Below are 57,274 nucleotides of genomic sequence, written 5' to 3'. Positions count from 1 at the left end.
TGCCACGGATGAGGTCCACCACGCGGCGGGCCTTCATGGGCGTGACGCGGATGTACCGCGCCTGGGCCCTGGCTTCCATGGTTGTCCCTTCGATGTCTGTCATGAGTCTCTTCCGCCGATCAGCGACGACGCGACTTGCGGTCGTCCTTCTCGTGGCCGCGGAAGGTGCGGGTCGGCGCGAACTCGCCGAGCTTGTGGCCGACCATCGACTCGGTGACGAACACCGGGACGTGCTTGCGGCCGTCGTGCACCGCGATCGTGTGGCCGAGCATGGCCGGGACGATCATCGAGCGGCGGGACCAGGTCTTGATGACGTTCTTGGTGCCGGCTTCGTTCTGCGTGTCCACCTTCTTGCTCAGGTGGTCGTCGACGAAGGGCCCCTTCTTGAGACTACGCGGCATCTAAACCCGCTCCTAGCGCTTCTTGTTCGTCTTGCGGCGGCGGACGATGTACTTGTTGCTGGCCTTCTTCGGCGAGCGCGTACGGCCCTCCTTCTGACCCCACGGCGAGACCGGGTGGCGACCACCGGAGGTCTTGCCCTCACCACCACCGTGCGGGTGGTCGACGGGGTTCATGACCACACCACGAACGGTCGGGCGGACGCCCTTCCAGCGCATGCGGCCGGCCTTGCCCCAGTTGATGTTCGACTGCTCGGCGTTGCCGACCTCGCCGACGGTGGCGCGGCAGCGGACGTCGACCAGGCGGATCTCACCGGACGGCATGCGGAGGTGGGCCATGGAGCCCTCCTTCGCCAGCAGCTGCACGGAGGCACCCGCGGAACGGGCGAACTTCGCGCCGCCACCGGGCCGCAGCTCGATCGCGTGGAGCGTGGTACCGACCGGGATGTTGCGCAGCGACAGGTTGTTGCCCGGCTTGATGTCGGCACCGGGGCCGTTCTCGATCCGGTCGCCCTGCTTCAGGCCACGCGGGGCGAGGATGTAACGCTTCTCGCCGTCCACGTAGTGCAGCAGCGCGATGCGCGCGGTGCGGTTGGGGTCGTACTCGATGTGCGCGACCTTCGCCGGGACGCCGTCCTTGTCGTGACGGCGGAAGTCGATCACGCGGTACGCGCGCTTGTGACCGCCACCCTGGTGGCGGACCGTGACGCGACCGGCGTTGTTACGACCGCCCTTGCTGTGCAGCGGGCGGACCAGCGACTTCTCCGGCGTGGACCGCGTGATCTCGACGAAGTCGGCGACGCTGGAGCCACGACGGCCCGGGGTCGTCGGCTTGTACTTGCGGATACCCATTTCTCAGTCCTCGGAATATTCCGGACTTCTGGACGATTCCGGCCTCCGTCAGGAGGTCGGGCCGCCGAAGATGTCGATACGGTCGCCCTCGGCAAGGGTCACGATGGCGCGCTTGGTGTCCTTGCGCTTGCCGTAACCGGTGCGGGTGCGCTTGCGCTTGCCCTGCCGGTTGATCGTGTTGACCCCGGTGACCTTGACCGAGAAGACCGCCTCGACGGCCTGCTTGATCTGGGTCTTGTTCGCGCGCGGGTCGACGATGAACGTGTACTTGTTCTCGTCCAGCAGCGCGTAGCTCTTCTCCGAGACCACCGGCTTGACGAGAACGTCGCGGGGGTCGGTGAAGGTCTTGCTGGTGACAGCGGTCGCCTCACTCATCAGGCGGCGCTCCCTTCGGTCTTCTCAGCGGCCTTGGGACCAGCCACGAAGGACTCGAAGGCGGCCTTGGTGAAGACCACGTCATCGGAGACGAGCACGTCGTACGTGTTCAGCTGGCCCGGCTCCAGGAGGTGCACCTGGGGCAGGTTGCGGGCGGACAGCCACGCGGCCTCGTCGCTCCGCTCGGCGACCAGCAGCACGTGCTTGCGCTCGCTGATCTTGCCCAGCAGGGCCTTCGCGGCCTTGGTGGAGATGTCGCCCTCGACCACGCCGGTCACGACGTGAACGCGGCTGTGGCGCGCCCGGTCGGAGAGGGCTCCGCGCAGCGCGGCGGCCTTCATCTTCTTCGGGGTGCGCTGGCTGTAGTCGCGCGGCACGGGGCCGTGCACGACGCCACCGCCGGCGAACTGCGGCGCCCGGGTCGAACCCTGACGGGCCCGGCCGGTGCCCTTCTGGCGGTACGGCTTCTTGCCACCGCCGCGGACTTCACCGCGGGTCTTGGTCTTGTGCGTGCCCTGGCGGGCAGCGGCCAGCTGTGCGACGACGACCTGGTGGATCAGCGGAATGCTGACCTGCGCGTCGAAGATCTCCGAGGGGAGTTCGACGGTCCCGGCCTTGTCGCCCGCCGGCGAAAGGATGTCAATGGTGCTCATCGGTTACCTCAGGCCCCCTTGGCCGCGGTACGGACCAGGACGAGGCCGCCGTTCGGACCAGGAACCGCTCCCTTGATCAGGAGCAGACCCTTCTCCGCGTCAACGGCATGGACGGTCAGGTTCTGGGTGGTGACCCGCTCGTTGCCCATGCGGCCCGCCATGCGCAGGCCCTTGAACACGCGGCCCGGGGTGGCGCAGCCACCGATCGAGCCCGGCGAGCGGTGCTTGCGCTGGGTGCCGTGGCCGGCGCCGAGGCCGGCGAAGCCGTGGCGCTTCATGACACCGGCGGTGCCCTTGCCCTTGCTGGTGCCGGTCACGTCGACCTTCACACCGGACTCGAACACCTCGGCGGTGACCTCCTGGCCGAGCGTGTACTCACCGGCGTCGGCGGTACGCAGCTCCACCAGGTGGCGGCGCGGGGTGACGTCCGCCTTGGCGAAGTGGCCCTTGAGGGGCTTGTTCACCTTGCGGGGGTCGATCTCGCCGAAGGCGATCTGGACGGCGTCGTAGCCGTCGGCGTCATCGGTACGGACCTGGGTCACGACACAGGGACCGGCCTTGACGACGGTGACCGGGACGACACGGTTGTTCTCGTCCCAGACCTGCGTCATGCCGAGCTTCTCGCCCAGGACGCCCTTGATCTGCTTAGCCATCTCGCGCGTCACCTCAGAGCTTGATCTCGATGTCGACGCCCGCCGGCAGGTCGAGACGCATGAGCGAGTCGACGGTCTTCGGCGTGGGGTCGAGGATGTCGATGAGGCGCTTGTGCGTACGCATCTCGAAGTGCTCGCGCGAGTCCTTGTACTTGTGCGGCGACTTGATGACGCAGTACACGTTCTTCTCTGTGGGCAGCGGCACCGGGCCCGCGACCGACGCACCAGTGCGGGTCACCGTCTCGACGATCTTCTTCGCCGAGGAGTCGATGACCTCGTGGTCGTAGGCCTTGAGCCGGATGCGGATCTTCTGTCCCGCCATGGCTACTTCGTAGTCCTGTCTCTCGTAACGCTCTGGGACCCGGTGGCGTTCGCGGCCCTTCCCCCACTCCCGACCCACGCGGTCGGGCGTGTCGCGCCCCTTCTCGTAAATCTCCGCAGAAGAGATCCCTGGTGAAGGGGGTTGGTCGGGGGAGAGAGTCACCCACCGGGCGCCTGGCTGGGGCCCCGCTGACACTTCCCGGAAGATTCCCGTACTTCCGTCCCTGATCAGGGACGACGAGTACTGCGGGACTCGCTTCCAGTCCTCCCGGCGGGAGGCGCGCAGCATCGGCACTCAACCGAGCAACCCGGACAGTCTGCCATACGAGGCCCAGCCTCCGCGAATCGGCCCTGGAGCGTACCCCGCCCCCGCGTCACCGAACCACGACAACCCGATCCGGCCCCATCGGGTTTCCGTTCATCCGGGGCCTGGACCCCCGGCTCGCTAGCATGAATTCCAAGGCTTCCCATCGACCGACGCGGCCGCCGACCGAGAGAGGATCGAGCGCCATGACGATCGCCCCGGATCACGCCGACCGTGACGCACTCCGCTATCAGTCCATGCGGGACATCGTCGAGCAGATACAGGAGAGCGTTCCTGGAAAGCTGGAGATCACGAAGGAAGGGATCGTTCACGACATGATGGCGCCGGGGGGGCCGCACGAGCTGACGGCGGCGCGTATCAGCCGTCGGCTGGAGAAGGTCATGCCGGACGATCTGCTGGCCCATACCGGCACACCGGATGTGGAGGATGCGCACACCGGCGTGCTGCGCCATCCGGATGTGATCGTGATCGCCGAAGCGGACATGGACGTCGAGGGAGCCCTCGATCCGCGTACGCTCCTCGCCGCCATCGAGGTGGTGTCCCGGTCCAACCCGGACAATGACTGGGTGGGCAAGACACGTGATTACGCGCAGCTGGGTGTCCCCGTGTATGTGATCTTCGACCCCCGTACGGGTGAGGGTGCCGTGCTGTCCGACATCCACCCCACTCCGCATGGCCCCCGGTACGCGACCCGGAAGGACTTCGTCTACGGGGAGGACATCACGATCGGCGAGTGGACCATCTCCACGGAGAACCTGCCGCGCTACGCGTAACACGATCACTTCGTCCCCCGCGTGGTGTGCTTCCGCGAGCACCGTGGTGCGGCGGCCGACGCCCGCGGTACTTTTTCCGGCGCGCCGGAAAAATGGGAGAAAGAGGGGGGATCGGGATGGCCGGAGTGCCACTGCGGGTGGACATCTTACGGGCGGGTGAGGAGCACGTGGAGGAGATCGCCCGGCTCGCCGCGTCACGGAGCCTGGACGGGCCGGGCGGCGGCGTTCAGGGCTCGACCGAGGGCGGTTTCCTGGTCTCGGCGTACACCGACGCGGACTACCGCTCCCGGCTGACGACCGCCGAGCACTTCTATGTGGCGGTCAAGGGCGGACAGGTCCTGGCGTTCCTGCTCGCGTACAGCTCCGACCGGGTCGAGCCGGACGAGTGGCTGAACCGCCGGATCAAGACGGCGCTGGGCGACTTCCTCGTGATCAAGCAGATCTGTGTGGCCCGCGAGGCGGCGCGGTCCGGGATCGCCTCGATGCTCTATTACCACGTGCTCGACCAGTGGAACGAGAGCCCCGTGATCGCCGCTGTGGTCAACGAGCCGCCCAACGACGCGTCCGCGCGCTTCCACCACAAGCTCGGCTTCCAGGAGCTGACCCGGATGGCCCCGCCGGACGGGCTGCCCCGGGTGGTGTGGGTCTGGCGCAAGCCTCGCGAGGCGATGCTGCACGCGCAGTACGGGATCGCGGTGGACCTCTACAAGCACGAAGACAGCTTGAACTGGCAGAAGTTGAACAACTTCTTCTACATCACCGCGGGCCTCGCGGCCGCCACCGCCTTCTGCCTGGGCAAGGAGGGCGCCGGCGGCACCCTGGGCACGGCGCTGGCGATCATCATCTCGGTCATCGGCTTCGGGGTGTCGCTGGGCTTCTCGCAGATGCTGCGCTTCGGACGTCAGTACCTGCTGGCGCGCAAGGAGGCGGTGATCGAGCTCGAGGAGTACATGGCCTGGCACGGCGGCGAGCGGATAGTCAACCGGCGCACCAGTGACCCCGGCTCCGCGTATCTGAAGGTGTCGCCCACCGGAGCGATCATGATGCTGCTGCCGGTGCTCGTGGCGGTCTGCTGGCTGGCGGTGCTCGTGGCGCTGGTCACCCACTGAGTCCGGCACACCTGTCAGGTCCGCCGCCCCCTGCGACGTGACCCACCATGGGCCCCCGGCCGCGCCCCCACCGCGTTCCGGCGTGCGTGGATCACACGAAGGATCGGCTTCGCATCACCGCGAGAGCGGCGTGGCGGGCGGCGACTGGACCGGCTGAAGGGCTGCGTCGCCAACGCCTGGCCCTACACCAGGGCCGGGAGGTACCTCGGCGGCCCCTCGGTCGCCTGAGCCGGCGCCGGGCGGCGCGCTCGAGTTGTGACCGACGCCTCCCGGCTATCGGACAACCTTTGAAGATCATCAGCCGTCCCCTATCACGTGGAAGCAGCCGGAGACTACGCGCTGCACAAGTGACAGGGTCACCAAATTGAACAGTCGATGGACTCTGCCCGCGCGCACGACACGCAGGCAGGCACTGGCCGCGGTGGCGGCCCTCGGGGCCGCCGCTGCCGCCGCCGGGTGCAGCAGCCGTCCCGGGGCTTCCGCCGCCCCCGCCACACCGGCCCGGACGACCAGCAGCCCGGGGGCCGCCGAGCCGTTCACCTCGGCGGCCGCGGACAAGCGGGCCACGCTGCTCCAGGTCATGGCCCACCCCGATGACGACCTGTACTTCATGAACCCCGACAACGAGCACGTCCTGCGCTCCGGGGTTCCCGTGGTGAGCGTGTACGTCACGGCGGGCGAGGCGTTAGGCCTCAACCGGGTGGCCGGGCGGCCGCTGCCGCCGCCGGACAAGGCCGCGTACTCCGCCGCCCGCCACCAGGGGCTGCGCCAGGCGTACGCGCAGATGCTGGGGCTCCACCAGTTCACGCCGTGGCACCGGTCGGTGCTCAGCCTGCCGGGGGGCGTCAAGGCGGAGACGAACGTGCTCGCCAACGGCGCCCGCCGGGTGCGGCTGATCTTCCTCAACATCGCCATGCTGTCCGAGGGCCACCAGCGCATGCCCGACCTGTGGGACACCCCGGGCGCCGTCATGCGGACGCTGCTGGCCGAGGGCTCCCCGGTGACGCACCCCAGTTCGTACGTCCACCAGACCCTCGTCGACGTGCTCGCCGAGATCATGGACCGCTACCGGCCCACGCTGATCCACACCCTCGACCCCGACCCCGACTTCCAGATCCACGACGCGCTGCACCCCAAGGACAACGACCAGCCCGGCTGCTCGGACCACCGGGACCACACCCCGGTCGCGCTGTTCACCTGGAAGGCGATCGCGCAGTGGGCCGCCGAGTCCACCCGCCGGGACAAGGAGGCGCCGCGCTTCACCACCACGTCCTTCCGCGGCTACTACAACCAGCGCTGGCCGCACAATCTGCCGCCCGCCGTGCTGGCCCAGAAGGCGCGCGTCATCAAGGCGTACGGCGGCTCCCCCGAGTGGGAGTGCGGTGACGCCGCGGGCTGCGGCGACTACAGCCAGGGCGGCGCGCGGCCACTGCGGAACCGCAAGGGCTGGATCCGCTCCACCCACTACCGCTACCCCAGCGCCCTGCCCACCCCCACCATCGACCGCGAGGGCCGCCTCGTCGCGTACGGCGTCCTCGGCACCCAGGCCGTCCGGTGGCGCGAAACCGCCCGCGGCAGCGGGCGGTTCGGGGCGCCGCTCGGGCTCGGCGGCGGGCCGCTGGCCCCCGCGCTGACCGCCGTGACGGACAGCGCGGGACGCCACGTGCTGCTCGCGCTGCGGTTCGCGGCGCTGGACGGCCAGGGCGGGGCCAACCTGCGCGAGATCGTGGCGCTCGAACAGAGCCGCCCGAACGGGCCGTTCCGCGCCTGGACCGGACTCGGCACCCCCGAGGCCGACCCGCAGCACGGCCGCCGCGTCGGCTGCCCCGCCGCGGTCGCCACCCCGGACGGGAAGATCCACCTCTTCGTACGGACCGCCGAGAAGGGCCTCGCCACCCGGGTACGGGACGCGGACGGCCGCTGGGCCCCCTGGGAACGGCTCGGCGGCGCGGAGATCCAGGACGGGCTGACCGCCCTGGTCGACCGCGAGGGCCGCGCCCATGTCGTCGCCCCGGGCCGCGACACCGTGCACCACTGGTCGCAGGAACAGCCCGGTGGCCCCGTCACCCTGCGGCCCTCCGCCGGGCTGCCCCGACCCGGCGGCAACCAGATCGGCGCCGCGATCGCCCCCGACGGCTCGCTCTCGCTGATCTACCGCACCCCCGCGGCCACCGTGCCCGCCGTCCACGGCACGGAGAACCGCACGCTGCGGCACTTCGAGGGGTACGGGGCCATCGCCGCGCACACCGTGCCCGAGCCCGCCAAGGACGGCGACGACCACAAGGCCGCCACCCTGCTCCTGCTCGGCCGCGGCCTCGACGGCGACGTCCAGGTCCAGTGGGGCACCGGCCCCGGCGACCGCCCGCTGCGCTCCCCCGGCCACCTCACCCCGGTGGGCACCCCCGCCCTGCTGACCGACCCCGGCCAGGGAGCCTGCGTGGTGGGCATCGCACCGGACGCCACCCCGTGGGTCTGGCGCCCGCGCCCGACGTCCACGGCGTGACGCCACCGCTGGGACGCCCCCGGTACGTTCACCGGGGCGCCCCAGCGGTTGGCCGCCGCCCGTAGGGGGTGTCAGCGGCGAGCCGCCGCCGTACGCCGCGGGCGCTCCGCCTCGGCGTCGTCCTCGGCGTCGGCGGGCTCTTCGGGCTCCTCGTACTCCTCCTCGTACTCCTCCTCGGGCTCTTCCTCGTACTCTTCCTCGTCGGGCTCGACGTCGGCGTCCTCGGGCTCGCCGGGCTCCTCGTACTCCTCCTCGGGCTCCACCTCGCCCTCGTCCTCGTACGCCGCTTCCTCGTCGTCCTGCCCGGCCCGCGGCTCATCGGCCTCTCCCCCGGCCTCCTCGCCGTGCTCGTCCTCTTCCTCCGCCACGGCCGTCTCGTGGTCGACCACGACCTCGCCGTCCCGGATCTCGCCGCGCCAGCCGTCCGTGGCCTCGCCGCGCATCATGATGAACTTGCGGTAGAGCTTGAGGTCGAGCCGTGCCCGGCGGCCCTGGGCGCGCCAGATGTTGCCGGTCTTCTCGAACAGCCCCTTGGGGAAGTACTCCAGCACCAGCAGCACGCGGGTGAGGTTGTCGCCGAGCGGGTGAAAGGTGACGACGCCCTTGACGGTGCCCTTGGCGCCCTCGGTCGTCCAGCTGATCCGCTCGTCGGGCACCTGCTCGGTGACGTTGGCCTTCCAGCCGCGCGTGGACTTGGCGACCTTCACCTTCCAGTTGCTGCTGGTGTCGTCGGCCTTCTCCACGCTGACGACACCCTTGGCGAAGGTGCTGAACTCCTGGAACTGGGTCCACTGGTCGTACGCCTCGCGGACCGGCACCCCGACGTCGATGTCCTCGACCACCGTGACGCTCTTGGACTTGCCACCACCGCTCTTGCCACGCCCCTTGCCGAACATGCCCTTGACCCTGTCCTTCAGCGAGTCCTTCAACGAGTCCTTCAGCTGGGAGGCCCCGGCCTTCAGCACGGCCCGGCCCGGCGGCTTGCCCTCGCCGAGCGCCTTGGTGCCCTTGGTGAGACCGCTGCCGAGCCCGGAGAGCGCGTGGGTCGCCCGGGCCTGTACGTAGCTCTGCAGCTCGTCCTTGAGGCGGTCCGCGGCCGGGCTGCGGACGATGTCGTCCTTCAGCTTGCCCAACGTGTCAGCCATTGCGGCCCCCGGCGGTCTTCCTCGCCGTCTTCTTCGTGGCCTTCTTCGCGGTCTTCCCCGCCGCGCCGGACGACGAGGCGGCGGTCTTGCGCGCCCGGCCGGCCGGGGCCTTGGCCTGCGGCGCCTTGCGGCGTGGCGCCGGCGGTTTCCGCTCGCTCTCCTCGTCGGCCGGTTCGTCGTGCTCCGGCTCCTCGTCCGCGTCGCGCGCATCGCCTGCATCGTCTGCCCCACCGCGCAGGCTCAGCGTGCGGTCGTGCAGCGAATCGGCGAGGCCGTTCATGCGGGTGGACAGGGCCGAGGTCGCGGCCGTCCTGGCGGCACCGGCCAGGTCCTTGCGCGCCTGCGCGTTCAGGCCGCTCAGCAGCGGGGAGTCGGCGACCGCCCGGGCCAGCTGCTGCGGATCCAGGCTGATCTTCTTCCCGGCGAGCAACATGCCCAGCCCGAGGGCGAGTTTCGCCTTCTTGGTACGCCCCAGGAGGTAGCCTCCCGCGACCGCCACCGCGATCTTGCCGTTGGTCATCATCCGTTCTCCCGAAGTCGAACTCAGCTTCGATACGGGGGGCCGGGTACCCACATACGGAAAAGCCCCACCCGCCGTATGAAGGCGAGTGGGGCTTCGTGCTCCGGGGAGCGTGCTCCGAAGAGCGTCAGATCACTTGTTGATCTTCGTGACCTGACCGGCGCCGACGGTCCGGCCACCCTCACGGATGGCGAACTTCAGGCCCTCCTCCATGGCGACCGGCTGGATCAGCTGGACGGACATCTCGGTGTTGTCGCCCGGCATGACCATCTCGGTGCCCTCGGGGAGGGTCACAACGCCCGTCACGTCCGTGGTACGGAAGTAGAACTGCGGACGGTAGTTGTTGAAGAACGGCGTGTGGCGGCCACCCTCGTCCTTGGACAGGATGTACGCCTGGGCCTCGAACTCGGTGTGCGGGGTGACCGAACCCGGCTTGATGATGACCTGGCCGCGCTCGACGTCCTCGCGCTTGATGCCGCGAAGCAGCAGACCGACGTTCTCACCGGCCTGGCCCTCGTCGAGCAGCTTGCGGAACATCTCGATACCGGTGACGGTGGTCGAGGTCTTCTCGTTCTTGATGCCGATGATGTCGACGTTCTCGTTGACCTTCAGCACACCGCGCTCGATACGGCCGGTGACGACCGTACCGCGACCGGTGATGGTGAAGACGTCCTCGATCGGCATGAGGAACGGCTTGTCGACGTCGCGCTCCGGCTGCGGGATCGAGTCGTCGACGGCCTTCATCAGGTCGAGGACGGACTTGCCCCACTCGGCGTCGCCCTCGAGCGCCTTCAGCGCCGAGACCTTGACGACCGGGACGTCGTCGCCCGGGAACTCGTACTCGGAGAGCAGCTCACGGACCTCGAGCTCGACGAGCTCCAGGATCTCCTCGTCGTCCACCATGTCGGCCTTGTTCAGGGCGACGACGATGTACGGAACGCCGACCTGGCGGGCCAGGAGCACGTGCTCCTTGGTCTGCGGCATCGGGCCGTCGGTGGCGGCGACCACGAGGATGGCGCCGTCCATCTGCGCGGCACCGGTGATCATGTTCTTGATGTAGTCCGCGTGACCGGGGCAGTCAACGTGCGCGTAGTGACGCGACTCGGTCTGGTACTCGACGTGCGCGATGGAGATCGTAATACCGCGCTGGCGCTCTTCCGGCGCCTTGTCGATCATGTCGAAGGCCGAGGCCTCGTTCAGGTCCGGGAACGCGTCGTGCAGCACCTTGGTGATCGCCGCGGTAAGGGTCGTCTTACCGTGGTCGATGTGACCGATGGTGCCGATGTTGACGTGCGGCTTAGTCCGCTCGAACTTCGCCTTCGCCACTGGGGTCCTCCTGTGGAGTGGTTCTGTAACGCATCCGCGCTTTGCGAATGGGTTCAGTTGGTCTTACCGAACCGGCCAGGACCCCGAGGGGGATGCCCTTCGCCGTATTCGTATGGGGGCCGGCGGCCGGGGCCCGCCATCGATCGCCACGGTGGACGGTCTCCGGCGGAACACCCGTTGCCTTTTGCTCCAGCCTAAAGGGTGAGGAATGCGGATGAACCCGCCTTACTCGCCCTTGGCCTTCGCGATGATCTCCTCGGCGACGTTCCGCGGAACCTCGGCGTAGGAGTCGAACTGCATGGAGTAGCTGGCGCGGCCAGAGGTCTTGCTGCGCAGGTCGCCCACGTAGCCGAACATCTCCGACAGCGGGACCAGACCGGTTACCAGCTTGGCGCCGCTACGGTCCTCCATGGACTGGATCTGACCACGGCGGGAGTTGATGTCGCCGATCACGTCGCCCATGTAGTCCTCGGGCGTCGTGACCTCGACCTTCATCATCGGCTCGAGCAGGGCCGGGCTGGCCTTGCGGGCGGCCTCCTTGAAGGCCATCGAACCGGCGATCTTGAAGGCCATCTCGGAGGAGTCGACCTCGTGGTAGCCACCGTCGAGAAGCACGACCTTGACGCCGGTCAGCGGGTAGCCGGCGAGCACGCCGAACTCCATGGCCTCCTGGCAGCCCGCGTCCACGGACGGGATGTACTCCCGCGGGATGCGGCCACCGGTGACCTTGTTCTCGAACTCGTAGCCGTCGCCCTCGAGCGGCTCCAGCGCGATCTGCACCTTGGCGAACTGGCCGGAACCACCAGTCTGCTTCTTGTGCGTGTAGTCGTACCGCTCGACCGCCTTGCGCAGCGTCTCACGGTAGGCCACCTGCGGCTTGCCGACGTTGGCCTCGACCTTGAACTCGCGCTTCATGCGGTCGACCAGCACGTCGAGGTGGAGCTCACCCATACCGGCGATGATGGTCTGGCCGGTCTCCTCGTCGGTCTTGACGCGGAAGGACGGGTCCTCCTCGGCAAGCCGCTGGATCGCGACGGCGAGCTTTTCCTGGTCGCCCTTGGACTTCGGCTCGATGGCCACCTCGATGACCGGGGCCGGGAAGTCCATGGACTCGAGGATCACCGGGTTCGACGCGTCGCAGAGGGTCTCACCGGTGGTGGTCTGCTTCAGACCCATGACGGCGACGATGTCACCGGCACCCACCGACTCGATCTCCTCACGCTTGTTCGCGTGCATCCGGTAGATCTTGCCGATGCGCTCCTTCTTGCCCTTCACCGAGTTCAGCACCTGCGTGCCGGCCGTCATACGGCCCGAGTAGACCCGGATGAAGGTGAGCTTGCCGAGGTGCGGGTCGCTCGCGATCTTGAACGCCAGCGCCGACAGCGGCTCTTCCTCGGACGGACGCCGCTTGATGACCTCGTCGGGGTCCTTGACCGAGTGGCCCTCGACCGCCTCGACGTCGATCGGCGACGGCAGGTACCGGACGACCGCGTCGAGCAGGGGCTGCACGCCCTTGTTCTTGAACGCGGTGCCGCAGAACACGGGGGTGACGGTCGTGCCGCCGCCCACGCCGGAGGCGATGGTGATGCGGCGGATCGCCGCGTACAGCTGCTCCACGGAGGGCTCCTCGCCCTCCAGGTACAGCTCCATCATCTCTTCGTCGTTCTCGGCGACGGTCTCCAGCAGCTTGCCGCGCCACTCGTCGGCGGCCTCGGCGTGGGTGTCCGGGATGTCGACGGTGTCGTACATCTCGCCCTTGGTCGCCTCGGCGGACCAGACCAGCGCCTTCATGGTGACGAGGTCGATGACACCCTTGAAGTCGGCCTCGGTGCCGATCGGCAGCTGCATGACCAGCGGCACCGCGCCCAGGCGGTCCGTGATCATGTCGACGCAGCGGTGGAACTCGGCGCCGGTGCGGTCGAGCTTGTTGACGAAGCAGATCCGCGGAACGCCGTAGCGGTCCGCCTGACGCCACACGGTCTCGGACTGCGGCTCCACGCCGGCCACACCGTCGAACACCGTCACGGCACCGTCGAGGACGCGCAGCGAGCGCTCCACCTCGACCGTGAAGTCGACGTGACCCGGGGTGTCGATGATGTTGATCGTGTGATCGGTGTCCTCAAGCGGCCAGTGACAGGTCGTCGCGGCCGACGTGATCGTGATGCCGCGCTCCTGCTCCTGCTCCATCCAGTCCATGGTGGCAGCGCCATCGTGGACCTCACCGATCTTGTAGCTCACACCGGTGTAGAACAGGATCCGCTCAGTGGTCGTCGTCTTGCCCGCGTCGATGTGGGCCATGATCCCGATGTTGCGGACCTTGGCCAGGTCAAGTGAAGTGGTAGCCATAAGGCTTCAGTCTTCTCTCGGTCTCGATGGGGGTAGCGACTACCAGCGGTAGTGCGCGAAGGCCTTGTTGGACTCGGCCATCTTGTGGGTGTCCTCGCGACGCTTGACGGAGGCGCCGAGGCCGTTGCTGGCGTCCAGCAGCTCGTTCATCAGGCGCTCGGTCATGGTCTTCTCGCGGCGGGCGCGGGAGTAGCCCACGAGCCAGCGCAGCGCGAGGGTGGAGGAGCGGCCGGGACGGACCTCGACCGGCACCTGGTAGGTGGCGCCACCGACACGGCGGGAGCGGACCTCGAGGGTCGGCTTCACGTTCTCCAGCGCGCGCTTGAGCGTGATGACCGGGTCGTTGCCGGACTTCTCGCGCAGGCCCTCCATGGCGCCGTACACGATGCGCTCGGCGGTGGAGCGCTTACCGTTCAGCAGCACCTTGTTGATGAGGGACGTCACCAGAGGAGAGTTGTAAACCGGGTCGATGATGACCGGGCGCTTCGGGGCGGGACCCTTACGAGGCATTCTTACTTCTCCTTCTTGGCGCCGTAGCGGCTGCGAGCCTGCTTGCGGTTCTTGACGCCCTGCGTGTCGAGGGAGCCGCGGATGATCTTGTAGCGAACACCCGGCAGGTCCTTCACTCGACCGCCACGCACGAGCACGATGGAGTGCTCCTGCAGGTTGTGACCCTCACCCGGGACGTAGGCGGTGACCTCGATCCCACTGCTCAGCCGGACACGCGCGACCTTGCGGAGCGCCGAGTTCGGCTTCTTCGGCGTCGTGGTGAACACGCGGGTGCACGTGCCACGGCGCTGCGGCGACCCCGCCAGTGCGGGAGTCTTGTTCTTCTCGACCTTGTCCTGGCGGCCCTTGCGGACCAGCTGCTGGATCGTAGGCACCGTTTCTCCGGTTTCTGTGTGCCGTCTCGGTAAAGCTAACCTGGGATTTCTCCGACCCACGCGGTCGGGTGTGTCGCGCACCGCAGCCCCCTGCGAAAGTCAGGAGAGTGCGAATTGTTGGTGTCGACACCTTGGTCCCCCGCGCGGTCTCAAGCACACACGGGAGCCCAGGGACACCCCAGGCACAAGGTCAGAGCGTACCTACCGCATCGGCTCCGGTCAAAACAAATGCACACGCGCTGGACACACCAACCCGGAGCATAGCCGCAGGGCGGCCACCCCCGCCATGGGGTGACCGCCCTGCGAACAGATTCGCGCCTGCCGGCCGGAGCCTACTGGTTGTACGGACCGTAGTCGTAGTCCTCCAGCGGGACCGCCTGGCCGGAGCCGGTACCGAAGGGCGAGTAGTCGATGTCGTCGTAGCCGACGGCCGAGTACATCGCGGCCTTCGCCTCCTCGGTCGGCTCGACCCGGATGTTGCGGTAGCGGGACAGGCCCGTACCGGCCGGGATGAGCTTACCGATGATGACGTTCTCCTTGAGGCCGATCAGGGAGTCCGACTTGGCGTTGATCGCCGCGTCGGTGAGCACCCGGGTCGTCTCCTGGAAGGACGCCGCCGACAGCCAGGACTCGGTCGCCAGCGAGGCCTTGGTGATACCCATCAGCTGCGGACGGCCGGAGGCCGGGTGGCCGCCTTCCTGGACCACACGACGGTTCTCACCCTCGAAGCGCGTACGCTCCACCAGCTCGCCCGGCAGCAGCTCCGCGTCGCCGGACTCGATGATCGTGACCCGGCGCAGCATCTGCCGGATGATGATCTCGATGTGCTTGTCGTGGATCGACACACCCTGCGAGTTGTAGACCTTCTGGACCTCGCCGACCAGGTGCACCTGGACGGCGCGCTGGCCGAGGATGCGCAGCACGTCGTGCGGGTTGGTGGCACCCACGGTCAGCGCCTGGCCGACCTCGACGTGGTCGCCCTCGCCCACCAGCAGACGGGCCCGCTTGGAGACGCCGTAGGCGGTCTCCTCGGAGCCGTCGTCCGGGGTGACGACGATCTTCTTGGTCTTCTCGGTCTCCTCGATCCGGACGCGGCCGGCCGCCTCCGAGATCGGCGCGACGCCCTTGGGCGTACGGGCCTCGAACAGCTCGACGACACGCGGCAGACCCTGGGTGATGTCGTCACCGGCCACACCACCGGTGTGGAAGGTACGCATCGTCAGCTGGGTGCCGGGCTCACCGATGGACTGGGCGGCGATGATGCCGACGGCCTCGCCGATGTCCACCAGCTTGCCGGTCGCCAGCGAGCGGCCGTAGCACATGGCGCAGGTGCCGACGGCGGACTCGCAGGTGAGCACCGAACGGGTCTTGACCGTCTCCACACCGTGCCGGACCAGCTCGTCGATGAGCACGTCGCCCAGGTCGGTGCCGGCCGGGGCCAGGACCTTCCCCTCCACGACGATGTCCTCGGCGAGGCAGCGCGCGTACACGCTGGTCTCGACGTCCTCGGTCTTGCGCAGCACGCCGTCCGCGCCCTTGGTCGCGATCGCCAGCTTGAGGCCGCGCTCGGTGCCGCAGTCCTCCTCGCGGATGATCACGTCCTGCGAGACGTCCACCAGACGACGGGTCAGGTAACCGGAGTCGGCGGTACGCAGGGCGGTGTCCGCGAGACCCTTACGGGCACCGTGGGTGGAGATGAAGTACTCCAGCACGGAGAGACCCTCACGGAACGACGCCTTGATGGGCCGCGGGATGGTCTCGTTCTTCGCGTTGGACACCAGACCACGCATACCGGCGATCTGACGCATCTGCATCATGTTTCCGCGCGCGCCCGAGTCGACCATCATGAAGATCGGGTTGGTCTTCGGGAAGTTCGCGTTCATCGCCTCGGCGACCTCGTTGGTCGCCTTGGTCCAGATCGCGATCAGTTCCTGGGTGCGCTCGTCCTTGGTGATCAGGCCGCGCTCGTACTGCTTCTGGACCTTCTCGTCCTGCGCCTCGTAGCCCGTGATGATGGCCTTCTTGGCCTCGGGCACGACGATGTCGGAGATGGCGACGGTGACACCGGAGCGGGTGGCCCAGTGGAAACCGGCCGCCTTCAGGTTGTCCAGGGTCGCCGCGACGATCACCTTGGGGTAGCGCTCGGCGAGGTCGTTGACGATCTCGGAGAGCTGCTTCTTGCCCACCGAGTAGTCGACGAACGGGTAGTCCTCGGGCAGCAGCTCGTTGAAGAGCGCGCGGCCCAGCGTGGTGCGCAGCCGGAAGCTGTCGCCCTGCTGCCAGGCGGGCTCGCCCTCTTCCGGAGCCGGCGGGGTCCAGCCGCGGGGCGGGACGGTGCCTACGGGGAAGCGGATGTCGATCTTCGCCTGGAGCGACAGCTCCCGGGCGTCGAACGCCATGATCGCCTCGGCGCTGGAGCCGAAGGACCGGCCCTCGCCGATGACCTTGCGCTCCTCCTCGTCGGTGGTGAGGAAGAACAGACCCAGCACCATGTCCTGGGTCGGCATGGTCACCGGCCGGCCGTCGGCCGGCTTGAGGATGTTGTTCGAGGACAGCATCAGGATGCGGGCCTCGGCCTGGGCCTCCGCGGACAGCGGCAGGTGCACGGCCATCTGGTCACCGTCGAAGTCCGCGTTGAACGCGGTGCAGACGAGCGGGTGAATCTGAATGGCCTTGCCCTCGACCAGCTGCGGCTCGAAGGCCTGGATGCCCAGGCGGTGCAGGGTCGGCGCACGGTTCAGCAGCACCGGGTGCTCGGCGATGACCTCTTCGAGCACGTCGTACACGACGGTGCGGCCGCGCTCGACCATGCGCTTGGCCGACTTGATGTTCTGCGCGTGGTTGAGGTCCACCAGGCGCTTCATCACGAACGGCTTGAACAGCTCCAGCGCCATGGCCTTGGGCAGACCGCACTGGTGCAGCTTGAGCTGCGGGCCGACGACGATGACGGAACGGGCCGAGTAGTCGACGCGCTTACCGAGCAGGTTCTGACGGAACCGGCCCTGCTTACCCTTCAGCATGTCGCTGAGGGACTTCAGCGGACGGTTACCGGGACCGGTCACCGGGCGGCCGCGGCGGCCGTTGTCGAACAGCGCGTCGACGGCCTCCTGCAGCATCCGCTTCTCGTTGTTCACGATGATCTCGGGGGCACCGAGGTCGAGAAGACGCTTGAGGCGGTTGTTCCGGTTGATGACCCGGCGGTACAGGTCGTTCAGGTCGGAGGTCGCGAAGCGGCCACCGTCCAGCTGCACCATCGGACGCAGGTCCGGCGGGATCACCGGGATGCAGTCCAGCACCATGCCGTTGGGGCTGTTGCGGGTCTGCAGGAAGGCGGAGACGACCTTGAGGCGCTTGAGCGCACGGGTCTTCTTCTGGCCCTTGCCGGTCCGGATGATCTCGCGGAGCTTCTCGGCCTCCTCGTCGAGGTCGAAGGACTCCAGGCGCTTCTGCAGGGCGGCGGCACCCATGCCGCCCATGAAGTACGTGCCGAAGCGGTCACGCAGCTCGCGGTAGAGCAGCTCGTCGCCCTCCAGGTCCTGGACCTTGAGGCTCTTGAAGCGGTTCCACACCTCGTCGAGACGGTCGATCTCGCGCTGGGCGCGGTCGCGCAGCTGCTTCATCTCGCGCTCGGCGCCCTCGCGCACCTTGCGGCGCACATCGGCCTTGGCGCCCTCGGACTCCAGGTCGGCGAGGTCGGCCTCGAGCTTCTTGGCGCGGGCCTCCAGGTCGGCGTCGCGGCGCTGCTCGATCTGCTGGCGCTCGACGGAGACGTGGGCCTCCAGCGAGGGCAGGTCGCGCGTGCGGCGCTCCTCGTCCACCCACGTGATCATGTAGGCGGCGAAGTAGATGACCTTTTCGAGGTCCTTCGGGGCGAGGTCGAGCAGGTAGCCCAGACGGCTGGGCACGCCCTTGAAGTACCAGATGTGGGTGACGGGAGCGGCCAGCTCGATGTGGCCCATCCGCTCACGGCGCACCTTGGCGCGGGTGACCTCGACGCCACAGCGCTCACAGATGATGCCCTTGAAGCGGACGCGCTTGTACTTGCCGCAGTAGCACTCCCAGTCCCGGGTCGGACCGAAGATCTTCTCGCAGAAGAGTCCGTCCTTTTCGGGCTTCAGGGTGCGGTAGTTGATGGTCTCCGGCTTCTTGACCTCGCCGTGGGACCACTGACGGATGTCGTCAGCAGTGGCGAGGCCGATCCGCAGCTCGTCGAAGAAGTTGACGTCGAGCACTTGTCGTCAATCCCTCTTTCAGGGTCGTGTCTTCGGGTCTGACTGGGGGTCCGGGGAGAGGCCGGGGCGGTGCGTACGAGCCGCCCCGGCCAGACCCGTCAGACCTCTTCGACGCTGCTCGGCTCGCGCCGCGACAGGTCGATGCCGAGCTCCTCCGCAGCGCGGAAGACGTCCTCGTCGGTGTCGCGCATCTCGATGGACATGCCGTCGCTGGACAGCACCTCCACGTTGAGGCACAGGGACTGCATCTCCTTGATGAGCACCTTGAAGGACTCGGGGATGCCGGGCTCGGGGATGTTCTCGCCCTTGACGATGGCCTCGTAGACCTTCACACGGCCGGTGACGTCGTCGGACTTGATGGTCAGCAGCTCCTGGAGGGCGTACGCGGCGCCGTAAGCCTCCAGCGCCCACACCTCCATCTCTCCGAAGCGCTGGCCACCGAACTGAGCCTTACCGCCCAGCGGCTGCTGGGTGATCATCGAGTACGGGCCGGTGGACCGGGCGTGCAGCTTGTCGTCCACCAGGTGGTGCAGCTTGAGGATGTACATGAAGCCGACCGAGATCGGGTCCGGGAACGGCTCGCCGGAGCGGCCGTCGAAGAGCCGGGCCTTGCCGGAGGACTGGACCAGGCGGTCCCCGTCGCGGTTCGGGATCGTCGCCTCGAAGAGACCGGCGATCTCGTCCTCACGGGCACCGTCGAAGACCGGGGTCGCGACGTTGGTGCCGGGCTGGACCTCGTCCGCGCCGATCGCCTGCAGCCGCTGCATCCACTCCTCGGAGCCCTCGACCTTCCAGCCGCGGGAGGCCAGCCAGCCGAGGTGGATCTCCAGCACCTGTCCCGGGTTCATTCGGGACGGCACACCGAGGGGGTTGAGGATGATGTCGACCGGGGTGCCGTCCTCCAGGAACGGCATGTCCTCGACCGGCAGGATCTTCGAGATGACGCCCTTGTTGCCGTGGCGGCCGGCGAGCTTGTCACCGTCGGTGATCTTGCGCTTCTGCGCGACGTAGACGCGGACCAGCTGGTTCACGCCGGGCGGCAGCTCGTCGCCCTCCTCGCGGTCGAAGACGCGGACGCCGATGACCTTGCCGATCTCGCCGTGCGGCACCTTCAGCGAGGTGTCACGGACCTCACGGGCCTTCTCACCGAAGATCGCGCGCAGCAGGCGCTCCTCCGGGGTCAGCTCGGTCTCACCCTTCGGGGTGACCTTGCCGACCAGGATGTCGCCGGCGACGACCTCGGCACCGATGCGGATGATGCCGCGCTCGTCGAGGTCGGCCAGGACCTCCTCGGAGACGTTCGGGATGTCCCGGGTGATCTCCTCGGGGCCGAGCTTGGTGTCCCGGGCGTCGACCTCGTGCTCCTCGATGTGGATCGAGGAGAGGACGTCGTCCTGCACCAGCCGCTGGCTGAGGATGATCGCGTCCTCGTAGTTGTGGCCCTCCCACGGCATGAACGCGACGAGCAGGTTCTTGCCGAGCGCCATCTCGCCGTCCTCGGTGGACGGGCCGTCGGCCAGCACCTGACCGGTGATGACGCGGGCGCCCTCGTCCACGACGACCTTCTGGTTGAAGGACGTGCCCTGGTTGGAGCGGGAGAACTTGGCCACCCGGTAGGTGGTGTAGGTGCCGTCGTCGTTGGCCACCGTCACGTAGTCGGCGGAGACCTCCTGGACGACACCGTCCTTCTCGGCCTTGATGACGTCACCGGCGTCGACCGCGCAGCGGTACTCCATACCGGTGCCGACCAGCGGGGACTCCGCCTTGATCAGCGGCACGGCCTGACGCATCATGTTCGAGCCCATGAGCGCGCGGTTGGCGTCGTCGTGCTCGAGGAAGGGGATCATGGCGGTCGCGACCGACACCATCTGGCGCGGCGAGACGTCCATGTAGTCGACCTCGGAGCCGGGCACGTAGTCGACCTCGCCGCCACGGCGGCGGACCAGGACGCGGTTCTCGGCGTAGGTGTTGTCCTCGGCCAGCGGCGCGTTCGCCTGGGCGATGACGAAGCGGTCTTCCTCATCGGCGGTGAGGAAGTCCACCTTGTCGGTGACGACACCCTCGTGGACCTTGCGGTACGGGGTCTCGACGAAGCCGAACGCGTTGACCCGGCCGTACGAGGCGAGCGAGCCGATCAGACCGATGTTCGGCCCTTCCGGCGTCTCGATCGGGCACATGCGGCCGTAGTGCGAGGGGTGCACGTCACGGACCTCGAAGCCGGCCCGCTCACGGCTCAGACCACCCGGGCCCAGCGCCGACAGACGGCGCTTGTGGGTCAGACCCGACAGCGGGTTGGTCTGGTCCATGAACTGCGACAGCTGGCTGGTGCCGAAGAACTCCTTGATGGAGGCGACGACCGGCCGGATGTTGATCAGGGTCTGCGGCGTGATCGCCTCGACGTCCTGGGTGGTCATCCGCTCGCGGACGACGCGCTCCATACGGGCCAGACCGGTGCGGACCTGGTTCTGGATCAGCTCGCCGACGTTCCGCAGGCGGCGGTTGCCGAAGTGGTCGATGTCGTCGGTCTCGACGACGATCATGTCGCCGGCCTCGCCGACCGTCTCGGTCTCCCCGGCGTGCAGCTTGACCAGGTACTTGATGGTCGCGATGACATCGTCGGTGGTCAGCACGCCGGCGTCGAGGGGGGCGTCCGCGCCGAGCTTCTTGTTGACCTTGTACCGACCGACCTTGGCGAGGTCGTAGCGCTTGGGGTTGAAGTACAGGTTCTCCAGCAGCGTCTGGGCGGCCTCACGCGTCGGCGGCTCGCCCGGGCGCAGCTTGCGGTAGATGTCGAGCAGCGCGTCGTCCTGGCCCTGGGTGTGGTCCTTCTCCAGGGTGGCGCGCATGGACTCGTACTCGCCGAACTCCTCGAGGATCTGCTCGGTGGTCCAGCCGAGCGCCTTGAGCAGGACGGTGACGGACTGCTTGCGCTTGCGGTCGATGCGGACACCGACCATGTCGCGCTTGTCGATCTCCATCTCCAGCCAGGCACCCCGGGACGGGATGATCTTGGCCGAGAAGATGTCCTTGTCGGACGTCTTGTCGATGGAGGAGTCGAAGTACACACCCGGCGAGCGGACCAGCTGCGAGACGACGACACGCTCGGTGCCGTTGATGCAGAAGGTGCCCTTCGGGGTCATGAGCGGGAAGTCGCCCATGAAGACCGTCTGGGACTTGATCTCCCCGGTCTCGTTGTTGGTGAACTCGGCGGTGACGAAGAGCGGCGCGGCGTACGTGAAGTCGCGCTCCTTGCACTCGTCGATCGAGTTCTTCGGCGGCTCGAAGCGGTGATCACGGAAGGTCAGGGACATCGACCCGGAAAAGTCCTCGATCGGGGAGATCTCCTCGAAGATCTCTTCCAGACCGGACTTGGTGGGGACGTCCTGACCGCTGTCCAGCGCAGCCTCGACGCGAGCCTTCCAGGCGGCATTGCCGAGCAGCCAATCGAAGCTCTCGGTCTGCAGTGCAAGGAGGTTCGGAACCTCGAGCGGTTCCTGGATCTTCGCAAAGGAGATGCGCAGCGGGGCGGTGCTGGCGCCGTTGTTCGTATTGGCAGTCGAGGCGTTGCGCGAGGCGGCCAAGAGGGGGTCCTTCCGAGGGCTCGGACTCACTACGCGCGTACCGGTCCCACCGCGAACCCATGGACGAAATCCCTGGTCAGGGCGTTTTCATCGGCAGTGCTCAAAGGTGGGTATGCCCCTGGTGACGGGCAGGGAGCAGCTAACAGGCAGCGCAAAGGGTCAGTGTAGCCACTTGGCACACTGATGTCCAGCGCCGAGTTTCTGAGACCGGCAGTGCCAATCTCTCCCTCCGGTGAGGGGCGCGCCCCTCGTTGTCCTTCACACGCCTGTCCGGCAGTCATCGCGCTTCGCCAACGCATATCGATACTGCCCGCTTCGCCGGCGATCCATGCCTCGGACTTACGGATCGGTGTGACGTCGCGTCCCGAGAATTGCGCGCTGCGTGCCGTTCGTCAAGGCCCCCCACTCCGGCGAGATCGTCACAGGGCGTGGCGACGGGCAACGAAGATCACCATACCTGCCGGAACCGGAAAGTCAGCGTAGCCGTCCCAAGAACACCGAAGGGCGACCACCCCAACGGGTGATCGCCCTCACGGCACAGCGGGTCATCCGACCCGTGAGATCACTTGACCTCGACCGAGGCGCCGGCGCCCTTGAGGGACTCGGCGGCCTTCTCCGCGGCCTCCTTGTTGACCTTCTCCAGGACCGGCTTCGGGGTGCCGTCGACGAGGTCCTTGGCCTCCTTCAGACCCAGGGAGGTCAGCTCACGCACGACCTTGATGACCTGGATCTTCTTGTCGCCGGCGCCGGTGAGGATGACGTCGAACTCGTCCTTCTCCTCCTCGGCCTCGGCGGCGGCCGGGGCACCCGGGGCACCGGCGGCGACGACGGCGGCCGGGGCGGCGGCGGTGACGTCGAACTTCTCCTCGAAGGCCTTCACGAACTCGGAGAGCTCGATGAGGGTCATCTCCTCGAACTGCGCGAGCAGGTCGTCCTGGCTGAGCTTCGCCATGATGGCGGTCCTTCCACTAGTTCGGCAGGTGCCGGATGAAAATGGGGGCGGGCTTCTTCCGGGCCCGCTGCGACCGGGGCCGAGTTACTCGGCGGCCTCGGCCTCGGCGGGAGCCGGCTCGCCGGCACCGCCCTGCTCGACCTTGCTCCGAAGCGCCTCCGCGGTGCGGATGAACTTCGACAGCGGGGCCTGGAAGAGCGCGGCAGCCTGGGACTGCTTGCCCTTCATGGCGCCCGCCAGCTTGGAGAGCAGCACCTCGCGGGACTCGAGGTCCGCGAGCTTCTTGATCTCGTCGGCGGACAGCGCCTTGCCATCAAGGACACCGCCCTTGATGACGAGAGCGGGGTTGTCCTTGGCGAAGTCACGGAGACCCTTCGCCGCCTCGACCGGGTCACCGGTCACGAAGGCGACGGCCGACGAACCTGTGAACAGGTCGTCGATCTGGTTGATCCCGGCCTCGTTGGCCGCGATCTTGGTCAGCGTGTTCTTCACCACACGGTACTGGGCGTTCTCACCGAGCGAACGGCGCAGCTCCTTGAGCTGTGCGACGGTGAGACCGGTGTACGCGGTCACAACGGCGCCGTTCGAGGTGCGGAACTTCTCCCGCATCTCGTCGACGGCGTCGACCTTGTCGGGACTCGCCATGAGCCTCGGCCTCCTTCCGGGTGATGAGGACCGCATCGGCCTGAAGGAAGGAGACTGAACAACACGAAAACGCCCCGGCGCAGGCGCTCGGGGCGTGACTCGACCGCACGGACCCTCGGCCCGTTCGGGAGTGCTACCACAGTCACCTGCGCGGGTCGTCCGCAGCTAGCGGATCCTTCAGCCGCCGTGATCCCCTTGCGGAGACACAGCGACAACCAGCGGTCTTTGGCTTCTGCAGCAGATTACGCGAACGGGCCGCGCCCGGGCAAATCAGCTACGGCTGGGACCCCTGCTGCAGCTTCTGGAAGTCCATCGTCTGCGAGGCCGGCGGCTCCTCGACGGTGACCTTGGTGCCGTAGTCCGAGTAGTAGACCGTCGAATCGGTGACGCCTGTCTTGCTCTTGGCCTGCTCGCGCTTCTTGACCAGCAGGTTCTTGTCGTCGATCCACAGGTCGACGGTCTCGCTGTCCGCCCCGGACTGCTTGAGCTGCTTCTCCAGGGCGTCCAGCTCGGACTGGCTCAGCCCCTTGGACTGCGCCCGGGCCATCTCCGAGACCTTGACCACGCCCGTGTAGTGGGTGGTCCCCACGCCCCGGACGTCCTCCGAGCCGACCTTCTTGACCTGGCCCGTGGCGAGGAGGAGCTGCACCGAACGCGACGGGTTGTTGTTCTGCATCTGGTCCTTGAGGTACGCGCCGGAGGGGCCGCCCTGCTTGGCGAGCAGATCGTAGTCGTACTTGATCCACTCCTTGCCCTGGGCCGGGATCCCCATCGCGGCCGCGTTCATGAACATCGCGTCGGGCGTGTAGCGCACGTTGACGGGCTTGTCGCCGCCCGGGGAGGAGGCGGCACCGGCACCGCCCTTCGACGTCATCTGCATGTCGGCGCGCATGCCGTCGGACCAGTCCATCGCGCCGGTCATGTCGCTGTTCGCGAGCGGGCTCTTGATGGTGCCGTCGATCTTCGCGGAGTGCTGCTGGTCCGTGCGCTGCGAGGCGAGCTTCAGGGCCGCCAGCGGGCTGCCCACCGACTGGCCGCCGCTGTCACCCTTGCCGCCCGCCTTGCCGCCGTCGGACGTGTCGCTCCCGCACGCGGTGAGCCCGGCCATCAGAACAACGCCACAGGCCGCGATCACGCATCGCACGCCCACATGAGTACCGCGCACGGTTCCCCCTTATTTTTCTTTTACGACTGTCGGTAGAACCCTATCCAGGGCCTCCGACAGCAACGCGCCGGGCCCCCGCCTCTCTTCACGAGACGCGGGGGCCCGGCGGTTCCGGTCAGGGAAGGGCTCAGACGGCCTCGTCCTCGACCAGCAGGTTGCGGGTGCGGTTGGCGTCCAGCGGGATGCCGGGGCCCATCGTCGTGCTCAGGCTCGCCTTCTTGATGTAGCGGCCCTTCGCGGCGGACGGCTTGAGACGGTTGATCTCCTCGAGCGCCGCCGCGTAGTTCTCCACCAGCTGCGTCTCACCGAACGACACCTTGCCGATGATGAAGTGCAGGTTGGAGTGCTTGTCGACGCGGAACTCGATCTTGCCGCCCTTGATGTCCGTGACGGCCTTGGCCACATCCGGGGTGACGGTGCCGGTCTTCGGGTTCGGCATCAGACCACGCGGACCGAGCACCCGGCCCAGGCGGCCGACCTTGCCCATGAGGTCCGGGGTGGCGACGACGGCGTCGAAGTCCAGGCGGCCCTTGGACACCTCGTCGATGAGCTCGTCGGAGCCGACGATGTCGGCGCCGGCGGCCTCCGCGGCCGCAGCACGGTCACCGGTCGCGAAGACCAGGACCCGGGCGGTCTTACCGGTGCCGTGCGGCAGGTTCACGGTGCCGCGGACCATCTGGTCGGCCTTGCGCGGGTCGACGCCCAGGCGCATGGCGACCTCGACGGTCGCGTCGAACTTGCTCGGGGAGGTGTCCTTCGCCAGGCGGACGGCCTCGAGCGGGGCGTACACGCGCTCCCGGTCGATCTTGGCGTCCGCAGCGCGGAGGGACTTGCTGCGCTTGCTCAACTCTGCTCCAGATGTCTGAGTTCGGAGTCGTGGTCCGGACCGCGCATTGGCCCTGCCACGGTGGTGCTACGGGGTGGCTGTCAGCCCTCGACCGTGATGCCCATGGAACGGGCGGTGCCGGCGATGATCTTCTCGGCGGCGTCCAGGTCGTTGGCGTTCAGGTCGGGCATCTTGGTGGTGGCGATGTCGCGGACCTGGTCGCGGGTGATCTTGGCGACCTTGGTCTTGTGCGGCTCGCCGGAGCCCTTCTCCACGCCCGCGGCCTTGAGGATCAGCTTCGCGGCCGGCGGAGTCTTGGTGATGAAGGTGAAGGAACGGTCCTCGTAGACCGTGATCTCCACCGGCACGACCATGCCGCGCTGCGACTCGGTCGCGGCGTTGTAGGCCTTGCAGAACTCCATGATGTTGACGCCGTGCTGACCCAGCGCGGGGCCGACCGGCGGGGCCGGGTTCGCGGCGCCGGCCTGGATCTGGAGCTTGATCAGCCCCGTGACCTTCTTCTTCTTGGGAGGCATGCTCTCTCCGGGTCCTAGTGAGAGGTGGTCCGCCCCCACTCCGGGTCATCCGGATGGAGGCATACCGCACAACGATAACGGGTATGGATGCGCGGCCTGAAACCGAGCAGGTCAGACCGGCCCCGAGGGGGCCTGTCTGACCTGTCGGAAGGGTGTGGAAGAAGGGGTCAGTTCTTCTGGATCTGGTCGAAGCTCAGCTCGACCGGGGTCTCCCGGCCGAAGATCTCGACCAGGCCCTTGACCTTCTTCGAGTCGGCGTTGATCTCGTTGATCGTGGCCTGCAGCGTGGCGAACGGGCCGTCGGTGACCGTGACCGAGTCGCCCACCTCGAAGTCCAGCACCTGGACCTCGACCTTGCGGCTGGGCGCCGGGGCGCCGCCCTCCTCGGCGGCGGCCTTGGCGGCCTTCTCCTCGGCCTCCGGGGCGAGCATCTTGACGATCTCGTCCAGGGTCAGCGGGTACGGGTCGTAGGCGTTGCCCACGAAGCCGGTGACGCCCGGGGTGTTCCGCACGACGCCCCAGGACTCGTTCGTCAGGTCCATGCGCACCAGCACATAGCCGGGGAGCTTGTTCTGACGGACGTTCTTGCGCTCGCCGTTCTTGATCTGGACGATCTCTTCTTCGGGGACCTCGGCCTGGTAGATGAAGTCCTCGACGTTCAGCGAGACGGCACGCTGCTCCAGGTTGGCCTTCACGCGCTTCTCGTAGCCCGCGTAGGTGTGGATCACGTACCACTCGCCGGGCAGCCCGCGCAGCTCTTCACGGAGGGCCTCGACCGGGTCGACCTCGACCTCGGCCTCCTCGACCTCCTCGGCCTCCTCGGCCTCGACGTCCTCAGCGGTCTCGGCGACCGCCTCGGCCTCGTCCTCGACGTGGATCGCGGCCGTCTCGGCGGGCTCGCCCGCGGCGGCGTCGGCGGCTTCAGCCTGGTCGGAGTCCGCCGCCTCGACGATGTCGAGCTCGTCCTCACGGGACTCGACGGGCTCGGCGGCGTCGTTCAGGTTCGGGTCAGACACGGTGGCTGCTTCTTCCTGGCTTCAAGGGGTGGAACGTGCGAAAGGACGCTGCCGGGAAACGGGCCGCCCTCCGCGGGATCTCAGCCAAAGACGTACTTGATGGCGTTGTTGAACCCATAGTCAATCACGGTCACGATGCCGATCATGATCAGCACGAAGACGATCACCACGCTGGTGTACGTCGACAGCTGATTGCGCGTGGGCCACACGACCTTGCGCAGCTCGGCGACGATCTGGCGGTAGAACAGCGCGAGCCGGCCGAAGGGCCCCTTCTTCGCACGCTTGCCACCACGGCGGCCCTTCTTGGTCGCCACCTCGTCCTCGTCGGGACGACCGCTCTCAGGCGTCGCGGTGGAGCCAAGGGCTTCCGTCACTCGTCCTCACCTGAATCCGGGTCGTGGCCGTGCCGCGTCCGGCCCGGCCGCACAGCGGTGCTTGTCCTTGCGTACGCATGCACGCACCCTGACCATCAAGTGCGTGTAGCAGGGCCGGAGGGACTTGAACCCCCAACCGCTGGTTTTGGAGACCAGTGCTCTACCAATTGAGCTACGACCCTTTGCGGCAACCCCCAACCTACCGCATCCATCCCGCTGCACGGAGTGTGCGGGGCGGATACGTCTGTTGAGCGGCCAACGACGGTTGAGTGTACGTGCTTGACGGCCGGGCGTCGAACGAGAAGCGCCCGTGCCCTCCACGGAGTCTCCGCGGAGTCCCGGCAGGAGTCTGGTGTGAGTCTCGTTAAACCTGTGTACCGCCCTTTTCCCCGGTCTGCGACGATGCATCCATGACCGCTGCTACTCCCCCTGCACAGTCCCCGACCGACCGGCGGGTGTCGGCCCGGATCGGTTCCATCTCCGAGTCCGCGACCCTCGCCGTCGACGCCAAGGCCAAGGCCCTCAAGGCCGCCGGCCGACCGGTGATCGGCTTCGGCGCCGGTGAGCCGGACTTCCCGACGCCCGACTACGTCGTCGAGGCGGCGGTGGCGGCTTGCCGTGATCCCAGGTTCCACCGCTACACCCCGGCCGGCGGGCTCCCCGAGCTGAAGGCCGCCATCGCCGCCAAGACCCTGCGCGACAGCGGTTACGAGGTCGAGGCGGCCCAGATCCTGGTGACCAACGGCGGCAAGCAGGCGATCTACGAGGCGTTCGCCGCGATCGTCGACCCGGGCGACGAGGTCATCGTCCCCGCGCCGTACTGGACCACCTACCCGGAGTCGATCCGGCTGGCCGGCGGTGTCCCGGTGGACGTGGTCGCGGACGAGACGACCGGCTACCGGGTCTCCGTCGAGCAGCTGGAGGCCGCCCGCACCGAGCGCACCAAGGTGCTGGTCTTCGTCTCGCCGTCCAACCCGACCGGCGCGGTCTACAGCCGCGAGCAGATCGAGGAGATCGGCCGCTGGGCCGCCGAGCACGGGCTGTGGGTGCTCACCGACGAGATCTACGAGCACCTGGTCTACGGCGACGCGACGTTCCACTCGCTGCCGGTGGTGGTGCCCGAGCTGCGCGACAAGTGCGTCGTGGTCAACGGTGTCGCCAAGACGTACGCGATGACCGGCTGGCGGGTCGGCTGGATCATCGGCCCCAAGGACGTGGTGAAGGCCGCGACCAACCTGCAGTCGCACGCCACCTCCAATGTGAGCAATGTCGCGCAGGCCGCCGCCCTGGCCGCCGTCTCCGGCGACCTCGACGCCGTCGCGACGATGCGCGAGGCGTTCGACCGCCGGCGCCGCACCATCGTGCGCATGCTCAACGAGATCGACGGCATCGAGTGCCCGGAGCCGGAGGGCGCGTTCTACGCCTACCCGTCGGCGAAGGGGCTGCTGGGCAAGGAGATCCGCGGCAAGCGGCCGCGGACCACCGTCGAACTGGCCGCGCTGATCCTTGAGGAGGCCGAGGTCGCCGTGGTGCCGGGTGAGGCGTTCGGCACACCGGGCTATCTGCGGCTGTCCTACGCGCTGGGCGACGAGGACCTGGTCGAGGGCGTCTCGCGGATCCAGAAGCTGCTGGCGGAGGCCCGCGCCTGAGCGGTTTTCCCCTTGAGAGCGGGCGTCCGGCCACGGCCGGGCGCCCGCTGTCGTCCTTGACCCGTATTCCTGTGCGGGCAAGCCCACGTTCGGTGAAAGCGGTACCGGCGGGTCCGGACGTGCGGCAAAATCTGCAGATGGCACGCGATGTACATCTGCTCCCCAAGGCGCATCTGCATCTCCACTTCACCGGCTCCATGCGCCCCGGCACGCTCCTCGAACTCGCCGACAAGTACGGCGTCCATCTGCCCGAGGCGCTGAGCGGCGGTGAGCCACCGAGACTGCGGGCCACCGACGAGCGCGGCTGGTTCCGCTTCCAGCGGCTGTACGACATCGCGCGGTCCTGTCTGCGGGAGCCCGACGACATCCGGCGGCTGGTGCGCGAGACCGCCGAGGAGGACGTCGCGGACGGCTCCGGGTGGCTGGAGATCCAGGTCGACCCCACCTCGTACGCCCCGCGCCTGGGCGGGCTGATCCCGGCGCTGGAGATCATCCTGGACGCCGTCGACGCGGCCTCCCGGGACACCGGGCTCGGCATACGGGTCCTGGTCGCCGCGAACCGGATGAAGCACCCCCTGGAGGCGCGCACCCTGGCCCGGCTCGCGGTGCGCTTCGCGGACCGCGGGGTGGTCGGCTTCGGGCTCTCCAACGACGAGCGGCGCGGTTTCGCCCGCGACTTCGACCGCGCCTTCGCCATCGCTCGGGACGGCGGACTGCTCGCCGCCCCGCACGGCGGCGAGTTGTCCGGGCCCGGCAGCGTCCGCGACTGCCTGGACGACCTCGTGGCCGCCCGGGTGGGGCACGGGGTGCGCGCGGCCGAGGACCCGCGGCTGCTCGCCCGGCTGGCCGACCGCGGGGTGACCTGCGAGGTGTGCCCGTCCTCCAACGTCGCGCTCGGGGTCTACGAGAAGCCCGAGGACGTACCGCTGCGCACCCTGTACGAGGCCGGGGTGCCGATGGCGCTGGGCGCCGACGACCCGCTGCTGTTCGGGTCCCGGCTGGCCGCCCAGTACCAGCTGGCGCGCGAGCACCACGGCTTCACCGACGAGGAACTGGCCGAGCTGGCACGGCAGTCGGTACGGGGGTCGGCGGCGCCGGAGGACGTACGGCGGCGGCTGCTGGCGGGGATCGACGACTGGCTGGCGTAGCCAGTTCCGAAATTTCGGAGGTGGGCTACAGGCTCACGCCCACCGTCACCGGCTCGTTGACCAGCGTGACGCCGAACGCCTCCTCGACCCCGGCCACCACCTCGCGGGCCAGCGCCAGCAGGTCCTCGGTGGTGGCCTCGCCGCGGTTGGTGAGCGCGAGGGTGTGCTTGGTGGAGATGCGGGCCGGGCCGCTGCCGTAGCCCTTGGTGAAGCCCGCCTTGTCGATCAGCCAGGCGGCGGAGGTCTTGATCCGCCCCTCCCCCGCCGGGAAGGCGGGCGGGGCGGTGTCCGCGCCGAGGCGGTCGGCGACGCGGGCCAGGAAGGCTTCGTACGCGCTCTCGGTCAGCACCGGGTTGGTGAAGAAGGACCCGGCGGACCAGGTGTCGTGGTCGTCGGGGTCGAGCACCATGCCCTTGCCCGCGCGCAGGGACAGCACGGTCCGGCGGGCGGTGTCGGCGGGCACCCGGTCGCCCACCTCGACGCCGAGCACCCGGGCGGTCTCGGCGTACTTGATGGGCGCGGACAGCCCGTCCGCGTCCTCCAGTTCGAAGCGGACCCGCAGGACGACGTGGCGGTCCGGCTCCGCCTTGAAGCGGCTGTGGCGGTAGGAGAAGGCGCAGTCGGCGGCGGGGATCGTCACCACGGCGTCGGCGCGGCGGTCGTAGGCGACGACCTCGCTGAGGGTGGCGGAGACCTCCTGGCCGTACGCCCCGACGTTCTGTATCGGGGTCGCGCCGGCGGAGCCGGGGATTCCGGCCAGGCACTCGACACCGGCGAGACCCGCCTCGACCGTACGGGCCACGGCGTCGGACCAGTTCTCGCCGGCGGCCAGCTCCAGCCGGGTGCCGTCCAGGGTGAAGCCGCTGGTCGCGATGTGCAGGGCGATGCCCTCGAAGCCCTTGTCGGCGATGACCAGGTTGCTGCCGCCGCCGATCAGCAGCAGCGGGGTGCCGGTGGCGTCGGCCTCGCGGACCGCGGCGATCACCTCGTCGTCGGTGGTGGCCGTGATCAGCCGGGTGGCCGGGCCGCCGAGGCGGAAGGTGGTGAGGGGGGCGAGGGGGGCGTCATGGAGTTCCTGCACGCGCTCAAGAGTACGGGGGCGCCCCCGGCGCGATGCCGGGGGCGGGCGGAGTCCTCGTGCGTCAGGCGAGGCGGACGACGGCGCGGGCCATGCCCAGCACCTTCTGGCCCTCGCTGGTCGCCGTGAGGTCCACCCGGACCGTACGGGCCTCGTCGTCCAGCTTGGCGGCGACCTTGGCGGCGACCTCGATGATCGCGCCCTTGTCGTCGTTCGGGACGACGACCGGCTTGGTGAAGCGCACGCCGTAGTCGGCGATGGCCCCGGGGTCGCCGATCCAGTCGGTCACCACGCGGATCGCCTCGGCCATGGTGAACATGCCGTGCGCGATGACGTCGGGGAGGCCGACCTCCTTGGCGAACTTCTCGTTCCAGTGGATCGGGTTGAAGTCGCCCGACGCGCCGGCGTACCGGATCAGGTCGGCGCGGTTCACCGGGAAGGTCCGCCCGGGCAGTTCGGTGCCGACCTCGACGGCGTCGTACGAGACCTTGGCGGTCATCTGCGGTCCTCCCCTTCGGCGGCGCGCGCCACCAGTTTCGTCATCGCCGTCACCACGTGCTCACCCGCGGCGTCGCGCACCTCACCGCTGATGAGGATCACATCGTTGCCCGCGAGCGACTTGATGTCGTCGATCCTGGTGGTGACGGTGAGGCGGTCGGCCGCCACGATGGGCCGGGTGTACGTGAACTTCTGGTCGCCGTGCACCACCCGGTTGAAGTCCAGGCCCAGCTGCGGGTCGCCGACGACCAGGTGCCGCGCGGCCTTGAAGGTGATCGCGAAGACGAACGTGGGCGGGGCGATCACATCGGAGTGGCCGAGCGCCTTGGCCGCCTCGGGATCGGTGTAGACCGGGTTGGTCTCGCCGATCGACTCGGCGAATTCGCGGATCTTCTCCCTGCCGACCTCATACGGGTCGGTGGGCGGATAGGTCCGCCCGACGAAAGACGGATCAAGCGCCATCGCCTCGGCACCTCCTGCTGTTGACGACTAACGAAACGAGGCCACCCCCGCTAGTGGGGGCGGCCTCGAATGAGAGTTTATTGCTATCGCGTCTCGCGGTGCGCGGTGTGCGCGTTGCAACGCGGGCAATGCTTCTTGATCTCCAGACGATCCGGGTCATTACGCCGGTTCTTCTTGGTGATGTAGTTCCGCTCCTTGCACTCCACGCAGGCCAGCGTGATCTTCGGGCGGACGTCGGTGGCAGCCACGTGAGTGCTCCTTGACGAACGGATGGGACAGAACGCATTAAAGAGTAGCCGACCGGAGGACCGACCCCACAATCGGCTACTGTGTGTAGCGGTGACCGGACTTGAACCGGTGACACAGCGATTATGAGCCGCTTGCTCTACCGACTGAGCTACACCGCTTCGATGCGATTCGTGCCCCGCCCGGCCGGAGCCGAACGGGATACCTCACACATCAGAGCCCCAATACGGAATCGAACCGTAGACCTTCTCCTTACCATGGAGACGCTCTGCCGACTGAGCTATTGGGGCGAGCGATGAAGACATTACACGCTCGGCCGCCGAAGGTGAAATCCGTATCGGCCTGAGGCCACCGTGGGTGACACACGCTCCTCACGCACCACACCGGTACGACTATTCGGCTCCTCCGCGGCGCCGCCCCCACCGCGTCCTAGGCTCGGCTCACCCCGCGTGATCTGGAGTGCGATGCCCGAGAGCCAGCCGCCCGAGAGCCACCAGCAGCAGCCCTCCGGCAACGACGGCGGGACGGCCCCCGGGGCCGCCGCGCTGGTCCTCGGCGGCGCCCGGCTCGCCGACGGCCGCACGGTGGACGTGCGGCTCGGCGGCGGGCGGATCGAGGCGGTCGGCACCGTCGGCAGCCTGGTCCCCGGGCCGCGGCTCGACCTCGGCGGCTATCTGCTGCTCCCCGCCCCCGCCGAGCCGCACGCCCACTGCGACACCGCCCTGACGGCCGACATCGCGGGCCCCGTCCCGTACGCCCCCGCGGACGTCCAGCGCCGCACCACCGAGGCCGCCCTGCTGCACCTGGGCCACGGGGCGACCGCCGTGCGCACCCATGTGCGGATCGGCGGGGTGCACGGTCTGCGCTCGCTGGCGGCCGTCCTGGAGGCCCGGCGCAGCCTCCGCGGGCTCATCGACCTCGGCGCGGTCGCCGTACCGCGGGTGCTGACCGGGGCCGCCGGGGCGGACGGACTCGCGATGCTGCGGGACGCCGTACGGATGGGCGCCTGCGCCATCGGCGGCTGCCCCGACCTCGACCCCGACCCGACCGGCCACGCCGAGGCCGTCCTCGACCTCGCCGCCCGCACCGGCTGCGCCGTCGACCTCCACACGGACGGTGACGACCCGGCCCGGCTCGCCCGGCTCGCCGCGATGGCCGGGGGCCTGCGGCCCGGCGTCACCATCGGCCCCTGCGGCGGGCTGGCCCGGCTGCCCCGTGACGTCGTGGCGCGGGCCGCCGACCGGCTCGCGGCGGCGGGCGTCACCGTGGTCTGCCTGCCCCAGGGCGACTGCGTCGGGCGGGAGGACCGGGGCGAGCAGGGGGCGCGCGTGGCCGGGTGTGCGCCGGTGCGGCTGCTGCGGGCCGCGGGCGTCCGGGTCGCCGCCGGGAGCGGCGCCCTGCGCGACACCGTCAACCCCGTGGGCCGTGGCGATCCGCTGGAGGCCGCCTATCTGCTGGCCTCGCGGGGCGAGCTGGGCCCCGCGGAGGCCTACGACACGGTATGCGCCCGGGCCCGGGCCGCGCTGGGGCTCCCCGAGGTGCGGGTGGAGGCCGGGTTCCCCGCCGAGCTGCTGGCCGTGCGGGGCGACGGGCTCGCGGGTGTGCTGTCGCTCGCGTACAGCCGGGTCGTGGTCCACGACGGCCGGGTGGTCGCCCGTACCAGCGCCGTACGGGAGTACTGCGACTCCGCCGCCGCGGTCGCCCTCGACCTCCCCCGCCAGTCCCGGCCCGCGTCCCGGCCCGCGCCGCCGCCGTCGCCGCCCGCGGACGGCGACGGGCAGTCGTAGCCCGACCGGCGTACGGTCGGGATCATGCGCATTGTCATCGCTGGTGGACATGGACAGATCGCGCTGCGGCTGGAGCGGCTGCTCTCCGCGCGCGGAGACGAAGTGGCGGGCATCATCCGCAAGCCGGAGCAGGCGGGCGACCTGCTGGCGGCCGGCGCCGAACCGGTCGTCTGCGATCTCGAATCGGCCTCCGTGGACGATGTGGCCAAGCACCTGGAGGGCGCCGACGCCGCGGTCTTCGCCGCCGGTGCGGGCCCCGGCAGCGGGGCCGCCCGCAAGGAGACCGTCGACCGCGCCGCCTCCGTGCTCTTCGCGGATGCCGCCGAGCGGGCGGGCGTACGGCGGTTCGTCACCGTCTCCGCGATGGGCGCCGACCGCGAGCCCGCGCCCGGCACGGACCCGGTCTTCGCCGCCTACCTGCGCGCGAAGGGCGCCGCGGACGACGACATCCGGGCCCGATCCGCCCTCGACTGGACCGTGCTCCGCCCCGGCCGCCTCACCGACGCCCCCGGTACGGGCCTGGTGACCCTGGCCGAGCACACCGGCCGGGACGAGGTGACCCGCGACGACGTGGCCGCCGTCCTGGCCGCCCTCCTCGACGAACCCCGCACGGCGGGCCGCACCCTGGAGCTCCTGGGCGGCACCACACCGGTGACGGCCGCGGTGCGCGCGATCGCCGACGGCGGCTGACGGGGGCGGGGCGGGCCCGTCGGCGGCCGCGTACCGGAGACGTGAGCAGCGGGGTCCGGGGCGGGGATGCCCCGGCCCCCAGCCCCTCCGGCGTTTGAGAAGCGGGGTCCAGGGCGGGGAGGGGAAGGCCTCCGCGCCGTCAGACCCGGCGCCAGCGGGCCATGGCGAAGGAGAAGACGCCGAACAGCGCCAGCCCCGCCGCTACGGCGACCAGCAGCCAGGGGCCGGCGGAGGTCGCGGCGAAGGTGCGGAGGGTGTCGTCGACGCCCTTGGCCCGGTCCGGGTCGTACCGTACGGCGGCCGAGACGGCGAAGCCGCCCGCCGCCGCGAAGACGGCGCCGCGCGCCACGCCGCCGCATACGCCGAGCGCCTCGACGGCGCGCTCGGCCCGGCGGGGTATCGCGGAGAGCGCGAGGTGCTTGCGGAAGGTGCGCCTCAGGGCCCGTACGGCGATCCAGACCCCGGCGGCGGCGACCACCGCGCCGCCGATGCCGACCAGCCACCGTCCCTCGGGCAGGGTGAGGGCGCGGGCCGTGACGTCCTGGGACTGGCGGTCGCTGGAGCCGCTGCCCTGTTCCCCGGCCGCGAAGGCGAGGACGGAGTAGGCGGCGAAGGCGTAGAAGACGGCGCGGGCCGCGCCGGCGAGCCGTTTGGCCGCCTTGCGGCCGTCCGGTCCGGCGGCTCCGAAGACCGCCTCGGACAGCCGCCACAGGGCCATGCAGACCAGTCCGAGGCCGACGGCCCAGACCAGGGCCCGGCCGAACGGCTGGTGGGCGAGCACCTGGAGGGCACCGCTCCGGTCGGCCTGTTTGCCGCCGTCGCCGAAGGCGATGCGCAGGGCGAGGATGCCGACGAGCAGGTAGAGGACGCCGCGGGCGGTGAGGCCGCCGCGAGCCGCGGCCTCGATGGCCCGGTGCGGGGCGCGGGCGCGGGATGCCGGGCCCAGTCCATGTGCGATCGACGACGCGTTCACCGTTTTCCTCCTGATGTCCGTACCCGGCCGCTGGTGCGGCGTTTGCCCCGGACGGCCGGGCGGAAACGGGGCCGGCCGTCTCTTGTTGCCTGAGGCGATCACCTCTACCCTGCATCTGACGGACCGTCAGATTACGCGGGGAGATGACGCCATGACGGGCGAGACGACCGGCGCGACCGAGCTGCCCATGGTCATCAGCGTGGACGACCATGTGATCGAGCCCGCTCATCTCTTCGAGACCTGGCTTCCGGCCAAGTACCGCGACCGCGGGCCGAAGCCGCTCACGGCCGGGATCGGGGAACTGGCGTACATCGGGGGCAAATACCGCATCACGACCGACCCGGACGGTCCGCTCACGGACTGGTGGGAGTACGAGGGCGGCCTGTTTCCGTACAAGCGGATCATCGCGGCCGTCGGGTTCTCCCGGGACGAGATGACCCTGGAGGGCATCACCCGCGAGCAGATGCGGCGGGGGTGCTGGGACCCCGGGGCCCGGGTCGCGGACATGGAGATGAACCATGTCGAGGCGTCGCTGTGCTTCCCCACCTTCCCCCGCTTCTGCGGCCAGACCTTCGCCGAGGCCGACGACAAGGAGGTCGGGCTGGCCTGTGTGCGGGCGTACAACGACTGGATGGTCGAGGAGTGGTGCGGCGACAGCGGCGGGCGGCTGATCCCGCTGTGCCTGATCCCGCTGTGGGACGTGGAGCTGGCCGTACGGGAGATCCGCCGGAACGCGGCGCGGGGCGTGCGCGCGGTGACCTTCAGCGAGATCCCCACCTACCTCGGCCTGCCCAGCATCCACAGCGGCTACTGGGACCCGTTCTTCGCCGAGTGCGAGGCGACGGGGACGGTCGTGTGCATGCACATCGGCTCGTCCTCGCAGATGCCCGCCGCCTCCCCCGACGCCCCGCCCGCCGTGCAGGCGGCGTTGAGCTTCAACAACGCCATGGCCTCGATGACGGACTTCCTCTTCAGCGGCGTCCTGGTACGGTTCCCGCGGCTGAAGCTGGCGTACGCCGAGGGCCAGATGGGCTGGATCCCGTACGCCCTGGAGCGCGCGGACGACGTCTGGGAGGAGCACCGGGCGTGGGGCGGGGTCCGGGATCTCGTCCCCGAGCCGCCGTCCATGTACTACTACCGGCAGATCTTCTGCTGCTTCTTCCGCGACCGGCACGGCGTCGCTTCGCTCGACACGGTCGGCGTGGACAACGCCACCTTCGAGACCGACTACCCGCACGTGGACTCCACCTGGCCGCACACCGAGCGGGTCGCGGCCGAGCACGTCGCGGGGCTGCCGCCGGAGACCACGTACAAGATCCTGCGCGGCAACGCGATCCGGATGCTGGAGCTGGACTTCGACAAGGACCGGGCTGTGTAACGAAACAGCATCCGGTTTCGGCCATCATGGCGCGAATCCCGGTCGCCCCCTTGCCTATCGGCGGCGGCGGTCATGGGATCAGTGCATGTCTGAGCGTCGGCCAGCCGTGAAGTACCCGCCGAGTGACGCCCCGCCGCGTCACTCGGCCGAGTCGTCCTGTGCCCGTGCGCACAGGGCGTCGGGCGCCGCGCCGCCGCCGCGCCGGAACAAGTGCCTCCGCGTCCCACGGCGTTCGGCGCCGGTCCCTCCCCACGCGGGGACCGGTGCCGAACGGTGGGGCGGTGCCGATCCGCACTCCCCCCGTTTGGGTGCGGATCGCGGGAGGGTCGGTTCGGTGGACGACGCGGCGGCGGCCAGGAGTCCGAGCCGCCTGTCCGGCCGGGCGCCGCGATCGTGTGCGCTGTTGCTCTGTGATCCTGCCAGTTGTGCCGTCCGCCGAGGAGGTTCCGGTTGCGGACCGCGGCCTTCGTCGCAGGTCATCCGTATAAAGTGAGTTTTCCGGTCCGGAGATCCAGGCGCGGGGGAAGTAAGGAGTGGAGACCTTGAGTTCCGACTCAGGGGTACGCACGGCCTTCGCGGAACGTCTCGCGCTGCTGTACCGGGAGGCGGGCAACCCGCCCCTGAAGAGCGTGGCGGAGGCGGTCGTCCGGCTTCAGCGGGTCGACGAGCGGGGGCGGCCCGTACGGGTGTCCGCTCAGCGGATCAGCGACTGGCGGCGCGCCAAGAACGTACCCGCCCAGTTCGCGGCCCTCGCGGCGGTGCTGCACGTCCTGATCCCCGACGCCCGGCGGCTTCGCCCCGCACCGGTGTCGACCGGCCTGTACGACATGGCCCAGTGGCAGCGCCTGTGGGAGCGCGCGGTGGCCGACCCGGTCGGCGAGCGCCCCCCGGCGGCCGTGGACGAGGAGGAGAAACCGGCGGCCGACGCCCCGGCCGTGCCCGGCGCGGTGTGCCCCTACCGGGGGCTGGCCGCGTACCGGCAGCAGGACGCCCGGTGGTTCTTCGGCCGGGAGCGGAGCACCGAAGCACTCGTCACCCAGCTGCGCGCGACGGAGAGGACCGGCGGCCTGGTCATGCTCGTGGGCGCCTCGGGGGCGGGGAAGTCCTCCCTGCTGAACGCCGGGCTGGTGCCCGCCCTGGAGAAGGGCGCCCTGGGCGACGGGGACGGGCGGGGGCGCGCGGTGCTCCAGCTGGCCCCGGGCCCCGATCCGCTCGCGGAGCTGACCCGCCGGATACCCCGGCTCGCGGACGTCGTCCGCACCAAGGCGCCCGGCACGCCGCGTTTCGCCCGCGCGGTGCGGGAGGCCGTCACGGCGTGGGCGGAGGAGACCTCCGCGAAGGCCCGGCCGGTCGTCATCGTGGACCAGTTCGAGGAGGCGTTCACCCTCGGCACCGACGAGACGGCCCGGCGTACGTTCATCCAGCTGCTGCACGCCGCGTGCTCACCCGCCGGCACCGGCGACCCGGCCCCCGTCCTCGTCGTCCTCGGCATCCGCGCCGACTTCTACGAGCAGTGCCTGGCCTACCCCGAACTGGCCGACGCGCTGCAGCACCGCCACATGGTGCTCGGCCCGCTGACCGTCGCCGAACTGCGCGAGGCGGTGACCGGCCCGGCCAAGGCCGTGGGCCTGGAACTCGAACCGGGTCTCGCCGAGCTGATCGTGCGGGAGGTGAGCGCCGACGGACCCGGCGGCACCCATGACGCGGGGGTGCTGCCGCTGCTCTCCCACGCCCTGCTGGCCACCTGGCAGCGCCGCAAGGCGGGACGGCTGACCCTGGCCGGCTACCGCGCGGCGGGCGGCATCCAGGGGGCGGTGGCCGCGACGGCCGAGCGGGCCTGGTCCGGCCTCGACCCGGCGGCGCGCACCGCCGCCCGGCTGCTGCTCCTGCGGCTGGTGCGGCTGGGCGAGGACACCCAGGCCACCCGCAGGCGGGGGACGCGGCGCCAGCTGTCGGAGGAGTCGACGGAGCCCGGCAAGACGCAGGAATCGCTCGAGGCGCTGGTCCGCGCCCGCCTGGTGACCCTCGACGCGGAGACCGTGGAGATCACCCACGAGGCGCTGCTGCACGCCTGGCCGCGGCTGCGCGACTGGATCGACGAGGGCCGGAACGACCATCTGCTGCGCCAGCGCCTGGAGGAGGACGGCAGATCCTGGGAGGGCATGGGCCGCGATCCGTCGCTGCTGTACCGGGGCTCCCGTCTGGAGCAGGCCCACACCTGGGCGAAGTCCGCCGGTGACACCCTGCTGACCCGCAGCGCGGTGGAGTTCCTGGCCGCCTCGGTGCGGCTGCGCAGGCGCACGATCTGGCTCAGCCGGGGCGCGGTGGCGGCGCTGGTCGTCCTGGCGATGGTGGCCGTCGGCTCGGCGGTGGTGGCGTGGCAGCAGCGGGACGACGCGGTGTTCGAGCAGGTGGTCACCGAAGCCGACCGCTTCCAGTACCGGGACCCTTCGCTGTCCGCCCAGCTCGCCCTGGTGGCGCACCGGCTGCGGCCGGACGACGAGGGTACGCGGAACCGGCTGATCTCGATCGTGAACGCGCCGCTGGCCACCCCGCTGCTCGGCCACACCGGCGCCGTCTACCTCACCTCGTTCAGCCCGGACGGGCGGCTTCTGGCCACCGCCAGCTACGACCGGACCGTCCGGCTCTGGGACACCCGCGACCCGACCCGCCCCACACCGCTCGGCAAGCCGCTGACCGGCCACACCAGCTGGGTGAGCAGCGCCGTCTTCAGCCCGGACGGCCACACCCTCGCCAGCGCGGGCGACGACGGCACGGTGCGCCTGTGGGACGTGACGGATCCCCGTCATCCGCGGTCGCTCGGCAAGCCCCTGTCCGGCCATGACGGCACGATCTACCTGATCACCTTCAGCCCGGACGGGAAGACCCTGGCCGCCGCCACCGACAACCGCCGGGTCCGCCTGTGGGGCGTGGGCGACCGACGGCGGCCAAAGCCGCTCGGCTCGCTGACCGGCCCCACCGCCGCCGTGCGCTCCGTCGCGTTCAGCCCCGACGGGCGGACGCTGGCGGGCGGGGGCGACGACGGCAGGATCCGGCTGTGGAACATGGCCGATCCGCGCCGTCCGAAGCGGATCGGCAAGGCGCTGACCGGCCATACGGACCTGATCCACTCCGTGGCGTTCAGCCCGGACGGCAAAACCCTCGCCAGCGGCGCCGCGGACAACACCATCCGGCTGTGGGACGTCGGCGATCCCCGGCACGTGGAGGGGCTGGGCTCGCCGCTCACCGGCCACTCGGGGCCCATCTGGTCCGTGGCCTTCAGCCCGGACGGCAACATGCTCGCCGCCGCCAGCCAGGACAGCACGGCGAGCCTGTGGAACGTCCAGGATCCGGCGTATCCGTCGCAGGTCGGCGAGCCGCTGGCCGGAAGCAGCGGCGAGATGTACGCCCTCGGCTTCAGCCCCGACGGCCGGACGCTGGCCACCGGGACCGGTGACAACACCGTCCGCCTGTGGTCGATCCCGACGTCGGACATGATCGGCCGGGTCGGGGCGTTCCGCCCGGACGGGAAGGTGCTCGCCACGGCGGCGCGCGACGAGAAGGTCCGGATGTGGAACGTCGCGAAGCCGGGGCGGCCGGTGCCGATGGGCGAACCGTTCAGCATGGGGAAGGGTTCGGTGCGGGAGCCGACGTTCTCCCCCGACGGCCGCGTCTTCGCGGCGATGACCGGGGGCGCCACGGTGCGGCTGTGGAACGTCGCCGACCCGGCCCGGCCCGTCCCCGCCGGGCCCCCCATCGACCTGCGGACCCGGTTCGCGGGCGCGCTGGCCTTCAGCCCGGACGGGCGCACGCTGGCCACCGTGTACGACGACCGCACCATCCGGCTGTGGGACGTCGGCGATCCGACCCACGTCCGTCCGCTCGGCCCGCCGCTCACCGGCCACAAGGGCTACGTCAACGCCCTCCTCTTCAGCCCGGACGGCCGCACGCTCGCCAGCGGCAGCGCGGACAACACCATCCGGCTGTGGAACGTGGCCGACCGGCGCCGTGTCGAGCGGCTGGGCGCGCCGCTCACCGGCCACCTCGGCCCCATCAACGCGCTCGCCTACAGCCCGGACGGCCGCACGCTGGCCAGCGGCAGCGACGACACCACGGTCCGGCTCTGGAACGTCACCCGTCCCGGCGAGGCGACCCGGCTGGGCCGCCCGCTCACCGGCCACACCGACTCGATCGTGTCGCTGACGCTCAGCCGGGACGGCACCCTGGCGAGCGGCGGCAACGACAACGCGGTCCGGATCTGGGACATCAGCGTCCCGTCCAAGGCCGCTCCCATCGGCCAGTCGATGAGCCCCAACGCCAAGACCGGCAATTTCCTGTCGTTCAGCCCCCAGAGCCGGATGCTCGGGGTGTCGACCGGCGCCGACACCATCCGGCTGTGGGACCTGGACGTGACCAAGGCCATCCGTCGCGTCTGCTCGATGACCCGGGGCGTCCTGACGGCGGAGAACTGGCACGACTATCTGCCCCGGATGTCGTACGAGCCCCCGTGCGGACGCTGAGGAAAGGCGCCCTCCGTGCGTGATCACGATCACAACTCCGTGTTCATTCCGACCAGTCGGCACCCGGACGCGCCCAGTCGCGTTACGCTTGGGAACAGCCCGATCGCTGGTGCATCCCCCGTCGCCAGCGATCGGGCGTTTGCGTGCGCTACGACCGCGGGCGCCGCTCGGCGCGAAGCTGGAGGTCACCCGTGATGCCGTGGTTCGACCAGGCCCTCCTGGACCTCGGCCGCGCCTACGTCCGCCACGCGCCCTGGAGCGCCGGGAAGCGGGCCCTGGTCGAGCGGCACCTGAACACCGCCCTGCGGGACCGCCCCCTGCGCCGTCTGGCCCGCACCCGCTTCGGCGCCACCTTCGCCGTCGACACCCAGGACCTCATCCAGCGGTACCTGTACCTCTTCGGCGTCTGGGAACCCCATATGACGCGCTGGCTCCGGCGCAGGCTGAGGCCGGGCGACGGGTTCGTGGACGTCGGCGCCAACATCGGCTACTACAGCGTCCTCGCCTCACACCTGGTCGGGCCCGGCGGCACGGTGGTGGCGGTCGAGGCCTCGCCGACGTTCCACCAGCTGCTCCTGCGGCACGCCCGCCGCAACGGCTCCACCAACATCCGCGCCCTCAACGCCGCCGTGTCCGACCGCGAGGAGCTGCTGACGTTCATCCTCGCCAGCTCGCGCAACATGGGCGCCAACAGCATCGTCCCCTACGACGGCCCGGCCGAGTCCACCTTCGACATCGCGGCCCGCCCGCTGCCCGACCTGCTCACCGAGGAGGAGATCGCCCGGGCCAGGGTCATCAAGATCGACGTCGAGGGCGCGGAAGGCGCTGTCGTCCGGGGCCTGGTCCCGATGCTCGGCCGGCTCCGGCCGGACGCGGAGCTGACGATCGAGGTCACCCCGGAGCGGATGGCCGACCTGGGGGAATCCGTCGAAGAGCTGCTGGAAGCCCTGGCGTCCCACGGCTTCCACACCTACCGCCTGGCCAACGACTACGCGGCGGGCAGCTACCCGGCCGCCCTGCGGCGCGCTCCTCAGGTGCCGGTGCGCTGGCGGGGCCCCGTCACGGCCGAGAGCGACCTGGTCTTCTCCCGGACCGACGCCGAAACGCTGCCCTGACCGCGGCCGGGTTCAGCCCGCCTCGTACCGCCAGCCGTCCATCGCCGCCAGGACGCGGGCGCGCGCCTCGACCACCGCGAAGCGTGCCTCGCGCTCGGTCGCGTCGGCGTGGGCGGCGTGGCTGGTGACCTGGCCGGGCCACTTGCGGTACAGCAGTCCGGTCTCGGCGGTGAACCAGCCGCGGCTGACCGCGCTGAGGGCCATCAGCAGCCCGGTGTCCTCGGACGCGGGCAGGGCCATCCAGCCGCCGAGGGCCAGGAGCAGGTCGCGGCGCACGCACAGGGTCGCCGGGTGGACCGGGGCGCGGTAGCCGTGGGTCTTCCAGTGGCCGAGGACGGCGCCGCGCGCGATCGGGCCCTGCGGCGGATCGCCCTCGAAGCCGACGGTGGAGCCGTCGGGCAGCAGGTCCAGGGCGCGCGAGGTGGCCCAGCCCAGCTCCGGGTTCCCGCCCAGTGCGCGCAGGTCGCGGGCGAGGGCGCCGGGGGTGAGCATGTCGTCGGCGTCCAGCACCTTGACGTAACTCCCCTCGGCACGGGAGAGCCCCATCGTGCGGGCCATGGCGGCCCGCCCGGCCCGGCCCTGGCCGAAACTGATCCGTGGGTCGGCGGGGACGTGGGGGCGTACGGCGTCGGTCTCGCCGTCCTCCTGGACGACCCACTGCCACTCCCAGCCGTCCGGCAGCTCCTGCTCGCACAACGAGCCGTACGCGTCCGGCAGATGCCCGGCGGCGGGGGCGTGGACCGCGGTGATGACCGTGATGGTGTTCGGCATGGTCACCACCTTCTCAGGGGCGTGGTGAAGACCAGCTCCGTACGGTCACCGGGCAGCCGCACATCCGAGACCTCGACGACCCGGCCGCCGGTGTCGACGCAGATCTTCCGGATGAGCAGCAGCGAAACGCCCCGGTCGAGGCCGAGCGCCCCGGCCTCTTCCGCCGTGGGCGGCCGGGCCGTGACCCGTTCCTCGACCCGGTCCAGCTCGACGCCGATCGTGGAGAGCTGGTGCTGCGTGCCCCCGGGCCAGGGCTCGTTGGCGGCGTCGAGCAGATCCGGGTTGGCGGCCACGACGCCGTGCACGAGATAGGAGTGCACCAGGGCGAAGGGGGCGTCCTCCGCGCGGCACCTGGTGCGGTAGATCCGCTCCAGCAGCCGCGCGCCCACCGGCACCCCGAAGACCGCCGCCAGATCCTCATCCGCCGTCGCCTCGCGGTACTCGGCGTGGAAGGCGAGATCGGTCACCCGCAGCCCGGTGTCGTGCTCCGTGGCCCCGGTGCTCAGCCGCTCGGCCCGCGGCCGCCGTACCCGGTCCTTCTCCCACTGGTGCCGGTCGTTGCCCCGCTCGACGCGATGGCGCGGGGCGCGGGCCCCGGGCCGCAGCGCGTCGGCGATCTGCTCGTACCTGGGCATCTTCTCAGCGTAATGACAACGGCCCCCGGCCGCGTTTCCGCGGCTCGGGGGCCGTTTTCCCAGCGTGGCGGCGCCAGGATTCGAACCTGGGTAGGCTAAGCCGACGGATTTACAGTCCGCTCCCATTGGCCACTCGGGCACACCGCCTGGGATGTGTGACCAGGTGCCCTGCGCCGCTTTCGCGGTGCCGCTCCCTGGCAACGACGTAAACAATACCTGATGCCGGGGGGTGGTCCGCCACCCGGTTGATCGCCTCTGGATCATGGCCGGGATGGCTAGGCTGGCGCTTACGGTCCGCTGGGCCGTGCCACTGACGGATCTACGTACGAGGAGCCAACTCACGATGGCCGACTCCAGTTTCGACATCGTCTCGAAGGTCGAGCGGCAGGAGGTCGACAACGCGCTCAACCAGGCGAGCCGCGAGATCTCCCAGCGCTACGACTTCAAGAACGTCGGGGCCTCGATCGACTGGTCGGGCGAGCGGATCGAGATGCGCGCGAACTCCGAGGAGCGGGTGAAGGCGATCCTCGACGTCTTCCAGTCCAAGCTCGTCAAGCGCGGGATCTCGCTGAAGGCGCTGGACGCGGGCGAGCCGCAGGCGTCCGGCAAGGAGTACAAGATCTTCGCCTCCCTGCAGGAAGGCATCTCGCAGGACAACGCGAAGAAGGTCGCCAAGATCATCCGCGATGAGGGCCCGAAGGGTGTCAAGGCACAGGTGCAGGGCGAGGAGCTGCGGGTCACCTCCAAGAGCCGCGACGATCTGCAGTCCGTGATCGCGCTGCTGAAGGGGAAGGACCTGGACTTCGCGATCCAGTTCGTCAACTACCGGTAGCTCGCGCGCCGGGTTACGGCACGCCGGGGCCTTGCGGGCCCCGGCGTTCGTGTGTGGCGGCACCATCCCCGCCGGCGGGGGCCGCCGTCAGCCGGTCGCCCCGGCTCTCGGCGATCCGCAGGGCGTCACGGAGGGCTTCCGTCAGCCGGTGCGCCAGGTAGCGGAGTTCCCCGGCATGCGCCCCGCGGTCGCCAGTAGGCGCAGGCCGGTCATCGCGTTCTTCCTGTCGTGGGAACTGGTGCGGCCATCCTTGAGCGCCGGCTCGTAGCCGCGGGAGTCGCCGAGCGTTGACTACGCTGAGGAGTCAACGGTCCACGCAGGGAGTTCCGCCATGGGCGATTTCGGATCGCGCGTTCGTGCTCTGCTCGCCGAGCGGGGCTTGTCCATACGCGCCACGGCCCGTGCGCTCAACTACGACCCCGCCTACCTCTCGCGCGTGATCAACGGCAGACAGCAGCCGTCGAAGGCGCTGGCGGCGGGCCTGGACGGCCTGCTGGAGGCCGAGGGGGCGCTGGTCTCGCTCAGGGCGCCCGAGGTACGCCCGCCGGAGCCGGGCGCCGAGCGGCCCACCGGCGTCGACGGAGACATCGCGCACATGCGTGCCTCCGTCGCCCACCTGCTGGCGCACGACAACCGGTACGGCGGTGGGGTGATGGCACCGGCGGCCGTACAGGTGTGGCGGGCGGAGCAGCGGAAGCTGGACCGGGGCGCCGTTCCCGAGCGGGCGCGGGCCGGGTACCTGTCGGCCGTCGCCGAGCTCGCCGAGATCGCGGGCTGGCTGCTGTTCGACTCCGGGCGGTGGGACGCCTCGCGGACGGCGTTCCTGGAGTCCCACCTGCTCGCCCGGCAGGCCGGGGACAGGACCATGGAGTGGTTCGCCCTGGACATGCTCGCGATGCACGACGTACAGACCGGCCGCGCGGGCGAGGCGCTGCGGATCGCCGACGAGCTGCTGACCAGGCCCCACGTCCCGCCCCGTATCGCGCTGCTCGCACGCGTGCGCCGGGGCAGGGCGCTCGCCCAAGTGGGCGACCACCGGCGGGCGCTGACCGAACTGGAGGGCGCCAGGGCCGGGCTGGAGGACTCGATCAGCCCCCGGGACCCGGCGTGGGCGTGGTGGGTGAACGACAGCGAGATCACCGGCCACGAGGGCGAGGCGCTCCTTGCCGCCGGTGAGGCCAGGACCGCGATCCCCAAGATGCGGCGCGCCCTCGAACTGGCCTCGGCGCCCTTCCCGGAGGGCCGGGGGACGCTCTACTACAGCGTCGCCCTGCTGTCGGCGTACGCGGCCGCCCACGCGTGGCGGGAGGGCGAGGCCACGCTGGTCTCGATCAACGCCCTGCTGGAGACGGTCACCTCCGTGCGCAGCCGCGACAGACTGCACACCACGCTACGGGTGATGGCCCACCGGCCGCACGTGCCCCCGTCGCTCCTGGACCTCATGAGGCATACCGCGAAGGCGAGCTGACCCGCCGGTGATCAGCGGGCGGCGAAGGGGCGGTCCGTCGGGACGATGTCGTGGCCGAGGGGGGTGAGGGAGATCGGGATCAGCTTGAAGTTGGCGACGCCCAGCGGGATACCGATGATCGTGACGCACAGCAGGACGCCGGTGACGATGTGGCCGAGGGCGAGCCACCAGCCCGCGAGGATGAGCCACAGCACGTTGCCCACGCAGGAGGCGGCGCCCGCGTCGCGGCGGGGGACGGCCGTGCGGCCGAAGGGCCACAGGGCGAACCCGGCGATGCGGAACGAGGCGATCCCGAAGGGGATGCCGATGATGGTGACGCACAGCAGCAGACCGGCGAGCACATAGCCGCACGCCATCCAGAAGCCGCTGAGCACGAGCCAGATGATATTCAGAATGGTTCTCATGGTTGCTCCCCCGCCATCTTTTCGAGTCGTGCGATCCGCTCCCGCATGGGCGGGTGGGTGGAGAAGAGCTTCGCCATTCCGTCCCCGGCCCGGAACGGGTTGGCGATCATCATATGGCTGGCGGTCTCCAGCCGGGGTTCCGGGGGCAGCGGCAGCGCCTGCGTGCCCGCTTCGAGCTTGCGCAGGGCGCTGGCGAGGGCCAGGGGGTCGCCGGTGAGCTGGGCGCCGGACGCGTCCGCCTCGTACTCGCGGGAGCGGCTGACGGCGAGCTGGATGATGGCGGCCGCGAGCGGGCCGAGGAACATGATCAGCAGCATCCCGATGATCCCGGGGCCCTCGTCGTCGTCGGACCGGCCGACCGGGATCAGCCAGGCGAAGTTGACCAGGAACACCACCACGCTGGCCAGCGCGCCCGCGATGGAGGAGATGAGGATGTCGCGGTTGTAGACGTGACTCAGCTCATGGCCGATGACCCCCCGCAGCTCCCGCTCGTCGAGCAGCCGCAGGATGCCGTCGGTGCAGCAGACCGCGGCCCTGCGCGGGTTGCGGCCGGTCGCGAAGGCGTTGGGCGCCTCGGTCGGGGAGATGTAGAGCCGCGGCATGGGCTGCCGGGCGGCGGTCGACAGCTCGCGCACCATCCGGTAGAGCCCGGGCGCCTCGAACTCGCTGACGGGACGCGCCCGCATGGCCCGCAGGGCGAGCTTGTCGCTGTTCCAGTAGGCGTACGCGTTCGTCCCCAGGGCGACGAAGACCGCGATGATCAGCCCCATCCGGCCGAAGAAGCTGCCGATGACGATGATGAGCGCGGACAGTCCCCCGAGGAGTACGGCGGTCTTCAGCCCGTTGTGCCGGCGGTGCACGGTACGCCCTCCCAATGATGCCCAGGGGGACCCTTGACTGGTGTCTCCACCTTTCAGTGGACCGTCCCTGAACTGGTCAACGCCGGGTGAGGGTCACTAGTTCCCTTGTGCACCCATGTGCACCGTGAGCGGGCCGCTACAGCAGGGCGCCGGAGGCGAACCGCAGGACGAGCTGGGGGGCGCCGGAGAGGGCGACGCCGAGGACGGCGGCGAGGCCGATGGCGGCTGTCAGGGGGGCGGTGGCCGGCACCGGGGTGACGGTCGCCGCGCCCGCGGGTTCCGGTGCGCGGAAGAGGACGGCCGTCCACTGGAGGTAGTAGTAGAGGGCGATCACCACGTTCAGCGCCATCACGACGGCCAGCCAGCCGAGGCCCGCGTGGACGGCCGTGGAGAAGACGGTCACCTTGGCGAAGAGCCCGATGATGCCCGGCGGCAGCCCGGCCAGGCACAGCAGGAAGAAGCCGAGCGCGAGGGCGGCGGCCGGGCGGGCCGCGTACAGGCCGCGGTAGTCGGTGATGCGGCCGGTGGCGTGCGTACGGGCGACGAGGGCGACGACCGCGAAGGCGCCGAGGTTCACGGCCGCGTACATCAGCGCGTAGGCGACGGTGGAGCCGATGGCCTGGGACGCGTCGCCGGCGGAGCCCGCGTATCCGGCGGCGGCGATCGGGACCAGCAGATAGCCCGCCTGGCCGACGGAGGACCAGGCCAGCAGGCGGACGGCGCTGTGCGCGCGCTCGGGGCGCTGGCGCAGCGCGGCGACGTTGCCCGCGGTCATGGTGAGCGCGGCGAGGACGGCGATGGCCGGGCCCCACACGTCGTCGTAGGACGGGAAGGCGAGGAGGGTCACCAGGATGAGGCCGGAGAAGCCGACCGCCTTGCCGACCACGGAGAGGTAGGCGGCCACCGGGATCGGCGCGCCGACGTAGGTGTCCGGGACCCAGAAGTGGAAGGGCACGGCGGCGGTCTTGAAGGCGAAGCCGACCAGGGTGAGGACGACGCCGGTCTGGGCGAGCGTGTCGAGCCGGGGGTCGACATGGGTGAGGCCGTCGGCGATCCGGGACAGGTGCAGGCTGCCGGTGGTGGCGTAGACGAAGCTGACGCCGAGCAGCATGACGGCGGTCGCGGTGACCGAGGAGAGGAAGAACTTCAGCGCGGCCTCGGAGGAGAGCCGGCTCTCCCGGCGCAGTCCGACGAGCGCGAAGGCGGGGAGGGAGGCCACCTCCAGGGCGACGACGAGGGTCGCGAGGTCCCGGGAGGCGGGCAGCAGGGCCGCGCCGGAGGCGGACGACAGCAGCAGGAACCAGAACTCGCCCGCGGGGAGCCGCAGGTCCTGGATGCCGCTGACGGACAGCAGCGCGGTGAGCAGCGCCCCGCCGAGCACCAGGAGCTGGATGACGAGGGTGAACGCGTCGGCCGTGTAGCTGCACGCCTCGGCGCCGCCGGAGCCGACGCAGAAGGTGGAGCGGTCCGCGTGGAGCAGGGGCAGCAGGCTGAGCCCGGCGAGGAGAAGGCCCGTGATCGCCAGCCATCCCAGGAGGGGCTTCCTGCGCTCGGGCAGGAAGAGGTCGGCGACGAGGACGACGAGTCCGGCCACGGCGGCGATGGTGGGCGGGGCGACGGCGGACCAGTCGACGGACTGGACGAGGTCCGCGGCGAGACCAGAGGCGATCGGTGTCATCGGTTGCCTCCCGCGAGGAGCTGCTGCACGGCCGGGTCGGTGAGGCCGAGGAGGGCCGCGGGCCACAGTCCGGCGAGGACGGTGAGGGCCACCAGGGGGCTCCAGGCGGCGAATTCGTAGCCGTGGACGTCGGCCAGGGCGGGCCGGGCGGCGCCGTGTTCGGCCCCGGGTTCCACGGGGTGGTCGCCCATGCAGACGCGCCGTACGACGATGAGCATGTAGGCGGCGGTCAGCAGGGTGCCGAAGGCGGCGAGCGCCATATAGGTGAGGTACGCCGGGCGGCTGAGCCCGTGGGCGGGTTCGAAGGCGCCGAACATGGCGAGCATCTCGCCCCAGAACCCGGCGAGTCCGGGCAGTCCCAGGGAGGCGACGGCGCCGAAGGCGAGCAGCCCGCCGAGGCGGGGCGCCCTGCCGTAGAGGGCGGCGCCGCCGGCGCCCGAGAGCTGGTCCAGGTCGGTGGTGCCGGAGCGGTCCTTGAGCGCGCCGACGAGGAAGAAGAGCAGGCCGGTGATGAGGCCGTGGGCGATGTTGGCGAACAGCGCGCCGTTCACCCCGGTGGGGGTGAGGGTGGCGATGCCGAGCAGCACGAAGCCCATGTGGCCGACGGAGGAGTAGGCGATGAGCCGCTTGAGGTCGCCGCCCGCTCCGGAGCGTGCCAACGCCAGGCAGGCGAGGGATCCGTAGATGATGCCGACGACGGCGAACGCGGCCAGGTAGGGCGCGTAGGTGTGGGCGCCCTCGGGGACCATCGGCAGCACGATGCGGACCAGTCCGTACGTGCCCATCTTCAGCAGGACGCCCGCGAGGAGGACCGAGCCGACGGTGGGCGCGGCGGTGTGGGCGTCCGGCAGCCAGCTGTGCAGCGGCCACATCGGGGCCTTGACGGCGAGTCCGGCGATGATGGCGAGGGCCGCGATGAGCTGGGTGGTGTGGCTGAGCCCGGAGCCGTTGTCGGTGGCGAGTGCCACCATGTCGAAAGTGCCGCCCTTGACCCCGACGAGGAGGAGGCCGAGCAGCATGATGACGGAGCCGAGCAGCGTGTAGAGGATGAACCGCCAGGCGGCGCGCTCCCGTTCGGCGCCTCCCCACCGGTTGATGAGGAAGTACATCGGGATGAGCGTCATCTCGAACGCCAGGAAGAACAGCATCAGGTCCAGGACCGCGAAGCTGGCCAGGGTGCCGCCCTCCAGGAGCAGCAGCAGCGAGACGAACCCCTTCGGCGAGGGGGTCGAGCCCCCGGCGGGCACCTTGGAGTAGCTGTACAGCGCGCAGAGGAACGTCAGCAGCGCGGTCAGCACGAGCAGGGGCAGCGAGACGCCGTCGACGCCGAGGTGGATCCGGATGTCCAGCGCCGGGATCCAGCTGATGTCGGTCTGGGCCTGCATCGCGCCCGGGCGGCCGTGGTCGAAGCCGACGGCGAGCGCGACGGCGGCGGCGAGCACGGCGCCGGTGACGGTGACGCCGTGGCGCAGCACGGCCTGGTCCGGGTCGCGGCCCTTCAGGCCGGGCGGGGCCGGGAGCAGGGCGGCGACGGAGCCGAGCAGGGGGAGCACGACGACGGCCGCGAGGAGGTATTGCAGGACGGTGTGGTTCACGGGTCAGGCTCCCGCTGCGACGAGGACGGCGGCCACGGCCAGGACGAGGGAGCCCGCGAGCAGCGCGCCGAGGTAGGTCTGCACATTGCCGTTCTGGGCGCGGCGGACGGCCGCGCCGAGCAGGCGGGGGGCACCGGCCGCGCCGCGTACGTACGTCTCGACGACCTCGCGGTCGAGGAAGCGGACGAGGCCGGCGGCGGCGCGCACGGGGCGGACGAACAGGGCGCCGTAGACGGCGTCGAGGTGGAAACCGGCTGCCGCGTGGCGGTGGAGGGGGCCGAGGAGGAGGCGGCCGGGATCGGCGGGGTCGGCGGCCCCGGCGATGGATCCGTAGGCGGCCTCGTGGGTGGCGATGGCCTCGGCCTCGGAGACGGCGTCGGCGGCGTCCGGGTGGGCGGCCACGGCGCCGAGCGGTACGCGGGCGGCCCGCGCCGAGGTGTGCCGCCACGCGGCGTACATGACGAGCACGCCGATGAGGGCGGCTCCGGTGCCGAGGACGGAGGTGGTGAGGGTGGGGGTGAGGGTCTCGCCGTCGAACCAGTCGGGGAGGGTGCGGTAGGACAGCCCGAGGGCGAGGGTGGGCACGAAGAGCACCCACAGGACGATGTTCAGCGTGATCGGCTGCTTGCCGTGGTCGGGGGCCTGTTCGCCCTTGCCCCGGAAGGCCAGCAGCCACAGGCGGCCCGCGTACGCGGCGGTCAGCAGCGCGGTGAGCAGCCCGGCGGTGAGCACGGTCCAGCCGACGCCCGCCGGTACGGCGGAGGTGTGGCCGGTGGCGGCGTGCTCGGCGGCGCCGAGGACGGCTTCCTTGGAGAAGAAGCCCGCGAACGGCGGGATGGCGGCGAGCGCGAGCAGCGCGACCGTGGTGGTCCAGTAGGCGTCGGGGATGCGCCCCGCGAGGCCGCTCATCCGCGACATGGCGGCCAGCGAGTTCGTCCCAGCCGCGTGGATGATCACGCCGGCGCCGAGGAAGAGCAGCGCCTTGAACGCGCCGTGGGCGATGAGGTGGAAGACGGCCGCGCCGCGGTCGTTCACGGCCAGCGCGCCGGTCATGTAGCCGAGCTGGCCGACGGTCGAGTAGGCGAGGACGCGTTTGATGTCGTCCTGGGCGAGCGCGGCGAGCGCCGAGCCGACCATGGTGATCGCGGCCATGGCGGCGAGGACGGCGAGCGCGGCGGCGGAGGACGCGAAGACGGGCAGCAGCCGGGCGATGAAGTAGACACCGGCGGCGACCATGGTGGCGGCGTGGATCAGCGCGGACACCGGGGTGGGGCCCGCCATCGCGTCCGGCAGCCAGGTGTGCAGCGGGAACTGGGCCGACTTGCCCGCGACCCCGGCCAGCAGCAGCAGCGCGATCAGGGTCGGGTGGTCCAGCGGGATGCCGGAGGTGGTGGCGGTGAGCCGGGCGTAGATCTCGCTGATGCGGAACGTGCCGGTGTCCCCGGCGAGCGCGAAGACGCCGATCAGGAACGGGACGTCGCCGAGCTTGGTGACGAGGAACGCCTTGAGCGAGGCGGACCGGGCGGCCGCGGTCTCCCAGTAGTGGCCGACCAGGAAGTACGAGCAGATGCCCATGATCTCCCAGCCGACGAGCAGCACGATCAGGTCGTCGGAATAGACGACGAGGAGCATCGCGGCGGTGAAGAGGGAGACGAGGGCGGCGTAGGACGGGTAGCGGGGGTCGTCCCGCAGGTAGCCGGTCGAGTAGACCTGCACGCAGCACGCGACGACGCCGACGAGGACCGCGACCAGGGCGGCGAACCCGTCGATGTGCAGCGCCAGGTCGATCGGGACCGAGCCAGTGTCGGCGAGCCGGGTGGCGAGGGTCAGCGGCGCCTTCCCGGCGCCTTCGCCGCCGCCCTGCCGTACGGCGACGAGGACGGCGAGCACGGTCGCGGCGAGGGTGGGCAGGATGGCGAGGGGCCGTACGAAGCCGGGGGCGCGGCGGCCGAGAAGGAGTCCCGCGGCGGCACCGAGGAAGGGCAGGAGCGGGACGAGAACGGCGGCGGTCGTGGTCGTCACGCGGTCTGCCTCCGGGCGGGAGATGCCTCGGCGTCGGGGCCGTTGTCGGGGCCGTTGTCAGTGGCGGCTGCCATGCTGTCGTCGCTGTGGTTCATGGGCGCCTGGCCTCTCGGCGGGGGGTCGGCCAGGTCCCGGAGCCGGTCGACGTCGGAGGTGCCCCGGTTGCGGTACACGAGCAGGACGATGGCGAGACCGATGCCGATCTCGGCGGCGGCGATGGCGATGGTGAACAGGGTGAGCGCCTGGCCCGCGTGCAGGGTGTCGCGGAGCCAGACGTCGAAGGCGACGAGGTTGAGGTTGACGGCGTTGAGCATCAGCTCGACGGACATCAGCACCAGGATCGCGTTGCGGCGGGCCAGCACGCCGTACAGACCGGTGCAGAAGAGGAGGACCGCGAGCACGGCGGGGTAGGCGAGGTGCATCAGCGCTTCTCCTCAGCCTTCTTGCGGGACAGCACGATCGCGCCGACGAGCGCGGCGAGCAGCAGCACCGACAGCGCCTCGAACGGCAGCACCCAGTAACGGAACAGGCTTGTCCCGGAGACCGCGGTGGAGCCCTGCACGCCCTTGTCCAGATCGATCCAGGTGGCCCGGAAGGCGTCCACGACCACCCACACCAGCGCGGCGGCCGAGGCGACGGCCACGGCGAGGGCGGCGGGCCGGTTGCCCGAATCGGCGTCCGGGGAGCGGCCGATGGGCGCCTTGGTCAGCATGAGCCCGAAGAGGAGGAGGACGACGACGGAGCCGACGTAGATCAGCACCTGCACCCAGGCGATGAACTCCGCGGTGAGCAGCAGGTACTCCACGGCGAGCCCGCCGAGCGCCACCACCAGCCACAGCGCGGCGTGCACCAGCTGCTTGGTGGTGACGGTGACGACGGCCGCGGCGAACGTCGCGATGCCCACCAGGAGGAAGGCGATCTCGACGCCGGTGGGCGACAGGAACCCGTGGCCGCCGGCGGCCAGGTGGACCGCGGTGCTCACGAGGCGCCCCCGTTCTGCCCGTCGGGCTCGGCCGCCTTCGCCGCTTCGGCCGCTTCGGCCGCCTTCGCCGCTTCGGCCGCGGCGGCCTTCTCGGCGGCCTTGCGGGCGGCGGCGATCTCCTTCGGCTCCTCGGCGGCCGGGTCGAGCGCGGGCGGCGCGGGCACCGTCCACATCCATTCGCGGAGCTTGTCCCGCTCATGGGTGAGGTCGCGGATGTCCTCCTCCGCGTACTCGAACTCCGGCGACCAGAACAGCGCGTCGAAAGGACACACCTCGATGCAGATACCGCAGTACATGCACAGGGCGAAGTCGATGGCGAACCGATCCAGCACATTGCGGCTGCGCTCGCGTCCGCCCGGCGCCGCCGGGGGCACCGTCTCCTTGTGCGAGTCGATGTAGATGCACCAGTCCGGGCACTCGCGCGCGCACAGCATGCAGACCGTGCAGTTCTCCTCGAACAGCCCGATCACCCCACGGGTGCGGGGCGGCAGTTCGGGCTGGGCCTGCGGATACTGCGCGGTGTGCGCCCTGCGGGTCATCGTGCGCAGGGTGACGGCGAGGCCCTTGGCCAGGCCGGAACCGGGAATACCCATCAGGAGATCACCACCTTGACGACGCCGGTGAGGGCGATCTGGGCGAGAGAAAGCGGAATGAGGCAGGTCCAGGCGAGCTTCTGCAACTGGTCCTCGCGCAGCCGCGGATAGCTCACCCGCAGCCAGATCACGACGAAGGCGAGGACGGCCGTCTTGAGCAGCGTCCACACCCAGCCGATGTCGCCTTCGAGCGGACCGTGCCAGCCGCCGAGGAACAGGACGGTGGTCAGACCGCAGAGGATCACGATGCCCGCGTACTCGGCGAGCAGGAAGAGCGCGAAGCGCAGCCCGGTGTACTCGGTGTACGCGCCGAAGATGATCTCGGAGTCGGCCACCGGGGCGTCGAACGGCGGGCGTTGCAGCTCGGCCAGCCCGGCGGTGAAGAACACCAACCCGCCGACGATCTGCCACGGCACCCACCACCACTGGAACGCGTCGAGGATGCCGGGCAGCGACACCGTGCCCGCGGCCATCGCCACGGACGCGGCGGTGAGCAGCATCGGCAGCTCGTACGCCATGAGCTGGGCGGCCGTCCGCAAGCCGCCGAGCAGGGAGAACTTATTGGCCGACGCCCAGCCCGCCATCAGCGAGCCCAGCACGCCGACGCCCATCACCGCGAGCACGAAGAAGATGCCCGCGTCGATGGCCTGCCCGACCGCGCCGTCCGGGCCGATCGGGATCGCGACCAGGACCAGCAGATACGGCAGCAGCGCGACGGCGGGCGCGAGTTGGAAGATCCGCCGGTCGGCCCCGGCCGGAACCACGTCCTCCTTCTGCGCGAACTTCACGCCGTCCGCGACCAGCTGGGCCCACCCGTGGAAGCCACCCGCGTACATCGGCCCGAGGCGGCCCTGCATATGGGCCATGACCTTGTGCTCGGTCTGACCGACCAGCAGCGGGAGGACCAGGAACGCGACGAGGAGGACGAGCAGTCGCAGCGCGACGTCGAGGACGTCGTTCACGCGGTGCCTCCCGGGGGGCCGTCGGGGTGGGTCGTCTCGTCGTGGCTCGGACCACCGGGTTCGGCGGCACGGTCGGGTTCCGTGCGGCCGGGTTCGGCGGGGCCGGGTCGCGCGGTGTCGGGTTCGTCGGTTCCCGGTCGCGCGGTGTCGGGTTGGCCGGTCTCGGGTTCGGCGGCTCCGGGCTCGCCGGTTTCGGCAGCGCCGCGTTTCGCTTCGGCCGGTTGTTCCGGGGCGCCCGGTTTCACGGCTTCCGCGTCCGGGCCGTCCTGCCGCGCGGCGTCGTCATACGCCGGGCGCGCGTGGTGCCACGGGGCGTCGGACGCGCGGGGCCGCCGCGCCGGGCGCTCGGCCTCCGTGGCGGGGGCCGCCGCGTCGGGCGTCGTCGCGTCGGGCGTCGTCGCGCCGGGCGTCGTCGCGCCGGACCGCGCGTCGGCGGACGGCTCCTGCCGGCCGGCCGGGCCCTCGCTCGCACCGCGGGTGCGCCTCGCCGGGCGACCGGCCGCCGGGGGCGCGGTCTCCGCCGGGGTTTCCGCACCGGTCTCCGCCGGTGCCGAGCCCGAGGCGTCGAGCGTGGCCGCGCTGTCGCGCTCGGGTGCCGGGGCCTCGCCCGCGCCGCCCGTACGGCGCGCGGGGCGCTCGGCCGCCGGCGCGTCCGGCGTCGGCGCCGCGTCGGCGGCCGCCGCGGCCTGCTGGCTCGCCGAGCCCGCCGACGCGCTGCGCGTCCGCCGCGCCGGGCGCTCGGCCGGGGCCGCGCCCGCGGCCTTCGGCTCTGCGGCCTCGCCGGACTGGGACGCCGAACCGGCCGACGCACTGCGCGCGCGGCGGACCGGGCGGTCGCCCGCCGCGCGGGCGCCGCGGGCCGGGCGGGCGGGGGCGGGCGGGAGCTGGCCCTTGAGCGGGCCCCATTCGTTGGGGTCGGGCACGCCCGGGGGGAGCATCTGGCGCCGCTTGGGGCCGCCGTGGTCGGACTCCCCCGGCTCCTTCGCGCCCGGCCAGGCCTTGGCGACCCGGGCCGCCAGCACGAAGTCCTTGCGCAGCGGGTGGCCCTCGAAGTTGTCGGGCAGCAGCAGCGGCGCGAGGCCGGGGTGGCCGTCGAAGCCGATCCCGAACATCTCGTGGGTCTCGCGCTCGTGCCAGGCCGCTCCCGCGTAGACGCCCACGGCGGTGGGCAGGGTGGCCGCGTCGTGCGGGACGGTGGTGCGGACCAGCAGCCGGCGTATGGCGGCGCCCGGGGCGAGCGCGACGACGTGCGCGGCCACCCGGAAGCCCTCGCCGGGCTCGTCCACCGCGCTCAGCCAGTCGAAGTAGGTGCAGCGGAGGGTGTCGCGGGCGGTCTCCAGCGCCGTCGTCCAGGACTCGGCGGGCACGTCGACGGTGAGCAGGCCGTACGCCTCCTCGGCCGTGGCGCCCGCGCCGAA

51 protein-coding genes and 4 tRNA genes (2 of these 55 cut by a window edge) are annotated in these 57,274 nt (G+C 70.4%); 12 read left to right on the top strand and 43 right to left on the bottom strand.

Annotated elements, in window-relative coordinates:
• The 7 genes in view from rplV to rpsJ are tightly spaced (at most 48 nt apart) and all read right to left on the bottom strand, a layout consistent with a single transcriptional unit that may run on beyond the window.
• Positions 1–79, bottom strand: partial view of a 50S ribosomal protein L22 gene (gene rplV / locus ASC60_RS29120; RefSeq protein WP_044571671.1) — the start only. The gene continues 269 nt to the left of window position 1, outside the view; the window shows 79 of its 348 coding nt (coding positions 1–79); it begins with the start codon at positions 77–79; its stop codon lies beyond the left edge, outside the window.
• Positions 80–119: 40 nt separating this feature from the next.
• Positions 120–401: a 30S ribosomal protein S19 gene (rpsS, locus tag ASC60_RS29115; RefSeq protein WP_030016988.1), complete on the bottom strand. Its 282-nt coding sequence runs from the start codon at positions 399–401 to the stop codon at positions 120–122.
• A 12-nt stretch (positions 402–413) separates the two neighbouring features.
• A complete protein-coding gene (rplB, locus tag ASC60_RS29110) occupies positions 414–1,250 on the bottom strand; it encodes a 50S ribosomal protein L2 (RefSeq protein ID WP_055556091.1) in 837 nt (278 codons plus the stop codon).
• A 48-nt stretch (positions 1,251–1,298) separates the two neighbouring features.
• Positions 1,299–1,625, bottom strand: coding sequence for a 50S ribosomal protein L23 (gene rplW / locus ASC60_RS29105; RefSeq protein WP_009715880.1), 327 nt, complete (start codon positions 1,623–1,625; stop codon positions 1,299–1,301).
• Positions 1,625–2,278, bottom strand: coding sequence for a 50S ribosomal protein L4 (gene rplD, locus ASC60_RS29100; RefSeq protein ID WP_055556089.1), 654 nt, complete (start codon positions 2,276–2,278; stop codon positions 1,625–1,627). The genes rplW and rplD overlap by 1 nt, the downstream gene beginning before the upstream one ends.
• A gap of 8 nt (positions 2,279–2,286) precedes the next feature.
• Positions 2,287–2,931: a 50S ribosomal protein L3 gene (gene rplC, locus ASC60_RS29095; RefSeq protein WP_055556183.1), complete on the bottom strand. Its 645-nt coding sequence runs from the start codon at positions 2,929–2,931 to the stop codon at positions 2,287–2,289.
• 13 nt (positions 2,932–2,944) lie between these two features.
• Positions 2,945–3,253: a 30S ribosomal protein S10 gene (rpsJ, locus tag ASC60_RS29090; RefSeq protein ID WP_003948644.1), complete on the bottom strand. Its 309-nt coding sequence runs from the start codon at positions 3,251–3,253 to the stop codon at positions 2,945–2,947.
• Between the two features lie 509 nt (positions 3,254–3,762).
• Here rpsJ and ASC60_RS29085 point away from each other — a divergent pair.
• The 3 genes from ASC60_RS29085 to ASC60_RS29075 all read left to right on the top strand — a co-directional run bounded on the left by ASC60_RS29085 (position 3,763) and on the right by ASC60_RS29075 (position 7,962).
• Positions 3,763–4,350 carry a Uma2 family endonuclease gene (locus ASC60_RS29085; protein WP_055556088.1) on the top strand — a complete coding sequence of 196 codons (588 nt, stop codon included), beginning with the start codon at positions 3,763–3,765 and terminating at the stop codon, positions 4,348–4,350.
• Positions 4,351–4,466: 116 nt separating this feature from the next.
• On the top strand, positions 4,467–5,459 hold the full coding sequence (locus tag ASC60_RS29080) for a GNAT family N-acetyltransferase (protein WP_055556086.1): 993 nt from the start codon (positions 4,467–4,469) through the stop codon (positions 5,457–5,459).
• 364 nt (positions 5,460–5,823) lie between these two features.
• On the top strand, positions 5,824–7,962 hold the full coding sequence (locus ASC60_RS29075) for a PIG-L family deacetylase (RefSeq protein ID WP_234357187.1): 2,139 nt from the start codon (positions 5,824–5,826) through the stop codon (positions 7,960–7,962).
• 71 nt (positions 7,963–8,033) lie between these two features.
• Here ASC60_RS29075 and ASC60_RS29070 read toward each other — a convergent pair whose 3' ends face one another.
• The 16 genes from ASC60_RS29070 to ASC60_RS28995 form a co-directional block, all read right to left on the bottom strand.
• A complete protein-coding gene (locus ASC60_RS29070; protein ID WP_055556084.1) occupies positions 8,034–9,107 on the bottom strand; it encodes an SRPBCC family protein in 1,074 nt (357 codons plus the stop codon).
• Positions 9,100–9,630 carry a hypothetical protein gene (locus ASC60_RS29065; RefSeq protein WP_055556082.1) on the bottom strand — a complete coding sequence of 177 codons (531 nt, stop codon included), beginning with the start codon at positions 9,628–9,630 and terminating at the stop codon, positions 9,100–9,102. The genes ASC60_RS29070 and ASC60_RS29065 overlap by 8 nt, the downstream gene beginning before the upstream one ends.
• A 129-nt stretch (positions 9,631–9,759) precedes the next feature.
• Entirely contained in the window at positions 9,760–10,953 is a 1,194-nt protein-coding gene (tuf, locus tag ASC60_RS29060) for an elongation factor Tu (protein WP_055556080.1), read from the bottom strand.
• Positions 10,954–11,178: 225 nt separating this feature from the next.
• A complete protein-coding gene (gene fusA / locus ASC60_RS29055) occupies positions 11,179–13,299 on the bottom strand; it encodes an elongation factor G (protein WP_055556078.1) in 2,121 nt (706 codons plus the stop codon).
• 39 nt (positions 13,300–13,338) lie between these two features.
• Positions 13,339–13,809, bottom strand: coding sequence for a 30S ribosomal protein S7 (gene rpsG, locus ASC60_RS29050; protein WP_014178748.1), 471 nt, complete (start codon positions 13,807–13,809; stop codon positions 13,339–13,341).
• 2 nt (positions 13,810–13,811) lie between these two features.
• On the bottom strand, positions 13,812–14,183 hold the full coding sequence (gene rpsL / locus ASC60_RS29045; RefSeq protein WP_014054153.1) for a 30S ribosomal protein S12: 372 nt from the start codon (positions 14,181–14,183) through the stop codon (positions 13,812–13,814).
• Between the two features lie 332 nt (positions 14,184–14,515).
• A complete protein-coding gene (locus ASC60_RS29040; protein ID WP_055556076.1) occupies positions 14,516–18,415 on the bottom strand; it encodes a DNA-directed RNA polymerase subunit beta' in 3,900 nt (1,299 codons plus the stop codon).
• A 98-nt stretch (positions 18,416–18,513) separates the two neighbouring features.
• Positions 18,514–21,996 (bottom strand): DNA-directed RNA polymerase subunit beta, encoded by a 3,483-nt coding sequence (rpoB, locus tag ASC60_RS29035; RefSeq protein ID WP_055556074.1) that lies wholly within the window; start codon positions 21,994–21,996, stop codon positions 18,514–18,516.
• 562 nt (positions 21,997–22,558) lie between these two features.
• On the bottom strand, positions 22,559–22,948 hold the full coding sequence (gene rplL / locus ASC60_RS29030) for a 50S ribosomal protein L7/L12 (RefSeq protein ID WP_055556073.1): 390 nt from the start codon (positions 22,946–22,948) through the stop codon (positions 22,559–22,561).
• A gap of 84 nt (positions 22,949–23,032) precedes the next feature.
• Positions 23,033–23,593 (bottom strand): 50S ribosomal protein L10, encoded by a 561-nt coding sequence (rplJ, locus tag ASC60_RS29025; protein WP_055556071.1) that lies wholly within the window; start codon positions 23,591–23,593, stop codon positions 23,033–23,035.
• 274 nt (positions 23,594–23,867) lie between these two features.
• The gene (locus ASC60_RS29020; protein ID WP_055556069.1) at positions 23,868–24,701 is read right to left on the bottom strand and encodes a hypothetical protein; all 834 of its coding nucleotides are present in this window, start codon (positions 24,699–24,701) and stop codon (positions 23,868–23,870) included.
• 184 nt (positions 24,702–24,885) lie between these two features.
• Positions 24,886–25,605: a 50S ribosomal protein L1 gene (gene rplA / locus ASC60_RS29015; protein WP_055556067.1), complete on the bottom strand. Its 720-nt coding sequence runs from the start codon at positions 25,603–25,605 to the stop codon at positions 24,886–24,888.
• Between the two features lie 80 nt (positions 25,606–25,685).
• Positions 25,686–26,120 carry a 50S ribosomal protein L11 gene (gene rplK / locus ASC60_RS29010; protein WP_009715899.1) on the bottom strand — a complete coding sequence of 145 codons (435 nt, stop codon included), beginning with the start codon at positions 26,118–26,120 and terminating at the stop codon, positions 25,686–25,688.
• A 167-nt stretch (positions 26,121–26,287) separates the two neighbouring features.
• Positions 26,288–27,136, bottom strand: a complete 849-nt coding sequence (gene nusG / locus ASC60_RS29005) for a transcription termination/antitermination protein NusG (RefSeq protein WP_055556065.1) — start codon at positions 27,134–27,136, stop codon at positions 26,288–26,290.
• 80 nt (positions 27,137–27,216) lie between these two features.
• Entirely contained in the window at positions 27,217–27,510 is a 294-nt protein-coding gene (secE, locus tag ASC60_RS29000) for a preprotein translocase subunit SecE (protein ID WP_055556063.1), read from the bottom strand.
• A gap of 109 nt (positions 27,511–27,619) precedes the next feature.
• A tRNA-Trp gene (locus ASC60_RS28995) sits at positions 27,620–27,692 on the bottom strand.
• Between the two features lie 228 nt (positions 27,693–27,920).
• On the opposite strand from ASC60_RS28995, the gene ASC60_RS28990 reads away from it, so the two are divergent.
• Together ASC60_RS28990 and ASC60_RS28985 are read left to right on the top strand one after the other, a co-directional pair.
• A complete protein-coding gene (locus tag ASC60_RS28990) occupies positions 27,921–29,159 on the top strand; it encodes a pyridoxal phosphate-dependent aminotransferase (RefSeq protein ID WP_055556058.1) in 1,239 nt (412 codons plus the stop codon).
• Between the two features lie 137 nt (positions 29,160–29,296).
• Positions 29,297–30,307 carry an adenosine deaminase gene (locus ASC60_RS28985; protein WP_055556057.1) on the top strand — a complete coding sequence of 337 codons (1,011 nt, stop codon included), beginning with the start codon at positions 29,297–29,299 and terminating at the stop codon, positions 30,305–30,307.
• Between the two features lie 25 nt (positions 30,308–30,332).
• On the opposite strand, the gene ASC60_RS28980 is transcribed toward ASC60_RS28985, so the two are convergent.
• The 6 genes from ASC60_RS28980 to ASC60_RS28955 all read right to left on the bottom strand — a co-directional run bounded on the left by ASC60_RS28980 (position 30,333) and on the right by ASC60_RS28955 (position 32,881).
• Complete coding sequence (locus ASC60_RS28980) at positions 30,333–31,388, bottom strand: UDP-N-acetylmuramate dehydrogenase (RefSeq protein ID WP_055556056.1); 1,056 nt, start codon at positions 31,386–31,388, stop codon at positions 30,333–30,335.
• A 61-nt stretch (positions 31,389–31,449) separates the two neighbouring features.
• Positions 31,450–31,884 (bottom strand): MaoC family dehydratase, encoded by a 435-nt coding sequence (locus ASC60_RS28975; protein WP_055556055.1) that lies wholly within the window; start codon positions 31,882–31,884, stop codon positions 31,450–31,452.
• Positions 31,881–32,345 carry a MaoC family dehydratase N-terminal domain-containing protein gene (locus ASC60_RS28970; RefSeq protein WP_055556054.1) on the bottom strand — a complete coding sequence of 155 codons (465 nt, stop codon included), beginning with the start codon at positions 32,343–32,345 and terminating at the stop codon, positions 31,881–31,883. Before ASC60_RS28970 ends, ASC60_RS28975 begins: the two co-directional genes overlap by 4 nt.
• An 83-nt stretch (positions 32,346–32,428) precedes the next feature.
• Positions 32,429–32,593: a 50S ribosomal protein L33 gene (gene rpmG, locus ASC60_RS28965; protein ID WP_009715907.1), complete on the bottom strand. Its 165-nt coding sequence runs from the start codon at positions 32,591–32,593 to the stop codon at positions 32,429–32,431.
• Positions 32,594–32,679: 86 nt separating this feature from the next.
• Positions 32,680–32,752, bottom strand: a tRNA-Met gene (locus ASC60_RS28960).
• Between the two features lie 56 nt (positions 32,753–32,808).
• Positions 32,809–32,881: transfer RNA gene (locus ASC60_RS28955), tRNA-Thr, on the bottom strand.
• Positions 32,882–33,055: 174 nt separating this feature from the next.
• Between ASC60_RS28955 and ASC60_RS28950 the strand changes: the two genes are divergently transcribed.
• Positions 33,056–34,378 (top strand): hydrolase, encoded by a 1,323-nt coding sequence (locus ASC60_RS28950; protein ID WP_055556052.1) that lies wholly within the window; start codon positions 33,056–33,058, stop codon positions 34,376–34,378.
• Positions 34,379–34,402: 24 nt separating this feature from the next.
• Positions 34,403–35,068 carry an SDR family oxidoreductase gene (locus tag ASC60_RS28945; protein ID WP_055556050.1) on the top strand — a complete coding sequence of 222 codons (666 nt, stop codon included), beginning with the start codon at positions 34,403–34,405 and terminating at the stop codon, positions 35,066–35,068.
• Positions 35,069–35,207: 139 nt separating this feature from the next.
• On the opposite strand, the gene ASC60_RS28940 is transcribed toward ASC60_RS28945, so the two are convergent.
• Complete coding sequence (locus tag ASC60_RS28940; protein ID WP_055556048.1) at positions 35,208–36,041, bottom strand: DUF1206 domain-containing protein; 834 nt, start codon at positions 36,039–36,041, stop codon at positions 35,208–35,210.
• 151 nt (positions 36,042–36,192) lie between these two features.
• On the opposite strand from ASC60_RS28940, the gene ASC60_RS28935 reads away from it, so the two are divergent.
• From ASC60_RS28935 to ASC60_RS28925, 3 genes are all read left to right on the top strand, one after another.
• Entirely contained in the window at positions 36,193–37,419 is a 1,227-nt protein-coding gene (locus tag ASC60_RS28935; protein WP_055556046.1) for an amidohydrolase family protein, read from the top strand.
• Positions 37,420–37,952: 533 nt separating this feature from the next.
• Positions 37,953–41,939, top strand: a complete 3,987-nt coding sequence (locus ASC60_RS28930; protein WP_055556045.1) for a hypothetical protein — start codon at positions 37,953–37,955, stop codon at positions 41,937–41,939.
• 194 nt (positions 41,940–42,133) lie between these two features.
• Positions 42,134–43,054, top strand: a complete 921-nt coding sequence (locus tag ASC60_RS28925) for an FkbM family methyltransferase (protein ID WP_055556043.1) — start codon at positions 42,134–42,136, stop codon at positions 43,052–43,054.
• Positions 43,055–43,066: 12 nt separating this feature from the next.
• Here ASC60_RS28925 and ASC60_RS28920 read toward each other — a convergent pair whose 3' ends face one another.
• The 3 genes from ASC60_RS28920 to ASC60_RS28910 form a co-directional block, all read right to left on the bottom strand.
• Positions 43,067–43,825, bottom strand: coding sequence for a glycosyltransferase (locus tag ASC60_RS28920; RefSeq protein WP_055556041.1), 759 nt, complete (start codon positions 43,823–43,825; stop codon positions 43,067–43,069).
• Between the two features lie 2 nt (positions 43,826–43,827).
• Complete coding sequence (locus tag ASC60_RS28915; protein ID WP_055556039.1) at positions 43,828–44,460, bottom strand: UTRA domain-containing protein; 633 nt, start codon at positions 44,458–44,460, stop codon at positions 43,828–43,830.
• A gap of 65 nt (positions 44,461–44,525) precedes the next feature.
• A tRNA-Tyr gene (locus tag ASC60_RS28910) sits at positions 44,526–44,607 on the bottom strand.
• A 196-nt stretch (positions 44,608–44,803) separates the two neighbouring features.
• On the opposite strand from ASC60_RS28910, the gene ASC60_RS28905 reads away from it, so the two are divergent.
• Both ASC60_RS28905 and ASC60_RS28895 read left to right on the top strand, forming a co-directional pair.
• A complete protein-coding gene (locus ASC60_RS28905; protein ID WP_055556037.1) occupies positions 44,804–45,292 on the top strand; it encodes a YajQ family cyclic di-GMP-binding protein in 489 nt (162 codons plus the stop codon).
• Positions 45,293–45,623: 331 nt separating this feature from the next.
• Positions 45,624–46,760, top strand: a complete 1,137-nt coding sequence (locus ASC60_RS28895; RefSeq protein ID WP_055556034.1) for a helix-turn-helix transcriptional regulator — start codon at positions 45,624–45,626, stop codon at positions 46,758–46,760.
• An 11-nt stretch (positions 46,761–46,771) separates the two neighbouring features.
• Here ASC60_RS28895 and ASC60_RS28890 read toward each other — a convergent pair whose 3' ends face one another.
• The 10 genes from ASC60_RS28890 to ASC60_RS28845 all read right to left on the bottom strand — a co-directional run.
• Positions 46,772–47,164, bottom strand: coding sequence for a YccF domain-containing protein (locus ASC60_RS28890; protein WP_055556032.1), 393 nt, complete (start codon positions 47,162–47,164; stop codon positions 46,772–46,774).
• The gene (gene htpX, locus ASC60_RS28885) at positions 47,161–48,024 is read right to left on the bottom strand and encodes a zinc metalloprotease HtpX (RefSeq protein ID WP_055556030.1); all 864 of its coding nucleotides are present in this window, start codon (positions 48,022–48,024) and stop codon (positions 47,161–47,163) included. The genes ASC60_RS28890 and htpX overlap by 4 nt, the downstream gene beginning before the upstream one ends.
• Positions 48,025–48,160: 136 nt before the next feature.
• Positions 48,161–49,702: an NADH-quinone oxidoreductase subunit N gene (locus ASC60_RS28880; RefSeq protein WP_055556027.1), complete on the bottom strand. Its 1,542-nt coding sequence runs from the start codon at positions 49,700–49,702 to the stop codon at positions 48,161–48,163.
• Positions 49,699–51,297, bottom strand: a complete 1,599-nt coding sequence (locus tag ASC60_RS28875) for a NuoM family protein (RefSeq protein ID WP_055556026.1) — start codon at positions 51,295–51,297, stop codon at positions 49,699–49,701. Before ASC60_RS28875 ends, ASC60_RS28880 begins: the two co-directional genes overlap by 4 nt.
• A 3-nt stretch (positions 51,298–51,300) precedes the next feature.
• Entirely contained in the window at positions 51,301–53,319 is a 2,019-nt protein-coding gene (locus ASC60_RS28870) for an NADH-quinone oxidoreductase subunit L (protein ID WP_055556024.1), read from the bottom strand.
• Positions 53,316–53,741, bottom strand: coding sequence for an NADH-quinone oxidoreductase subunit NuoK (gene nuoK, locus ASC60_RS28865; RefSeq protein ID WP_055556021.1), 426 nt, complete (start codon positions 53,739–53,741; stop codon positions 53,316–53,318). Before nuoK ends, ASC60_RS28870 begins: the two co-directional genes overlap by 4 nt.
• Positions 53,741–54,301: an NADH-quinone oxidoreductase subunit J gene (locus tag ASC60_RS28860; protein WP_055556019.1), complete on the bottom strand. Its 561-nt coding sequence runs from the start codon at positions 54,299–54,301 to the stop codon at positions 53,741–53,743. Before ASC60_RS28860 ends, nuoK begins: the two co-directional genes overlap by 1 nt.
• A complete protein-coding gene (locus tag ASC60_RS28855; RefSeq protein ID WP_055556017.1) occupies positions 54,298–54,894 on the bottom strand; it encodes an NADH-quinone oxidoreductase subunit I in 597 nt (198 codons plus the stop codon). The genes ASC60_RS28860 and ASC60_RS28855 overlap by 4 nt, the downstream gene beginning before the upstream one ends.
• On the bottom strand, positions 54,894–55,856 hold the full coding sequence (locus tag ASC60_RS28850; RefSeq protein WP_055556015.1) for a complex I subunit 1 family protein: 963 nt from the start codon (positions 55,854–55,856) through the stop codon (positions 54,894–54,896). The genes ASC60_RS28855 and ASC60_RS28850 overlap by 1 nt, the downstream gene beginning before the upstream one ends.
• Positions 55,853–57,274, bottom strand: partial view of an NADH-quinone oxidoreductase subunit C gene (locus ASC60_RS28845; RefSeq protein WP_055556013.1) — the 3' portion only. It continues 69 nt past the right edge of the window; the window shows 1,422 of its 1,491 coding nt (coding positions 70–1,491); the start codon falls outside the window, past its right edge; its stop codon occupies positions 55,853–55,855. The genes ASC60_RS28850 and ASC60_RS28845 overlap by 4 nt, the downstream gene beginning before the upstream one ends.

This window comes from Streptomyces sp. NBRC 110028 (genome assembly GCF_001417735.1).
Classification (GTDB): domain Bacteria; phylum Actinomycetota; class Actinomycetes; order Streptomycetales; family Streptomycetaceae; genus Streptomyces.
Note: the sequence above shows the minus strand (reverse complement) of the source record. Positions and strands in the feature narration are given on the sequence as shown.

Coding starts and splice junctions, on each gene's coding strand:
- ASC60_RS28950 (WP_055556052.1), top strand. CDS start 33,056: ATGCCCGAGAGCCAGCCGCCCGAGAGCCACCAGCAGCAGCCCTCCGGC.
- ASC60_RS28945 (WP_055556050.1), top strand. CDS start 34,403: ATGCGCATTGTCATCGCTGGTGGACATGGACAGATCGCGCTGCGGCTG.
- nuoK (WP_055556021.1), bottom strand. CDS start 53,741: ATGCACCTCGCCTACCCCGCCGTGCTCGCGGTCCTCCTCTTCTGCACC.
- rplJ (WP_055556071.1), bottom strand. CDS start 23,593: ATGGCGAGTCCCGACAAGGTCGACGCCGTCGACGAGATGCGGGAGAAG.
- ASC60_RS28920 (WP_055556041.1), bottom strand. CDS start 43,825: ATGCCGAACACCATCACGGTCATCACCGCGGTCCACGCCCCCGCCGCC.
- ASC60_RS28890 (WP_055556032.1), bottom strand. CDS start 47,164: ATGAGAACCATTCTGAATATCATCTGGCTCGTGCTCAGCGGCTTCTGG.
- rplC (WP_055556183.1), bottom strand. CDS start 2,931: ATGGCTAAGCAGATCAAGGGCGTCCTGGGCGAGAAGCTCGGCATGACG.
- ASC60_RS29080 (WP_055556086.1), top strand. CDS start 4,467: ATGGCCGGAGTGCCACTGCGGGTGGACATCTTACGGGCGGGTGAGGAG.
- ASC60_RS28880 (WP_055556027.1), bottom strand. CDS start 49,702: ATGACACCGATCGCCTCTGGTCTCGCCGCGGACCTCGTCCAGTCCGTC.
- ASC60_RS28915 (WP_055556039.1), bottom strand. CDS start 44,460: ATGCCCAGGTACGAGCAGATCGCCGACGCGCTGCGGCCCGGGGCCCGC.
- ASC60_RS28925 (WP_055556043.1), top strand. CDS start 42,134: ATGCCGTGGTTCGACCAGGCCCTCCTGGACCTCGGCCGCGCCTACGTC.
- rpsJ (WP_003948644.1), bottom strand. CDS start 3,253: ATGGCGGGACAGAAGATCCGCATCCGGCTCAAGGCCTACGACCACGAG.
- rpsG (WP_014178748.1), bottom strand. CDS start 13,809: ATGCCTCGTAAGGGTCCCGCCCCGAAGCGCCCGGTCATCATCGACCCG.
- ASC60_RS28975 (WP_055556055.1), bottom strand. CDS start 31,884: ATGACCGCCAAGGTCTCGTACGACGCCGTCGAGGTCGGCACCGAACTG.
- ASC60_RS28855 (WP_055556017.1), bottom strand. CDS start 54,894: ATGGGTATTCCCGGTTCCGGCCTGGCCAAGGGCCTCGCCGTCACCCTG.
- ASC60_RS29020 (WP_055556069.1), bottom strand. CDS start 24,701: ATGGCCGGGCTCACCGCGTGCGGGAGCGACACGTCCGACGGCGGCAAG.
- rpsS (WP_030016988.1), bottom strand. CDS start 401: ATGCCGCGTAGTCTCAAGAAGGGGCCCTTCGTCGACGACCACCTGAGC.
- ASC60_RS29070 (WP_055556084.1), bottom strand. CDS start 9,107: ATGGCTGACACGTTGGGCAAGCTGAAGGACGACATCGTCCGCAGCCCG.
- rplW (WP_009715880.1), bottom strand. CDS start 1,625: ATGAGTGAGGCGACCGCTGTCACCAGCAAGACCTTCACCGACCCCCGC.
- ASC60_RS29085 (WP_055556088.1), top strand. CDS start 3,763: ATGACGATCGCCCCGGATCACGCCGACCGTGACGCACTCCGCTATCAG.
- ASC60_RS28905 (WP_055556037.1), top strand. CDS start 44,804: ATGGCCGACTCCAGTTTCGACATCGTCTCGAAGGTCGAGCGGCAGGAG.
- rplL (WP_055556073.1), bottom strand. CDS start 22,948: ATGGCGAAGCTCAGCCAGGACGACCTGCTCGCGCAGTTCGAGGAGATG.
- ASC60_RS29065 (WP_055556082.1), bottom strand. CDS start 9,630: ATGATGACCAACGGCAAGATCGCGGTGGCGGTCGCGGGAGGCTACCTC.
- ASC60_RS28990 (WP_055556058.1), top strand. CDS start 27,921: ATGACCGCTGCTACTCCCCCTGCACAGTCCCCGACCGACCGGCGGGTG.
- rplD (WP_055556089.1), bottom strand. CDS start 2,278: ATGAGCACCATTGACATCCTTTCGCCGGCGGGCGACAAGGCCGGGACC.
- ASC60_RS28895 (WP_055556034.1), top strand. CDS start 45,624: ATGGGCGATTTCGGATCGCGCGTTCGTGCTCTGCTCGCCGAGCGGGGC.
- ASC60_RS28970 (WP_055556054.1), bottom strand. CDS start 32,345: ATGGCGCTTGATCCGTCTTTCGTCGGGCGGACCTATCCGCCCACCGAC.
- rplK (WP_009715899.1), bottom strand. CDS start 26,120: ATGCCTCCCAAGAAGAAGAAGGTCACGGGGCTGATCAAGCTCCAGATC.
- rplB (WP_055556091.1), bottom strand. CDS start 1,250: ATGGGTATCCGCAAGTACAAGCCGACGACCCCGGGCCGTCGTGGCTCC.
- ASC60_RS28985 (WP_055556057.1), top strand. CDS start 29,297: ATGGCACGCGATGTACATCTGCTCCCCAAGGCGCATCTGCATCTCCAC.
- fusA (WP_055556078.1), bottom strand. CDS start 13,299: ATGGCTACCACTTCACTTGACCTGGCCAAGGTCCGCAACATCGGGATC.
- ASC60_RS28935 (WP_055556046.1), top strand. CDS start 36,193: ATGACGGGCGAGACGACCGGCGCGACCGAGCTGCCCATGGTCATCAGC.